The organism is Azospirillum sp., from assembly GCF_035628975.1.
In the GTDB taxonomy this organism is placed as follows: Bacteria; Pseudomonadota; Alphaproteobacteria; order Azospirillales; family Azospirillaceae; genus Azospirillum.
In genome coordinates, this window is record NZ_DASPIS010000041.1 from 1 (window position 1) to 51,823 (window position 51,823).

Annotated in this window: 49 protein-coding genes; 21 read left to right on the forward strand and 28 right to left on the reverse strand. The window is 67.7% G+C overall.

Going from position 1 to position 51,823, the window contains the following annotated elements; all coding sequences use genetic code 11:
• The 3 genes from VD964_RS08750 to VD964_RS08760 form a co-directional block, all read left to right on the forward strand.
• On the forward strand, nt 1-1,021 hold a 1,021-nt coding region (locus VD964_RS08750), incomplete at its 5' end, for an Hsp70 family protein (protein WP_324867625.1).
• 161 nt (nt 1,022-1,182) lie between these two features.
• Nucleotides 1,183-2,334, forward strand: a complete 1,152-nt coding sequence (dnaJ, locus tag VD964_RS08755; protein ID WP_324867626.1) for a molecular chaperone DnaJ — start codon at nt 1,183-1,185, stop codon at nt 2,332-2,334.
• A 215-nt stretch (nt 2,335-2,549) separates the two neighbouring features.
• Nucleotides 2,550-3,740, forward strand: coding sequence for a GGDEF domain-containing protein (locus VD964_RS08760; RefSeq protein WP_324867628.1), 1,191 nt, complete (start codon nt 2,550-2,552; stop codon nt 3,738-3,740).
• On the opposite strand, the gene thpR is transcribed toward VD964_RS08760, so the two are convergent.
• From thpR to VD964_RS08780, 4 genes are all read right to left on the reverse strand, one after another.
• Nucleotides 3,737-4,279: an RNA 2',3'-cyclic phosphodiesterase gene (thpR, locus tag VD964_RS08765; RefSeq protein WP_324867630.1), complete on the reverse strand. Its 543-nt coding sequence runs from the start codon at nt 4,277-4,279 to the stop codon at nt 3,737-3,739. The two genes, VD964_RS08760 and thpR, sit on opposite strands and share 4 nt — an antisense overlap.
• Before the next feature lie 183 nt (nt 4,280-4,462).
• Complete coding sequence (locus tag VD964_RS08770; RefSeq protein WP_324867633.1) at nt 4,463-5,506, reverse strand: NADP(H)-dependent aldo-keto reductase; 1,044 nt, start codon at nt 5,504-5,506, stop codon at nt 4,463-4,465.
• A gap of 28 nt (nt 5,507-5,534) precedes the next feature.
• Nucleotides 5,535-6,686: an FIST signal transduction protein gene (locus VD964_RS08775; RefSeq protein ID WP_324867635.1), complete on the reverse strand. Its 1,152-nt coding sequence runs from the start codon at nt 6,684-6,686 to the stop codon at nt 5,535-5,537.
• 6 nt (nt 6,687-6,692) lie between these two features.
• On the reverse strand, nt 6,693-7,313 hold the full coding sequence (locus tag VD964_RS08780; protein WP_324867637.1) for an arylesterase: 621 nt from the start codon (nt 7,311-7,313) through the stop codon (nt 6,693-6,695).
• Between the two features lie 112 nt (nt 7,314-7,425).
• Between VD964_RS08780 and VD964_RS08785 the strand changes: the two genes are divergently transcribed.
• From VD964_RS08785 to VD964_RS08795, 3 genes are all read left to right on the forward strand, one after another.
• Complete coding sequence (locus VD964_RS08785; RefSeq protein ID WP_324867639.1) at nt 7,426-8,193, forward strand: ABC transporter ATP-binding protein; 768 nt, start codon at nt 7,426-7,428, stop codon at nt 8,191-8,193.
• Between the two features lie 196 nt (nt 8,194-8,389).
• On the forward strand, nt 8,390-10,915 hold the full coding sequence (locus VD964_RS08790) for an ABC transporter permease (RefSeq protein ID WP_324867641.1): 2,526 nt from the start codon (nt 8,390-8,392) through the stop codon (nt 10,913-10,915).
• Between the two features lie 145 nt (nt 10,916-11,060).
• Nucleotides 11,061-11,786 carry a Bax inhibitor-1/YccA family protein gene (locus VD964_RS08795; protein ID WP_222531732.1) on the forward strand — a complete coding sequence of 242 codons (726 nt, stop codon included), beginning with the start codon at nt 11,061-11,063 and terminating at the stop codon, nt 11,784-11,786.
• 92 nt (nt 11,787-11,878) lie between these two features.
• Here VD964_RS08795 and VD964_RS08800 read toward each other — a convergent pair whose 3' ends face one another.
• The 7 genes from VD964_RS08800 to VD964_RS08830 all read right to left on the reverse strand — a co-directional run bounded on the left by VD964_RS08800 (nt 11,879) and on the right by VD964_RS08830 (nt 20,016).
• Entirely contained in the window at nt 11,879-12,607 is a 729-nt protein-coding gene (locus VD964_RS08800; protein ID WP_324867645.1) for an SAM-dependent chlorinase/fluorinase, read from the reverse strand.
• A gap of 160 nt (nt 12,608-12,767) precedes the next feature.
• Nucleotides 12,768-13,472, reverse strand: a complete 705-nt coding sequence (gene phoB / locus VD964_RS08805; RefSeq protein ID WP_324867647.1) for a phosphate regulon transcriptional regulator PhoB — start codon at nt 13,470-13,472, stop codon at nt 12,768-12,770.
• Between the two features lie 106 nt (nt 13,473-13,578).
• A complete protein-coding gene (pstB, locus tag VD964_RS08810; protein ID WP_324867719.1) occupies nt 13,579-14,325 on the reverse strand; it encodes a phosphate ABC transporter ATP-binding protein PstB in 747 nt (248 codons plus the stop codon).
• A 139-nt stretch (nt 14,326-14,464) separates the two neighbouring features.
• On the reverse strand, nt 14,465-15,781 hold the full coding sequence (pstA, locus tag VD964_RS08815) for a phosphate ABC transporter permease PstA (protein ID WP_324867649.1): 1,317 nt from the start codon (nt 15,779-15,781) through the stop codon (nt 14,465-14,467).
• Nucleotides 15,774-17,156 (reverse strand): phosphate ABC transporter permease subunit PstC, encoded by a 1,383-nt coding sequence (gene pstC / locus VD964_RS08820; RefSeq protein WP_324867650.1) that lies wholly within the window; start codon nt 17,154-17,156, stop codon nt 15,774-15,776. Before pstC ends, pstA begins: the two co-directional genes overlap by 8 nt.
• A gap of 28 nt (nt 17,157-17,184) precedes the next feature.
• Nucleotides 17,185-18,240 (reverse strand): PstS family phosphate ABC transporter substrate-binding protein, encoded by a 1,056-nt coding sequence (locus VD964_RS08825; RefSeq protein ID WP_324867653.1) that lies wholly within the window; start codon nt 18,238-18,240, stop codon nt 17,185-17,187.
• 129 nt (nt 18,241-18,369) lie between these two features.
• Nucleotides 18,370-20,016, reverse strand: a complete 1,647-nt coding sequence (locus tag VD964_RS08830) for an ATP-binding protein (protein WP_324867655.1) — start codon at nt 20,014-20,016, stop codon at nt 18,370-18,372.
• A 159-nt stretch (nt 20,017-20,175) separates the two neighbouring features.
• Here VD964_RS08830 and VD964_RS08835 point away from each other — a divergent pair, with 159 nt between their 5' ends.
• Nucleotides 20,176-20,781: a helix-turn-helix domain-containing protein gene (locus tag VD964_RS08835; RefSeq protein ID WP_324867657.1), complete on the forward strand. Its 606-nt coding sequence runs from the start codon at nt 20,176-20,178 to the stop codon at nt 20,779-20,781.
• 42 nt (nt 20,782-20,823) lie between these two features.
• The gene (locus VD964_RS08840; RefSeq protein WP_324867659.1) at nt 20,824-21,363 is read left to right on the forward strand and encodes a GNAT family N-acetyltransferase; all 540 of its coding nucleotides are present in this window, start codon (nt 20,824-20,826) and stop codon (nt 21,361-21,363) included.
• Between the two features lie 201 nt (nt 21,364-21,564).
• Here the strand turns inward: VD964_RS08840 and VD964_RS08845 are convergent, their stop codons facing one another.
• Entirely contained in the window at nt 21,565-23,829 is a 2,265-nt protein-coding gene (locus tag VD964_RS08845) for an NADP-dependent malic enzyme (RefSeq protein WP_324867661.1), read from the reverse strand.
• Nucleotides 23,830-24,160: 331 nt separating this feature from the next.
• Between VD964_RS08845 and rph the strand changes: the two genes are divergently transcribed.
• Genes rph through VD964_RS08865 form a run of 4 tightly spaced genes read left to right on the forward strand, consistent with a single transcriptional unit; the run spans nt 24,161 to nt 27,238 of the window.
• Nucleotides 24,161-24,880, forward strand: a complete 720-nt coding sequence (gene rph, locus VD964_RS08850; RefSeq protein WP_324867663.1) for a ribonuclease PH — start codon at nt 24,161-24,163, stop codon at nt 24,878-24,880.
• Between the two features lie 42 nt (nt 24,881-24,922).
• Nucleotides 24,923-25,522, forward strand: coding sequence for an RdgB/HAM1 family non-canonical purine NTP pyrophosphatase (rdgB, locus tag VD964_RS08855; RefSeq protein WP_324867665.1), 600 nt, complete (start codon nt 24,923-24,925; stop codon nt 25,520-25,522).
• The gene (hemW, locus tag VD964_RS08860; protein ID WP_414637113.1) at nt 25,510-26,709 is read left to right on the forward strand and encodes a radical SAM family heme chaperone HemW; all 1,200 of its coding nucleotides are present in this window, start codon (nt 25,510-25,512) and stop codon (nt 26,707-26,709) included. The genes rdgB and hemW overlap by 13 nt, the downstream gene beginning before the upstream one ends.
• A gap of 34 nt (nt 26,710-26,743) precedes the next feature.
• A complete protein-coding gene (locus VD964_RS08865; RefSeq protein WP_324867669.1) occupies nt 26,744-27,238 on the forward strand; it encodes a dihydrofolate reductase in 495 nt (164 codons plus the stop codon).
• 130 nt (nt 27,239-27,368) lie between these two features.
• Here VD964_RS08865 and VD964_RS08870 read toward each other — a convergent pair whose 3' ends face one another.
• The 7 genes from VD964_RS08870 to VD964_RS08900 form a co-directional block, all read right to left on the reverse strand.
• The gene (locus tag VD964_RS08870) at nt 27,369-28,280 is read right to left on the reverse strand and encodes a ParB/RepB/Spo0J family partition protein (protein ID WP_324867671.1); all 912 of its coding nucleotides are present in this window, start codon (nt 28,278-28,280) and stop codon (nt 27,369-27,371) included.
• Complete coding sequence (locus VD964_RS08875; protein WP_324867673.1) at nt 28,277-29,074, reverse strand: AAA family ATPase; 798 nt, start codon at nt 29,072-29,074, stop codon at nt 28,277-28,279. Before VD964_RS08875 ends, VD964_RS08870 begins: the two co-directional genes overlap by 4 nt.
• Before the next feature lie 65 nt (nt 29,075-29,139).
• Complete coding sequence (gene rsmG, locus VD964_RS08880; RefSeq protein ID WP_324867675.1) at nt 29,140-29,754, reverse strand: 16S rRNA (guanine(527)-N(7))-methyltransferase RsmG; 615 nt, start codon at nt 29,752-29,754, stop codon at nt 29,140-29,142.
• Entirely contained in the window at nt 29,751-31,646 is a 1,896-nt protein-coding gene (gene mnmG / locus VD964_RS08885; protein WP_324867677.1) for a tRNA uridine-5-carboxymethylaminomethyl(34) synthesis enzyme MnmG, read from the reverse strand. The genes rsmG and mnmG overlap by 4 nt, the downstream gene beginning before the upstream one ends.
• A gap of 226 nt (nt 31,647-31,872) precedes the next feature.
• Nucleotides 31,873-33,216, reverse strand: a complete 1,344-nt coding sequence (gene mnmE, locus VD964_RS08890) for a tRNA uridine-5-carboxymethylaminomethyl(34) synthesis GTPase MnmE (protein WP_324867680.1) — start codon at nt 33,214-33,216, stop codon at nt 31,873-31,875.
• 11 nt (nt 33,217-33,227) lie between these two features.
• Nucleotides 33,228-33,602 (reverse strand): (2Fe-2S) ferredoxin domain-containing protein, encoded by a 375-nt coding sequence (locus tag VD964_RS08895; RefSeq protein ID WP_324867682.1) that lies wholly within the window; start codon nt 33,600-33,602, stop codon nt 33,228-33,230.
• Nucleotides 33,599-33,850: a DUF6489 family protein gene (locus VD964_RS08900; protein ID WP_014249167.1), complete on the reverse strand. Its 252-nt coding sequence runs from the start codon at nt 33,848-33,850 to the stop codon at nt 33,599-33,601. The genes VD964_RS08895 and VD964_RS08900 overlap by 4 nt, the downstream gene beginning before the upstream one ends.
• A 182-nt stretch (nt 33,851-34,032) precedes the next feature.
• Between VD964_RS08900 and VD964_RS08905 the strand changes: the two genes are divergently transcribed.
• The 3 genes from VD964_RS08905 to VD964_RS08915 are packed head-to-tail and all read left to right on the forward strand — an operon-like array spanning nt 34,033 to nt 37,637.
• Complete coding sequence (locus tag VD964_RS08905) at nt 34,033-36,084, forward strand: thioredoxin domain-containing protein (RefSeq protein ID WP_324867686.1); 2,052 nt, start codon at nt 34,033-34,035, stop codon at nt 36,082-36,084.
• An 18-nt stretch (nt 36,085-36,102) separates the two neighbouring features.
• Entirely contained in the window at nt 36,103-36,615 is a 513-nt protein-coding gene (locus tag VD964_RS08910; RefSeq protein WP_324867688.1) for a methylated-DNA--[protein]-cysteine S-methyltransferase, read from the forward strand.
• 47 nt (nt 36,616-36,662) lie between these two features.
• Entirely contained in the window at nt 36,663-37,637 is a 975-nt protein-coding gene (locus VD964_RS08915; protein WP_324867689.1) for a quinone oxidoreductase, read from the forward strand.
• A gap of 140 nt (nt 37,638-37,777) precedes the next feature.
• Here VD964_RS08915 and dnaQ read toward each other — a convergent pair whose 3' ends face one another.
• Genes dnaQ through VD964_RS08940 form a run of 5 tightly spaced genes read right to left on the reverse strand, consistent with a single transcriptional unit; the run spans nt 37,778 to nt 41,410 of the window.
• Complete coding sequence (gene dnaQ, locus VD964_RS08920; protein ID WP_149223746.1) at nt 37,778-38,461, reverse strand: DNA polymerase III subunit epsilon; 684 nt, start codon at nt 38,459-38,461, stop codon at nt 37,778-37,780.
• Nucleotides 38,454-39,098 (reverse strand): dephospho-CoA kinase, encoded by a 645-nt coding sequence (gene coaE / locus VD964_RS08925; RefSeq protein ID WP_324867693.1) that lies wholly within the window; start codon nt 39,096-39,098, stop codon nt 38,454-38,456. Before coaE ends, dnaQ begins: the two co-directional genes overlap by 8 nt.
• Before the next feature lie 10 nt (nt 39,099-39,108).
• Complete coding sequence (locus VD964_RS08930; RefSeq protein ID WP_324867695.1) at nt 39,109-39,975, reverse strand: shikimate dehydrogenase; 867 nt, start codon at nt 39,973-39,975, stop codon at nt 39,109-39,111.
• Nucleotides 39,972-40,574 carry a nucleoside triphosphate pyrophosphatase gene (locus VD964_RS08935; RefSeq protein ID WP_324867697.1) on the reverse strand — a complete coding sequence of 201 codons (603 nt, stop codon included), beginning with the start codon at nt 40,572-40,574 and terminating at the stop codon, nt 39,972-39,974. Before VD964_RS08935 ends, VD964_RS08930 begins: the two co-directional genes overlap by 4 nt.
• Nucleotides 40,571-41,410, reverse strand: coding sequence for a pyruvate, water dikinase regulatory protein (locus VD964_RS08940; RefSeq protein WP_098740894.1), 840 nt, complete (start codon nt 41,408-41,410; stop codon nt 40,571-40,573). The genes VD964_RS08935 and VD964_RS08940 overlap by 4 nt, the downstream gene beginning before the upstream one ends.
• Before the next feature lie 502 nt (nt 41,411-41,912).
• Here VD964_RS08940 and hemE point away from each other — a divergent pair.
• The 4 genes from hemE to rho all read left to right on the forward strand — a co-directional run bounded on the left by hemE (nt 41,913) and on the right by rho (nt 46,254).
• A complete protein-coding gene (gene hemE, locus VD964_RS08945; RefSeq protein ID WP_324867721.1) occupies nt 41,913-42,938 on the forward strand; it encodes a uroporphyrinogen decarboxylase in 1,026 nt (341 codons plus the stop codon).
• A 91-nt stretch (nt 42,939-43,029) separates the two neighbouring features.
• Entirely contained in the window at nt 43,030-44,145 is a 1,116-nt protein-coding gene (hemH, locus tag VD964_RS08950) for a ferrochelatase (protein WP_324867701.1), read from the forward strand.
• Nucleotides 44,146-44,186: 41 nt separating this feature from the next.
• Nucleotides 44,187-44,615 (forward strand): protoporphyrinogen oxidase HemJ, encoded by a 429-nt coding sequence (gene hemJ / locus VD964_RS08955; RefSeq protein ID WP_324867703.1) that lies wholly within the window; start codon nt 44,187-44,189, stop codon nt 44,613-44,615.
• A gap of 382 nt (nt 44,616-44,997) precedes the next feature.
• A complete protein-coding gene (gene rho / locus VD964_RS08960) occupies nt 44,998-46,254 on the forward strand; it encodes a transcription termination factor Rho (protein ID WP_085086916.1) in 1,257 nt (418 codons plus the stop codon).
• 188 nt (nt 46,255-46,442) lie between these two features.
• Here rho and secB read toward each other — a convergent pair whose 3' ends face one another.
• Nucleotides 46,443-46,931 (reverse strand): protein-export chaperone SecB, encoded by a 489-nt coding sequence (gene secB, locus VD964_RS08965; protein WP_324867709.1) that lies wholly within the window; start codon nt 46,929-46,931, stop codon nt 46,443-46,445.
• A 184-nt stretch (nt 46,932-47,115) separates the two neighbouring features.
• Nucleotides 47,116-47,751 carry an FxsA family protein gene (locus VD964_RS08970; RefSeq protein WP_324867711.1) on the reverse strand — a complete coding sequence of 212 codons (636 nt, stop codon included), beginning with the start codon at nt 47,749-47,751 and terminating at the stop codon, nt 47,116-47,118.
• A 259-nt stretch (nt 47,752-48,010) separates the two neighbouring features.
• Between VD964_RS08970 and VD964_RS08975 the strand changes: the two genes are divergently transcribed.
• Both VD964_RS08975 and VD964_RS08980 read left to right on the forward strand, forming a co-directional pair.
• Nucleotides 48,011-48,691, forward strand: a complete 681-nt coding sequence (locus VD964_RS08975; RefSeq protein WP_324867723.1) for a Tim44/TimA family putative adaptor protein — start codon at nt 48,011-48,013, stop codon at nt 48,689-48,691.
• A 17-nt stretch (nt 48,692-48,708) separates the two neighbouring features.
• The gene (locus VD964_RS08980; protein WP_324867713.1) at nt 48,709-49,935 is read left to right on the forward strand and encodes a murein transglycosylase A; all 1,227 of its coding nucleotides are present in this window, start codon (nt 48,709-48,711) and stop codon (nt 49,933-49,935) included.
• Nucleotides 49,936-50,169: 234 nt separating this feature from the next.
• Here the strand turns inward: VD964_RS08980 and hslU are convergent, their stop codons facing one another.
• Entirely contained in the window at nt 50,170-51,483 is a 1,314-nt protein-coding gene (gene hslU, locus VD964_RS08985) for an ATP-dependent protease ATPase subunit HslU (protein ID WP_324867715.1), read from the reverse strand.
• Between the two features lies 1 nt (nt 51,484).
• Nucleotides 51,485-51,823: ATP-dependent protease subunit HslV (gene hslV, locus VD964_RS08990; RefSeq protein ID WP_324867717.1), on the reverse strand; the 339-nt coding region annotated here is incomplete at its 5' end.

A 51,823-nucleotide genomic window follows, 5' to 3' on the forward strand; every position in this document is an offset into this window, starting at 1 on the left:
GCTGGAAGCCCTGGTCGACGACCTCGTCCAGCGCACCATCGAGCCGTGCAAGGCGGCGCTCAAGGACGCCGGCCTGAAGGCCAACGAGATCGACGAGGTGATCCTGGTCGGCGGCATGACCCGCATGCCCAAGGTCATCGAGGCGGTGAAGCAGTTCTTCGGCCGTGAGCCGCACCGCGGCGTGAACCCGGACGAGGTGGTCGCCATCGGCGCCGCCATCCAGGGCGGCGTGCTGAAGGGCGAGGTCAAGGACGTCCTGCTGCTCGACGTCACCCCGCTGTCGCTGGGCATCGAGACGCTGGGCGGCGTCTTCACCCGTCTGATCGACCGCAACACCACGGTCCCGACGAAGAAGAGCCAGACCTTCTCGACCGCCGAGGACAACCAGAACGCCGTCACCATCCGCGTCTTCCAGGGCGAGCGCGAGATGGCGCAGGACAACAAGATGCTGGGCCAGTTCGATCTGGTCGGCATCCCGCCGGCCCCGCGCGGCGTTCCGCAGATCGAGGTGACCTTCGACATCGACGCCAACGGCATCGTCAGCGTCACGGCGAAGGACAAGGCGACCGGCAAGGAGCAGCAGATCCGCATCCAGGCCTCGGGCGGCCTGTCGGACGCCGACATCCAGAAGATGGTGAAGGACGCGGAGGCGCATTCGGCCGACGACAAGAAGCGCCGCGAGCTGGTCGACGCCCGCAACCATGCCGACGCCCTGATCCACACCACCGAGCGGACCATCAAGGAGAACGGCGACAAGATCCCGGCCTCCGACAAGACCGCCGCGGAAGCTGCCGTCGCCGAGCTGAAGTCGGTGCTGGACAGCGAGGATCTGGACGGCATCAAGGCGAAGACCGACGCGCTGGCCCAGGTTTCGATGAAGCTGGGCGAGGCGATGTACAAGGCCGGCCAGGGCGAGGCCCCGGCTGCGGGCGGCGAGGCGCCGGGCGCCCAGCCGAACGAGCCGGGCGTCGTCGACGCCGACTTCGAAGAGGTCCAGGACGACAAGAAGAAGTCGGCCTAAGGCTTATCTCTTAGGGCAGCAGCTTCTTTTTGATACGGACCTGACGCGAGCATCGATGGCCCGCCGCCTTTTCCCGGCGGCGGGCCTTCGGTATGCTGGGGTCAGGCTCCGGCACCACTCGGACAGTTTGGACCAGAACGACTCAAAGGCGGTCGGCCCCCATGGCGAAACAGGATTATTACGAGCTGCTCGGTGTGGCGAAGAACGCCAGCGCGGATGAGCTGAAAAAGGCTTATCGCAAGATGGCGATGCAGTACCACCCGGACCGCAACCAGGGTGACAAGGACGCCGAGCAGAAGTTCAAGGAAATCAGCGAAGCGTATGACGTCCTGAAGGACGATCAGAAGCGCGCGGCCTACGACCGGTTCGGCCACGCCGCCTTCGAGAATGGCCGTGGTCCGGGCGCGGGCGCCGGGGCCGGCGGCTTCAACTTCGACTTCGGCGGTGGCGGCGGCTTCGCCGACATCTTCGACGAGATGTTCGGGGAGTTCATGGGCGGGCGCCGCGGCGGCGGCGGTGCGTCCGGCCGCGGCCAGGATCTGCGCTACAACCTTGAGATCGGGCTGGAGGAGGCCTTCAAGGGCACCCAGACCACCATCCGCGTGCCCACCACCGTGCAGTGCGACGGCTGCAACGGCTCCGGTGCGGCGGCGGGGACCCAGCCGATCACCTGCCCGACCTGCCAGGGCCACGGCAAGGTGCGGGCGCAGCAGGGCTTCTTCACCATCGAGCGGACCTGCCCCGGCTGCCATGGCGCCGGCAAGGTCATCAAGGACGCCTGCAAGACCTGCGGCGGCTCCGGCCGTCTGCGCAAGGAAAAGACCCTGCAGGTCAACATCCCCGCCGGCGTCGAGGACGGCACCCGCATCCGTCTGGCGGGGGAGGGGGAGGCGGGCCTGCGCGGGGCGCCGGCCGGCGACCTCTACATCTTCCTGGCGATCGGGCCGCACCCGATCTTCCAGCGAGACGGCGCCAACATCCACTGCCGGGTGCCGATCCCGATGACCACGGCGGCGCTCGGCGGTTCGGTGGAGGTTCCGACCATCGACGGCACCCGCACCAAGGTGACGGTGCCGCCGGGCACCCAGTCCGGCCACCAGTTCCGCATCAAGGGCAAGGGCATGTCGGTGCTGCGCAGCGCCCAGCGCGGCGACATGTACATCCAGGCGGTGGTGGAGACCCCGGTAAACCTGACCAAGCGCCAGCAGGAACTGCTGCGCGAGTTCGAGGGCGCCGCCAAGGAAGGGTCGAATCCGCAGTCGGAGGGCTTCTTTGCCAAGGTGAAGGAGCTTTGGGAGGACCTGAAGGACTGAGCGGCCAGCAACCGCGGATCCGTTGGACGGGCGGCGTGTCGGTGACGCGCCGCCCGTTACTTTTTGTCGCATGGCCGGAGCTTTCCGTGCTTTCGGAAGGCTGAAACGCCATTTCCACGCGAAAGCCGTTGAAGGGATGGTCATGCGCGTGTAATCACCCATCATGGCTAATTCTTCGGCGACATGCCCGGCTCATGCCGGGGGCAGGCGGCTGCATGCGGGTTGACAGGCTCCTCGCTGCCCTGTTCGACGCGTTCGTCCGGGGCGACGAACTGCCCACGCTGATCCATCCGGCCGACCACACGCCCATCCTGCAGCGGCGGCGCGCCGCGATGATCCAGTCGCGCGTGCGGATGGTGGCGCTGATCTTCGGCATCCTGACCCCGCTGTGGATCGCCATCGACGTCACCGTCTTCGAATGGTCGCTGGCCATCTGGCTGATCGTGCTTCGCCTGAGCGCCAGCGCCGCCTTCCTGGCGCTCGCCTTCGACCGCCGGTCGTGCGAGGACATGACCTGCGCCTGGTGGCGGCTGACGGCGCTGCTGGCGATCCCGACGCTGTTCTTCGCCATCTCGCACCCGCTGCTCTGCAACCAGGGTGTCGACGATCTGCGCATCGCCGTCAGCGCCGGCTACGGTTATCTGCCCTTCGTGATGGTGGCGGGTCTCAGCGTCTTTCCGCTGACCGCGCTGGAAGGCGCCCTGTTCGCCGCTCCGATGCTGGGCGCCCATCTGGCCGCCGGCTTCTACGGGTCGCTGGTGATGCCGTTCCCGTCCTACATCAGCGCGCTGTGGTTGCTGGCGCTGATCGCGGTGGTGGCGACGCTGGCGGCGATCAGCCAGCTGCATTTCATGGTCGCCCTGCTGGAGCAGGCGGCTCACGACGCGCTGACCGGCGCCTTTTCCCGCCGCATCGGCGAGGAGTTGCTGAAACTCCAGGTCGCCCATGCCGAGCGGGCGTCGCAGCCCTTGACGGCGATCTTCGTCGACCTGGACGATTTCAAGGCGGTCAACGACCGCTTCGGGCACGAGGAGGGCGACCGGGTCCTGCGCCATGCCGCCAACACCATCCGCAGCCTGCTGCGCCAGTCCGACGCGCTGGTTCGCTGGGGCGGGGAAGAATTCCTGATCATCATGCCCGACACCCCGATAGACGGCGCGATGATCGCGGTGGAGCGGATGCGCCGCGCCGGTTTCGGCAAGCGGCCGGACGGCAGCCTGCAGACCGCCAGCATCGGCATCGCCGAGCAGGCCACCGACCACCCCGCCGATTGGGAAGCCCTGGTGGAGTTGGCCGACCAGCGCATGTACCGCGCCAAGCAGGACGGCAAGAACCGGGTGATCGGGCCGGGCGACGGCATCAGGCCGGCCTCCGAAACCCAGCCCTGGGACGAGATCCTGGCCTAAACGGCGTCCAGCGGATACTCCCGCAAGGCCTCATACACCGCGCCGCCGTTGCCGAGATGGCTGCGATAGAGCGTGACATGCTCCACCGGCATCGGACCGGCTCGGAACAGGCCGCGGTCTGACAGGAAGCGGCCGATGCGGTCGGCGGGTGCGTCCTTCAGCCGGGCCAGCGTGACATGGGGGGAGAATTTCCGCTCCTCCGCCGGCAGGCCGCAGCGGACGAGCGCGGATTCGACCTTGGCCTGCAGATGGGCCAGCGCCTCGCTGCGCTCCACCCCCGCCCACAGAATCCGCGCCCGGCGTGCGCTGCCGAACACGCCGACCCCGTCGAGGATAAGCGGAAAGGCCGGCGCCCGGACCTCCGCCAGCGCGGCGTCGATGTCCATCGCCTGATCCTCCGGCACCTCGCCGATGAAGCGCAGGGTCAGATGCAGGTTTTCCGGCTCGGTCCAGCGCGCACCGGGCACCCCGCCGGCCAGTCCCGCCAGCCGTTGGCGAATCTCCTCCGTCAGGTCGAGGGCGACGAACAGGCGGAGCATGGGGCACCTCCGGGGTTGCTGCAACGGCGGCGGATTGCCCCCTCCCTAACCCTCCCCCGCTTCGCGGGAGAGGGGACTACCGCCGCTTTGCGAATAACTCACGCCACCAAGCGTCCTACCCCCTCTCCCGCGAAGCGGGGGAGGGATGGGGTGGGGGCAATAGAGGGGACACTTACCAACAGCTCACGGACACGGATCCGGCATGCGGTTGTGCACGGCGTCGATCTCCGCCAGCACCTCCGGCGACAGGGTCACGTCGATGGAGTCGATGTTGGAGATCAGCGTCTCCATCGTCGTCGCCCCGATCAGGGACGAGGTGACGAAGGGTTGCTGCACCGTGAAAGCGATGGCCATCTGGTTGGGTGCCAGGCCGTGGCGGCGGGCGATGTCCAGATAGGCCTCCGTCGCCGCGTCGGCGTTGACCGTGGTGTAGCGCGACGGCCGGTGGTCGAGCGCGCGGCGGCTGCCCGGCGGAATGGCGCCGTTCAGGTACTTGCCGGTCAGCGTGCCGGCGGCCAGCGGCGAATAGGCCAGCAGCCCGACATCCTCGCGCAGGGCCATCTCCGACAGCCCGTTCTCGAAGGTCCGGTTCAGCAGGTTGTAGGCGTTCTGGATCGAGGCGACGCGCGGCAGGCCGGCGACCTCAGCGGCGCGCAGGTAGCGCATCACGCCCCATGGGCTCTCGTTCGACAGACCGATATGGCGGATTTTGCCCGCCTGGATCAGTTCCGCCAGAGCCGCCAGCGTCTCCTCGATCGGCACGCCGTCATGCTGCGGCTTGTGCTGGTAAGTGCGGACACCGAAGCGGTTGGTGACGCGGTCGGGCCAGTGAATCTGGTAGAGGTCGATGTAATCGGTCTTCAGCCGCGACAGGCTGGCCTCGACTGCCGCGAAGAGGTTGGCACGGTCCAGCCGCGACTTGCCATCGCGCACCCAGCCGAACCCGCCGGCCGGCGCGCCGATGATCTTGCTGGCGAGGATCACCTTGTCGCGCTTGCCGCGCGACTGGAACCAGCTGCCGATCACCTCCTCCGTCTTGCCGTAGGTGTCGGCGGTGGGCGGGATCGCGTACATCTCCGCCGTGTCCCAGAAATTGATGCCGCGGTCGAGTGCCGCGTCCATTTGGGCATGGCCTTCGGCCTCGGTGTTCTGGCGGCCCCAGGTCATGGTGCCCAGGCCGATGGCGCTGACCGACAGGCCGGTTCGGCCGAGCGGACGATACTGCATCCGGAACGTTCCTTATTCGAAATGATCTTTACAGAAAGAGCGTCAACACGCCGGTGTAGCCATAGAGCCGGTTGTGCGACACCTCGCCCGACGCGAAGAAACCCGTCAGCGGGATGTCGCCGAAGGTCTCGCGGATCATCGACAATTCGGCATCGGCGGTGCCGAACAGGCTGGGACCGCGGGCGATGCAGCTGACATACACCGCCCCCTTCGGCGTCGCCTTCACCCGTTTCTTGAGGCTGTCCAGCATCCGGCGCATGTCGGCGGCGGCGGTTTCCGGATCGCGGCGGGTGAACATCACCGGCTGGCCGGTCGTCACCCGTTCGGCGATGGAGATCCAGCCGGCGCGCGGATCGATGGCGATCAGGTCGCGGACCAGATAGTCCTGCGTGTCGGAACCGGCGATGGGCAGTCCGGCGCAGATCAGCCCGGACACCTGCCGCAGGTCGGCGGCAAGCTCCGGACCGATGTCCTCCTTGAAGACGTCCAGCGCCGGGCGGCCGTCGATCTCCAGGATCACGTTGTCGTCGCTGGCGGTGACGGTGCGGGTCGGCCCGATGGGGCGGCAGCCCTGGGTCAGGGCGGTGGCAACCGGCAGATTGGGTGCGAACAGCACCCCGGACACGCCGCCGTCGGTGACCGGATCGGCATCCTCGGCCCCGGCGGCGATCTGTGGAAACTCCCCGCGCGAGGCGGTCAGCCCGCCGACCAGGAAGACGCCGGCCTCCTCCGACAGGCGGGACACCAGCCCGGCCATGTCGGCATGGTGCGGATCGACATGGACCAGCGCCAGCGCCGCGCCATGCTTGTCCAGCCAGCCGCCGGCACTGCCGCGCAGCGGCTCCAGCCCGTCGGTCAGGGTGGGGAACAGGCGGAAGCTGTCCTCCGGCAGGCGGGCGGCCATGATTGCCAACCCCGGCTCGTCGAACAGGGCGTCACCGTTCGCCATCACGCCGATGCCGGCGGTGCCCACCCAGTGGCGGATGCCGGTGACGCCACGCAGCAGGGTGACGATGCTGGTCGCATGTTCCGCCAGCCCGTCGGTCAGGTAGAGGAAGCCCAGGTTGCAGCCGGCGACCGGCCCCAGCTTGTCCAGGCAGCCCTTGACCGTCGGTCCCCACTCCGCCCCGGCGGCGCAGGCGGCGTGAAAGCGGGTGTCGCTGTCCAGGGTAACGGTCATGATGGGTCAGCCTCCGGATTTTTCGGTAGTCTTCTGGATTTGCGGCAGACTGTCGAGCAGGGCGGTGACGGAAGGCAGGATGCGCTCCACGATCGTCGCCACACCCTGGGCATTGGGATGCAGCCCGTCCTGCTGGATCAGCGACCGTTCCAGCGCCACCCCGTCAAGGAAGAAGGGGTAGAGCGGCAGGTCGTAGGTCTTCGCCAAGTCCGGGTAGATGGCGTTGAACTTGTCGGTATAGGGCTTTCCCAGGCTGGGGGAGGCATACATGCCGGCCAGCAGGGTCGGGACCTTGCGATCCTTTAGCGACTTCAGGATGGCGTCGAGGTTGGCCTTCGCCTGAGCGGGATCGAGCCCGCGCAGCATGTCGTTGGCGCCCAGCTCGACGATGGCGGCGTCGGGCTTGTCGGCCAGCGCCCAGTCCAGCCGTGCCCGGCCGCCGGCGGTGGTGTCGCCCGACACGCCGGCATTGATGACGGTGACGCTGTACCCCTTCGCGGCCAGCGCCTTTTCCAGCTGGCGGGTGAAGCCCTGCGGTTCCGGCAAGCCGTAGCCGGCGGTCAGGCTGTCGCCCAGCGCCAGCAGCTTCACCGGCTGCGCGGCGTCTGCGCGGATCGGAACGGTCATCGATACCCCTGACGCAAAAACGAAGGCGAGCGCGGCTCCGATGGCGCCCATGTTGAAAGCCCGGCGGGTCGTGCCATATGGCGATGGTCCGTTCCGCTTGTGCGAGAGTCGCATGTCCAAAGTCCAATCCTCTGCAACGTCGTCCAATTCCATCGCCCGACCCCTCCATGATTCCATCGTGGAACTCGACGACGTCCACTTGAGATTGGACAGCGGTGCCGGGCCCGTCAACATCCTGCGGGGCGTGAATCTTCAGGTGGCGGCCGGGGAGCGGGTCGGCGTCGTCGGCCCCAGTGGTTCCGGCAAGTCGACCATGATGATGGTGATGGCCGGCCTGGAACGCCCCAGCGGCGGCACCGTCCGCGTCGCCGGACAGGAGCTGAACCGGCTGGACGAAGACGGCTTGGCGCGCTTCCGCCGCCAGCATGTGGGGATCGTCTTCCAGGCTTTCCATCTGGTGCCGACCATGACGGCGCTGGAGAATGTCGCCATCCCGCTGGAATTCGCCGGTGTCGCCGACGCCTTCGACCGCGCCCGCATCGGGCTGGAGCAGGTGGGCCTGGGCCACCGCATCCATCATTACCCCGGCCAGCTTTCGGGCGGCGAGCAGCAGCGCACGGCGCTCGCCCGCGCCTTCGTGACCGAGCCGTCGCTGCTTCTGGCCGACGAGCCGACCGGCAACCTCGACATCGACACCGGCGCCACCATCGTGAAGCTGCTGTTCGATCTGGCCGAGCGGCGCGGCACGACGCTGGTGCTGATCACCCACGACCCGAGCCTCGCCGCCCGCTGCGACCGGACGGTCCGGCTGGCCGACGGCCGCATCGCTGACGACGGGCAGGCGGCACGGCGCGCAAGGCTGCAGGCGGCGGGGGAGTGAGCGGGATGACTGGACTTACGCAAGCCGTTTCCCCCTCTCCCCCCCGGGGAGAGGGTCGGGGTGAGGGGGTCGCACGGCGTGGCTTAGGCCGGCACGCAACGTGCTTTTCATCAATGTACTCCTCGCCATGCGTCCCCCTCACCCTAACCCTCTCCCCGGGGGGGAGAGGGGACAGGACGGGGGGGAGGAGCACCCGATGACCAACCTCAGCCTCGCCCTCCGTCTTGCCCGGCGGGAGTTGCGCACCGGCCTGAAGGGCTTCTGGGTCTTCCTCGCCTGTCTGGCGCTGGGCGTCGCGGCCATCGCCGCGGTGCAGTCGGTGTCGAGCGGGCTGCTCGACGGGCTGGCCAATGACGGACGCTCCATCCTCGGCGGCGACGTCGCGTTGCGGCAACTCTACAGCCCGCCGGCCGACGAGCAGATGGCGGTGCTGACCGCCGGCGGCCGGGTGTCGACCTCCGCCGAGATGCGGGCGATGGCCCGTGCCGACGACGAGGTCCGCGCGTCGCTGGTCGAGTTGAAGGCGGTCGACGACGTCTACCCGCTCTACGGCACGGTCACCCTGGCGGGCGGCGGCGACCTGCGCGACGCGCTGGCTCAGAAGGACGGCCGCTGGGGTGCGGTGATCGAGGCCAGCCTCGTCGACCGGCTGGGCGTGAAGACCGGCGACACCATCCATGTCGGCGAGGGCGCCTATCGCGTCGCCGCAGTGCTGGACCGCGAGCCGGACCGCGCCTCCTCCAACGCCTTTTCACTGGGGCCGCGCCTGATGGTGGCGCTGCCGTCGCTGCAGGGCACCGGGTTGCTGCAACCCGGCAGTCTCACCTGGTGGAGCGCCAAGGTGGCGCTGCCGCCCGAGACCGACCTGAAGGCGTGGCAGGAGAGCCTGCGCGCCCGCTTCCCCGACGCGCCTTGGCGGATGCGCGACTACACCAACGCCTCGCCGCAGATCGAGCGCTTCATCGACCGCATGACGCTGTTCCTGACGCTGGTCGGTCTGACCGCACTGCTGGTCGGCGGCGTCGGGGTGGGCAATGCGGTGCGCAGCCATCTGGACTCACGCGCCCGCACCATCGCCATGATGAAGTGCATCGGCGCGCCGGGCGCGCTGGTGTTCGAGCTTTATCTGGCGCAGATCCTGGCGCTCGCGCTGCTGGGGATAGTCATCGGGCTGGCGCTGGGCGCCGTGGCGCCGCTGGCGCTGGGCCGGCTTCTCGACGGCGTGCTGCCGGTGTCCGCCCATATCGGCGTCTACCCCGGGGCATTGGCACTCGCCGCCCTCTATGGCGTGCTGACGGCGCTGACCTTCTCGCTCTGGCCGCTCGGCCGGGCGCGGGAGGTGCCGGCCGGCGCCCTGTTCCGCGACGTGATCGCCCCGGCCGCCGGCCGGCCGCGCATGCCCTACACGCTGGCGATGGTCGCGTCGGCGGTTGCGCTAGCAGGATTGGCGGTGCTGACCGCCCATAACAAGCTCTTCGCCCTGTGGTTCGTCGGCGGCTCCATCGCCACCTTCATCGCCTTCCGCGCCGCGGCGGCGCTGGTGACCTGGGGAGCCGCCCGCGTTGGCCGCGTGCGGAAGCCGGGATTGCGGCTGGCGCTCGCCAACCTGCACCGGCCGGGAAACCCGACGGCGGCGGTGGTGCTGTCGCTCGGGCTCGGCCTGACGGTGCTGGTCGCCATCGCGCTGATTCAGGGCAACTTCTCCCGCCGGGTGTCGGAGACGATTCCGCAGGACGCTCCCAGCTTCTTCTTCGTCGATATCCAGCGCGACCAGTTCGATCCCTTGCGCGACCTCGTCACCGGCATCCCCGGCACCAGCGCCTTCGAAGCGGTGCCGAGCCTGCGTGGCCGGGTCGAGCGGGTGAACGGACAGGACGCCGAAAAGGCGCTGGTGAACCCGGAGCAGGCCTGGATCCTCGCCGGCGACCGCGGCATCACCTATTCGGCGACGCTGCCGAAGCACTCCACCGTCACCGCCGGCAGCTGGTGGCCGACCGACTATGCCGGCCCGCCGCTGATCTCCATCCACCAGAGCGTCGCCGAGGCCTTCGGCATCGGCCCCGGCGCCACGCTGTCGATCAACATCCTGGGCCGCAGCATCGAGGCCACGGTCGCCAACGTCCGTGCCGCCGATTTCAGCAGCATGGCGATCAATTTCACCATGGTCTTCGCCCCCGGCACGCTGGAAGGCGCGCCGCAGACCTGGGTCGCCACCGTCCGCGCCACGCCCGATGCGGAAACGCAGGTGCAGCGCGCCGTGCTGCAGCGCTTCCCCAACATCACCATGGTCCGGATCAAGGACGCGCTCGATACGGTGTCGGAGATGCTGGGCCATATCGGCACCGCGGTGCGCATCGTCGCCGGCATCACGCTCGCCGCCGGCACGCTGGTGCTGGCCGGGGCGGTGGCCGCCGGCCATCGCCGCCGGGTTTACGACGCGGTGGTGCTGAAGGTGCTGGGGGCGACGCGCGGCGACGTGCTGCGCGCCTTTCTGCTGGAATACGGGTTGCTGGGCCTGCTGACCGCGGTCATCGCCGGCGGCATCGGCACGCTGACCGCCTGGGCGGTGCTGCGCTTCCTGATGCATTGGGAGTGGAGCTTCCTGCCGTCGGCGGTGGTCACAACGGCCTTGCTCAGCACGGCGATCACACTCGCCTTCGGGTTCTATGGTACTTGGCGGGCACTGGGACAGCCGTCCGCGCCATTGCTTCGCAACGAGTGATTCCCGCGGCAGAAAGCGGTAGCAAAAACGAAACGTGAAAGCTTTTTCATCTTGGAGAACCGCTGCCGATTCCTATTGAACCGATTTGCGGACTCGCCAATATGTCAGGACGACGGGATCACCCTATTCCACCGAGGAAACCAACATGGCAGACCCGACCTATAACCGCTTCGCGACCGCAGGCCGCGCGACAGATCGGGGATACTTCGACGAAGGCCTGCGCCAGCACATGCTGCGCGTGTACAACTACATGGGCGCCGGCCTGATCCTGACGGGCCTGGTCGCCGCGCTCGTGTCGTCCAGCCCGGCCATGATGGCGGCCATCTTCGGCACGCCGCTGAAATGGGTGGTGATGCTGGCCCCGCTGGCGTTCGTCATGGTGCTGTCCTTCGGCATCCAGCGCCTGTCCTTCGCATCGGCACAGATGATCTTCTGGGCCTACTGCGGCGCGATGGGCCTGTCGATGTCGGCCATCTTCCTGGTCTTCACCGGGGCGTCGATCGCGCTGACCTTCTTCGTCACCGCCGCGACCTTCCTGGCGATGAGCCTGTACGGCTACACCACGAAGGCCGACCTGTCTAAGATGGGCTCGTTCCTGATGATGGGCGTCATCGGCCTGGTCATCGCCGGCCTGGCGAACATCTTCTTCCAGTCGCCGGCCCTGCACTTCGCGATCTCCGCCATCGGCGTGCTGATCTTCACCGGCCTGACCGCCTACGACACCCAGGCGATCAAGGAAAGCTACGCCGAGGGCTACGATCACGAGAGCACCGGCAAGCTGGCCCTGATGGGCGCCCTGACGCTGTACCTGGACTTCATCAACCTGTTCCAGTTCCTGCTGCAGTTCCTGGGCCAGCGCAACAACGACTGAGCCTGAAGACGCCTGATCGGACAAGCATCGGATCAAGCAGCAACCGCCCGGAAGCACCCGCTTCCGGGCGGTTTTCTTTTGTCCGGGATTTTTCAGGCTTCTACGGTCACCGCATCGCCGACCTTGAGACCAAGCGCATGGTCAGCCCGTCCGCGGTTGACGGCGATCTCGGCGAGCCCGTTGGAGTTCTCGTACCACAGCGGCCCCCCCGGTCCGACGGCACCGAAGGTGCGGGCACGGGTGATGCGGGTGCCAGCCGCACTCAACACGGCGTCTGCAGGCAGGGCGGATGCCCGCATGCCGGTCATGGCGTTGCCGTAGACATCGACATAGACGATGCGCGCCAGCTCGTCCGGCCAGTCGGGACGGTCGACAGCGGCGAGGGGGAGGGGGCTGCGGTCCACCGGCCGGCCGGTGGCAAGGCTGGCAGCCACGGGGGCGAACAGGTCGCGGCCATGGAAGCTGGCGGACAGCCGGTTCGGAATCCAGTCGATGGTCCAGGCGTTTAGCGACGTTGCGCGGCGGGCGATCAGGGCAAAGAGACCGTTGTCCGGCCCGACGAACCAGCGCCCGTCCGCCTCCACCATCACCGGCCGCCGGTCGGTGCCGACACCGGGATCGACGACACAGAGAAAGACGCTGCCGGCGGGGAAGGCCGGGGCGTAGGCCGCGAGCAGATAGGCAGAAAGCCGCGGGTCGAATGCGGGGGCATCGGCGAACAGATCGATGACGGGGACGGCGGGCGCCTGTTGCGCCAGCACCGCCTTCATCTGGCCGGTGTAGGGGCCGGAGAGGCCGAAGTCGGTGAAGAGCAGGATCATGGCGTGTTGCCGCCTCCGCAGTGTTGCCCCCCCTAACCCTCCCCCGCTATCGCGGGAGAGGGAACTCCGCTGGTCCGTCGCAAAACCTATGCAAGCGTCCAACCCCCTCCACCGCCAAAGGCGGGGGATGGATGGGGAGGGGGCAATCGGAGCCAACACCTCACATCGACTTCGTATCCAGCGCGTACCCCGCCGAGCGCACGGTGCGGATCAGATCCAGCTCGTCCTCTTCGTTCATCGCCTTGCGCAGGCGGCGGATGTGTACGTCGACCGTACGCGGCTCGACGTACACGTCGTGGCCCCACACCAGATCGAGCAGCTGTTCGCGGGAGAAGACGCGGCCGGGATGCTGCATGAAGTGGCGCAGCAGGCGGAATTCCGTCGGACCCAGATGTACGTCCCGGCCGTTGCGGCGTACGCGGTGGGCGGCGAGATCCATCGTCACGTCGGCGAAGGTCAGAATCTCGTCGGTCATGCCGGGCGAGGCGCGGCGCAGCACCGCGCGCATGCGGGCCACCAGCTCGGTCGGGGAGAAGGGCTTGGTGATGTAGTCGTCGGCGCCGGAATTCAGGCCGCGCACCCGGTCGCCTTCCTCGCCGCGGGCGGTCAGCATGATGATCGGGATGTCGCGGGTCTTGGCGTTGCGGCGCAGCTGGCGGCAGACCTCCAGCCCGCTCATCAGCGGCAGCATCCAGTCGAGCAGCACGATGTGCGGCGTCTGTTCGCCGGCGGCAAGCAGGGCCTCCTCGCCGTCACTGGCGGTGGCGACGCGGAAGCCTTCCTTTTCCAGGTTGTACTTCAACAACGTCAGGATGTCGGCCTCGTCCTCGACGACCAGGACGAGCGGCTTCAGGGCCGCGTTCATGGAGGCTCCGTTCACAGCGCGCGTCTCGACGTTAACCGGCATGGGACAGCCTTTTCAACAAAGGAGGGAAGGGGCGCAGGCATGGGGCTTAGGGGGAGAGCAGGGCTCAGCCGTAGCGGCCGGTGATGTAGCCCTGGGTGCGCTCGTCGCGCGGATTGGTGAAGATTTCCTCGGTGTCGTCGCACTCCACCATCTCGCCCAGATGGAAGAAGGCGGTGCGCTGCGACACGCGGGCGGCCTGCTGCATGTTGTGGGTGACGATGACGATGGTGTAGTTGGCCCGCAGCTCGTCGATCAGCTCCTCGATATGGGCGGTCGCGATGGGGTCGAGCGCCGAGCAGGGCTCGTCCATCAGGATCACTTCCGGGCTGACGGCGATGGCGCGGGCAATGCACAGCCGCTGCTGCTGGCCGCCTGACAGGCTGGTGCCGGGCTCCCGCAGGCGGTCCTTCACCTCGCCCCACAGGCCGGCGCGCTTCAGCGAGGTCTGCACCACCTCGTCCAGCTCGTCCCGGCCGGAAGCCAGGCCGTGGATGCGCGGGCCATAGGCGATGTTGTCGTAGATCGACTTCGGGAACGGGTTCGGCTTCTGGAACACCATGCCGACGCGGGCGCGCAGCTGCACCGCATCCACGGCCTTGCCGTAGACGTCCTCGCCGTCCAGGGCGATCCGTCCCTCGACCCGGCAGCCCTCGACGGTGTCGTTCATCCGGTTCAGGCAGCGCAGGAAGGTCGACTTTCCGCAGCCGGACGGACCGATCAGCGCCAGCACCCGGTTCTCGTGGATGTCGAGATCGATGCCCTTCAACGCCTGCTTGGCGCCGTAGAACACCTTCACCGCGCGGGTGGTCATCTTGGCCGGCAGGTCCGCGCCGGAACGCTGCCCAGGGTGTTGGCCGGAGCGCTGGTCGCCGCGGGGCCGCAGCTTCAGCGGGCCCGGAATACCGCTCGGGATGCTGCTCGGGATGCCGCTTGTAATGCTCATGGGGCGCTCACCACCGTCTCTCGAAAATCTTGCGCAGGACCACGGCCGTCCCGTTCAGCAGGATCAGGACACCGAGCAGGATCAGGATCGCCGCAGAGGTGCGTTCGGTGAAGGCACGCTCGGGGCTGTCGGCCCACATGTAGATCTGAACGGGCAGCACCGTGGCGCTGTCGGTCAGCCCATGGGGCACGTCGACGATGAAGGCGACCATGCCGATCATTAGCAGCGGCGCCGTCTCGCCCAGCGCGCGGGCCATGCCGATGATGGTGCCGGTCAGGATGCCGGGCATTGCCAGCGGCAGCACATGGTGCAGCACCGTCTGCAGGGGCGAAGCGCCGATGCCCAGCGCCGCCTCGCGGATCGACGGCGGCACCGCCTTCAGCGCGACGCGGGCCGAGATGATGATCACCGGCAGCGTCATCAGCGCCATCACCAGCCCGCCGACCAGCGGGGCGGAGCGCGGCATGCCGAAGAAGCCGAGGAACACGGCGAGGCCCAGCAGGCCGAAGATGATCGACGGCACCGCGGCGAGGTTGTTGATGTTCACCTCGATCAGGTCGGTCCAGCGGTTCTTCGGCGCGAATTCCTCCAGATAGACCGCAGCGGATATCCCGACCGGCACCGACAGCGCCATGGTCACCAGCAGCGTCAGCAGCGAACCGACGATGGCGCCGCCGATGCCCGCCTGTTCCGGTTCCCGGCTGTCGCCGGCGGTGAACAGGGTGGTGTTGAAGCCCTGCGCCAGCGCGCCGGAGGCAAGCAGTGCGTCGGCCGCAGCGATCTTGGCGTCGCTGAGCCCGCGCTCGCTCTCCGGCAGGTCGCGGCGGTAGCGGCCCTTCACCAGCTGGTCGATCTCGTCGTCGGCGCGCACCCAGACGGTCAGCGTCGTGCCGACCAGCGCCGGGTCCTTCGCGACCATCGCCTCCAGCTCGTAGGGCGCGCCGGACGACAGCAGGTCGTTCAGCACGCGTTTGCCGGCGCGGTCGGTCACCTGCGGGAACTGGGCATGGAGCGCCTGACGCAGCAGGGGGGCGTAGTTGCGCTCGGCGACCTCCGCCGGGTCCAGCGTCACCTCCAGCCGGATCCGCGCTTCCCAGAAGGCGGTGCTGCCCTTGGCGACGATCGAGCCCAGCAGAACCACCAGCATCAGCGCCGCCAGCGCCACCGCCGCGGCCCCGGCCAGCCGGAAGCGACGTTCCGCGGCATGGCGGGCGCGCAGGCGGCGGGCGAAGGCCTCGCTCCTGATCCGCGACTTCACCGGAGTGCCGGAGGAGGCAGGGGAGGGCGTCACGGCCGCCGCGTCCTGCTCGACGAGGTCAGTCATATTTTTCCCGATAGGTCCGGACCACCCGCAGGGCGACCATGTTGAGGCAGAGCGTGACGAGGAACAGCACGAGGCCGAGGCCAAAGGCAGACAGCGTCTTCGGGCTGTCGAACTCCTGGTCGCCGACCAGCAGCGTGGCGATCTGGGTGGTGACGGTCGTCACCGCCTGCAGCGGGTTGGCGGTCATGTTGGCCGTCAGGCCGGACGCCATGGTGACGATCATCGTCTCGCCGACGGCGCGGCTGACCGCCAGCATCACCGCGGCGACGATGCCCGGCAGCGCCGCCGGCAGAACGACTTGCTTGATCGTCTCCGACTTGGTGGCGCCGAGGCCGTAGGAGCCGTCGCGCAAGCTCTGCGGCACCGCGTTGATGACGTCGTCCGACAGCGAACTGACGAAGGGGATGATCATCACCCCCATGACGATGCCGGCCGCCAGCGCCGATTCCGAACTGACGTCCAGCCCCAGCGCCTCGCCCACCGAGCGGACGAAGGGCGCCATGGTCAGCGCGGCGAAGAAGCCGTAGACCACGGTCGGGATGCCGGCCAGGATTTCCAGCGCCGGCTTCAGCCAGGTGCGCACGCCGCGACCGGCATATTCGGACATGTAGATCGCCGCCATCAGCCCGACCGGCACCGCCACCAGCATGGCGATGAAGGTGATCAGCAAGGTGCCGGCGAACAGCGGGATCGCCCCGAAGGAGCCGCTGGATCCCACCTGATCGGCCCGCATCGCCATCTGCGGGCTCCAATGGGTGCCGAACAGGAAATCGAGCGGCGAGACGACGGTGAAGAAGCGCAGCGCCTCGAACAGCAGCGACAGAACGATGCCGACCGTGGTCAGGATGGCGACCATCGAGCAGACGATCAGCGCCACCCGCACCACCCGCTCCACCACCGGGCGGGCGCGCAGGTCCGGCCCGATGCGGTGCCGGCCCCAGGCGAGGCCGGCGACCGCCAGGCTGGCGCCGACGGCCAGCAGGCTCCAGTCGGCAAGCTCGCGCAAGGCCGCATAGCGGCGGGCCGCGTCCTGAACCAGGGGGTCGGGCTCGCGCCCGGTGGCGATGCCGCGGGCGAGGTTGAGAATGTCCGCCTTCAGCAGGGCGACCGACTGGCCGTCGCCGGTGGTCAGCCGCTCCGGCAGGGAGGACAGGACCAGTTGCAGGACGAGCCAGCCTTCGGACGCGGTCCAGGCCACGAACAGCAGCAGCGCCGGCAGCCCGGCCCACAGCGCCACATAGACGCCATGGTAGGAGGGGACCGAATGCAGTTCCGCCACCCGCCCGCCGACGGACGCAGCCGCGCGCGACCGGCCGGTCATGAAGCCGATCACGGTGAGCAGGGCCAGGATCAGGGCGAGAAGGGTCAGCTGCATGCGGAATGCCCGGAGGGAGAATGGGTGGTCAGAACTGCAGCGGCGTCAGGCCGACCGCTTGGGTGCGGGCGGCGTCGCGCAGCGCCTTCGGCTCCGGGATCAGGCCCTTGTCGACCAGATAGCCGTCGTCGCCCATCGCGCGTTCGGAGGTGTATTCGCCGATGAACTCGCGGATGCCCGGGATGACGCCGGCATGGGCGGTCTTGACGTAGATGTAGAGTGGACGCGCCAGCTCGTACTTGCCGGCCGCCACCGTCTCCGCGGTCAGTTCCACCCCGTCCATCTTCGCCGCGCGCAACGTGTCGCGGTTCTGGTCGAGATAGCTGTAGCCGAAGACGCCGAAGGCGTTGGGGTTGGCGGTCAGCTTCTGGACGATCAGGTTGTCGTTCTCGCCGGCCTCGACATAGGCGCCGTCCTCGCGGATGGTCATGCAGGCCCGTTCGCGCGCCTTCTCGTCGGGAACCGCCTTGGCGACCTCGGCCACCTTCTTGCAGCCCTCAAGCATCGCCAGCTCGTTGAAGGTGTCGCGGGTACCGGAGGTCGGGGGCGGACCCAACACCTCGATCGCGGCCTTCGGCAGCGACGGGTCGATGTCCGACCACAGCTTGTACGGGTTGGCGACCAGGGCGCCATTCACCGGCACTTCCTTGGCAAGCGCCTTCCACAGCACGACAGTCGACAGCGACACCGGCGCCGCCTTCTTGGATGAAGCCAGCGCGATGCCGTCATAGCCGATCTTCAGCTCGGTGATCGTGGTGACGCCGTTGGCGGCGCACTGGTCGACCTCCGACTTCTTGATGCGGCGCGACGCGTTGGCGATGTCGGGATGGGCCGGGCCGACGCCGGCACAGAACAGCTTCAGCCCGCCGCCGGTGCCGGTCGATTCGATCACCGGCGTCTTGAACTTGCCGGTCTTGCCGAAGGCTTCGGCCACCGCGGTGGTGAAGGGGAACACGGTGGAGGAACCGACCGCGCGGATCTGGTCGCGCGACTGCGCCAACGCGGGGGTGGCGGCGAGGCTGAGGGCGAAGCCCAATCCCAGGCCCAGGGCGGTCGCGGCGAAGACATGGGTCCGGGTGGTCATGGGTGCCCCTCCTTGAGGAAACGGAGACTGGTCCATCGGAATGGCGCGGACCATAGACCCGGAGGGCGACCGATTGATTGCGTTTTTATGACACTTTCATGACACGGTCACAGAGCGGCTCTTCCCCTCTCACTCCCCGCCAAATCCCCTCTCCCCCCGGGGGAGAGGGTTAGGGTGAGGGGGACGCGCGGCGGGAGCTTTGGGAACGATGCGCAACGCTTCCCCCTCACCCCGCCCCTCTCCCCTAGGGGGAGAAGGAGATTGTGAAGAGGGAGAAGAAGGCTCGGCCGGCAGATAGACGGTGAAGGCGCTGCCCACCCCTACCTCGCTTTCGATGGTCAGGCGGCCGCGGTGGCGGTTCAGGATGTGCTTGACGATGGCAAGCCCCAGCCCGGTGCCGCCCATGGCGCGGGAGCGGGCGGCATCGACGCGGTAGAAGCGTTCCGTCAGGCGGGGCAGGTGGGTGCGGGCGATGCCGTCGCCATGGTCACGCACCGACACCGCGACCATGGATGTGCCGCTGCGCACCACGCGCTTGTCCTTCGCCGCAGCACCGGTGGGAGCAGGCAGCCCCGCAAAGCCCACCGCCGCGCCGTCGGCCAGCGCCACGGTGACGGTCACGTCGGTGTCCTCGCGCGTGTATTTGATCGCATTGCTGACCAGATTCTGGAAGACCTGGGTCAACTGGTCCTCGTCGCCGACGACATAGGGCAGGGTTTCCGGCACTTCCAGCCGCAGGCGGATGCGGCGCTGTGCGGCCTTCAGCTCCAGCGCGGCGATGACGTTCTCCAGCTCCTCCACCACATCGACCCGACCGTTGGGCGGCATATGCTCGTCCAACTCGATGCGGGAGAGCGACAGCAGGTCGTTGACCAGCCGGGTCATGCGGCTGGCCTGGTCGTGCATGATCGACAGGAAGCGGTCCTGCGCCTCCGGATCGTCGCGGGCCGGACCGCGCAGCGTTTCGATGAAGCCCAGCAGCGAGGACAGCGGCGTGCGCAGTTCGTGGCTGGCGTTGGCGATGAAGTCGGCACGCATCTGCTCCGACCTGCGGGCGGCGGTAACGTCGTGCAGGGTCAGGATCGCCATGCGTACGACGGTGGGCGGACGCGGCGCCGGATCCTCCTCGATCTCTCCGTCCAGCAGGGAGGGGTCGGGTTCCGGCATCAGCCGCTGGAAGGGCTTCACCTGCGCCTCGAAGCTGCGTTCCACCGGCACCGGCAGCGTGAATTCGATGATGCGCGACGCACCGCCGCGCAGGACCGAATCCACCGCCTCCAGCACCGCCGGCGTCCGCAGGGAGGAGGCAAGGTCGCGGTCCACCACCTTGTCGCCGAACAGCTCCCGCGCGGTCTGGTTGGCGCGCACCACCTGCCGCTCCGCATCCATCAGCAGCAGCGGGGCGGGCAGGGCGTCGATCACCGCTTCATCCGCGTCCAGCTGCATCCGCACGCTTTCCGCCCGACGCAGGCCGACCCGGTGCAGCCGGCCGATGGTCGCGGTCAACGCCTTCAGGGCGGGCGGCGTGCCGGCCGGGGTCATCGGCTCGTCGGCTTCCGCCAGCCGGGCGGCATAGTCGGTCATCGCATCGGCATCGCGCCGGTAGGTGCGCAGGACCAGCACCGCGCCCGCCAGCGCCAGCGCCGCCGCGACCAGCGCCAGCCCGCCATGCAGAGCCCCGACATGGACCGCCCAGGCCAGCACGCCCAGCAGGGGCACCAGCATCAACAGGATCGCGGTCAGCAGCGGGGTAGGCGGCGACGCCTTCAGGCGCATGGGAACGGCACCGGATCAGGGGGTGGATGGGCAGGCAGCGTGACGATCAGCCCTTCTACACCATCGTCGCGCATGCCGCGCGGCGGTCATAAAAGATTCATGGCCGGAACTGTGCGGTCCTTCGTTGACTCCAATATCGTGGAACTTCATTCTATCATCATGGAGAACGCGAAAACCGATATCGACAGCCGCCTTGCCGCGCGCCTGCGTGCCTTGCGGGCGGACTGTGGACTGACCCTTGACGGATTGGCCGAACGGTCGGGCGTCAGCCGTTCCATGATCTCGCTGGTCGAACGGGGGGAAAGCAGCCCGACTGCTTCAGTCCTCGACCGGCTCGCCGCCGGGCTGGGCGTGACGCTGGCAGCCCTGTTCGCGGAAGCGGAGCGGGAAGATGCCAGCCCAGTCGCCCGTCGCGCCGATCAGGTCGCCTGGACGGATCCCGCTACGGGTTACCGCCGCCGCAACCTGTCGCCGCCGGGCTTCCCGTCGCCCATCGAACTGGTGGAGGTGGAGCTGCCGCCGGGCACCCGCGTTTCCTATGACAGCGGGAACCGTGCCGCGACGGTGGAGCAGCAGGTCTACCTTCTGGACGGCACCATTGACCTGACGGTGGGGGAGGTGACGCACCGCCTGTCCACCGGCGACTGCCTCGCCATGCGGCTCGACCGGCCGACCGGCTTCCACAATCCGACGGACCGGACGGCGCGCTACGTCGTGGCGCTGACCACCGATGGACGCCCAGCCTTAAACGCCGTTAAACGCTGAAGGAGCATGTCTATGGACAGCGCTTGCGTGGACTCCGGACGATTGAACGAGGGAAGCGGGGCCGCCGCCGTGACGGTGCGCGTGCTGTCGGGTCCGCAAGCCCATGCCGCAGTGCCGGGGTTGACCGACGTGCTTCTGGACTGCGTGGCGGGCGGCGCCTCCGTCAGTTTCATGTCGCCGCTCGACCGCGCCACCGCGGAAGGCTTCTGGCACAACGTGGCGCTGGAGGTGGAGCAAGGCGACCGCATCCTGCTGGCGGCTGAGGACGGGGAGGGCGTGCTGGGCACCGTCCAGCTGGTTGTCGGACAGCCGCCGAACCAGCCCCACCGCGCCGACCTGTCCAAGATGCTGGTCCATCGCCGGGCCCGCCGGCTCGGAGTCGGCGCCGCCCTGATGCGGGCTGCCGAGGATGCCGCCCGCGCCGCCGGCAAGACCCTGCTGGTGCTGGACACCGCCTCGCCCGATGCCGAACGCCTGTACACCCGCGCCGGCTGGGTGAAGGTCGGCGTCATCCCCAACTACGCCCTGTGGCCGGAAGGCGGCTTCTGCGACACGACGTACTTCTACAAGGCGATGGGGTGATGGATGATTCTCCTTCTCCCCCCTGGGGAGAAGGTCGGGATGAGGGGGTTCGGCGTAGCCGAAATTAGTCCTGCCTATGCGTCCCCCTCACCCTAACCCTCTCCCCGCTATCGGCGGACCTATGGTCCGCCTGTCGCGTCAGCGCAAACGAAGTTTGCGCGTGAGCGGGGGAGAGGGGATTTTTAGAAAGAGCGCCTCAACTCACCACGGCAGCGAGTCATGCGCCGCCAGGGCTGCGGCGGTGACGATGTCGTTGACCGATGCGCCCATGCTGACGATCTGCGCCGGCTTGTCCAGGCCGATCAGCAGCGGGCCGATCATCTGGCCGCCGGCCATCTTGTTCAGCAGCTTGGCCGAGATGTTGGCCGAATGCAGGCCGGGCATGATCAGCACGTTGGCCGGTCCGGACAGCCGCGAGAACGGGTAGACCCGCTTCATCAGCTGATAGTCCAGCGCCACGTCAGCCGACATCTCGCCGTCATACTCGAAATCCACCCGGCGGCTGTCGAGGATCGACAGGGCCTCGCGCAACGGATCGGTGTTCGGGTGCGGCGTCTGGCCGAAGTTGGAGAAGGACAGCAGCGCGATCCGCGGCTCGTGCCCCATCTGCCGGGCCTTGGCCGCGGCCCCGACCGCGATGTCCGCCAGCGTCTTGCCGTCGGGACGGACATGGACGGTGGTATCGGCGATGAAGACGGTGCGGTTGCGGGTGATGAACAGGTGCAGGCCGAACACCGGCTCGCTCGCCTTCGGGTCGATGACCCGGCGGAGTTCCTCGTACGCGACGCCGAAGCTGCGGGTCAGGCCGGTCACCATGGCATGGGCGTCGCCCTGAGCCACCATGCAGGCGGCGAAGACGTTGCGGTCCTGGTTCACCATCCGCTGGCAGTCGCGCAGCAGGGCGCCCTTGCGCTGCAGGCGGCGGTAGAGATGGTCGGCATAGCGGCGGTTGGCATCCGACAAGCGGGCGTTGTGGATCTCGAACTGGACGTTGGGCTGGCCCATCGCCACCAGCTGTTCCCTGATCACCTCCTCGCGGCCGATCAGCACCGGCGTGCCATAGCCGTGGGCGCGGAAGGCCATGGCGGCGCGGATCGTCCGCTCCTCCTCGCCTTCGGCGAAGACGACGCGGCGCGGGTTGGTCCGCACCTTCTCCAGGATCAGTTCCAGGCTGTCAGCCGTCGGATCGAGGCGGGTGCGCAAGGAATGCTTGTAGCTGGTCAGGTCCAGGATCGGCTTGCGCGCCACGCCGCTTTCCATCGCCGCCTGGGCGACGGCGGCGGGAACGGTGACGATCAGGCGCGGGTCGAAGGGCACCGGGATGATGTAGTCCGGCCCATAGCGCAGCCGGCGCCCGGAATAGGCGGCGTCGACCTCGTCCGGAACGTCCTCGCGCGCCAATGCCGCCAGCGCCTTGGCCGCGGCGACCTTCATCGCCTCGTTGATGGTGGTGGCGCGGACGTCAAGCGCGCCGCGGAACAGGTAGGGGAAGCCCAGGACGTTGTTGACCTGGTTCGGGTAATCGGAGCGGCCGGTCGCCACGATGGCGTCGTTGCGCACCGCCTTGACCTCCTCCGGCGTGATTTCCGGATCGGGGTTGGCCAGCGCGAAGATGATCGGCTTGGCCGCCATCGACTTCACCATCTCCGGCGTCATCGCGCCCTTGGCCGACAGGCCGACGAACACGTCGGAGCCCGCCACCGCCTCTTCCAGCGTGCGCTTGTCGGTGTCGACGGCGAAGGACGACTTCCACTGGTTCATGCCGTTGGTGCGGCCGCGATAGACCACGCCCTTGGTGTCGCACAGGATGATGTTTTCACGTGAAACACCCATCGTGCAGAACAGCTCGGCGCAGGCGATGCCCGCCGCGCCGGCACCGTTCACCACCATCTTCACGTCTTCGATCTTGCGGCCGGTGATGTCGCAGGCGTTGATCAGGCCGGCGGCGGCGATGATCGCGGTGCCGTGCTGGTCGTCATGGAAGACCGGGATGTCCAGCAGTTCGCGCAGCCGCTCCTCGATGATGAAGCAGTCGGGCGCCTTGATGTCTTCCAGGTTGATGCCGCCGAAGCTGGGGCCGAGGAAGCGCACGCAGTTGACGAACTCGTCCACGTCGCGGGTGTCGACCTCCAGGTCGATGCCGTCGACGTCGGCGAAGCGCTTGAACAGCACGGCCTTGCCTTCCATCACCGGCTTGCCGGCGAGCGCGCCCAGGTCGCCCAGCCCCAGCACCGCCGTGCCGTTGGAGATGATGGCGACGATGTTGCCCTTGGCCGTGTAGTCGTAGGCGAGGGACGGATCCTCGGCAATGCGCAGGCAGGGGACGGCGACGCCGGGCGAATAGGCCAGCGCCAGATCGCGCTGGGTCGTCAGCGGCTTGGTCGGGGTGATTTCCAGCTTGCCGGGCCGGCCGCTGGAATGCAGCAGCAGGGCCTCTTCGTCGGTGACGCGCTTGGTGTCGGACATGGATGTCGTGTTCCTCAACGGAGTGTGCAGCCCGTCGGTCGTCGTTGATGCCTTTTTGTGCGGTGCGCTGCCGACGGTGGGGCAGCGATGGTATACGCCGAACGCGCAACTCGCCAAGCCTCGATCGGCGCCGTTTTGTACGAATCATGCATTTTCCTGCCGATTAACGACACATCCAGTTTGTTTGCCATCCCATCCAATTCGTCTCCGCCCGTTCCACGGCCGCGCCCGCGCGCCGCTGCCGACCGACAGGCGGGACGCCATGCTGGACTGGGACGGGCGGAGCCGTTAGCTTGCCGCCCCATTGCAACCGACCTTCGGAATGATGCCCATGCGCCCCTCCGGCCGCGCCTTCGACCAACTGCGCACCGTCTCCCTCGAACCCGGCTTCAGCCGCTATGCCGAGGGCTCCTGCATGGTGCGCTTCGGCAACACGCATGTGCTGTGCACGGCCAGCGTCGACGAAACGGTGCCGCGTTTCCTGAAGAACACCGGTCTCGGCTGGGTCACCGCCGAATACGGCATGCTGCCGCGCTCGACCCACAGCCGCAGCGACCGTGAGGCGGCCAAGGGCAAGCAGTCCGGCCGCACCCAGGAAATTCAGCGCCTGATCGGCCGTGCGCTCCGCGCCGTCACCGACCGTTCGGCGATGGGCGAGAAGCAGATCAAGATCGACTGCGACGTCATCCAGGCCGATGGCGGCACCCGCACCGCCGCCATCACCGGCAGCTATGTCGCCCTGCATCTGGCCTTCCAACACCTGATGCAGATCGGCGCACTGAAGACCATGCCGCTGACCGATCAGGTCGCCGCCGTGTCCTGCGGCCTGTTCCAGGGCAACGCCGTGCTCGACCTCGATTACGATGAAGACTCAAAGGCGCAGGCCGATGCCAACTTCGTCCTGACCGGCAAAGCCGGCATCGTCGAGATCCAGGGCACCGCCGAAGAAACTCCCTTCTCCGAGCCGCAGTTCATGGAGCTGCTGGCGCTCGCCCGCAAGGGCGTGACCGAGCTGGTGGCGTTGCAGAAGCAGGTTCTCGGCATCAAGTAAGGCCGTATCAGCCAGAGGTTCATGACCCAGAGGTTCGTTACCATGTCCGCTCCCCGCCGCTTCACCGGCGACACGCTCGTCATCGCCAGCCACAACACGGGCAAGGTGCGCGAGATCGCCGACCTGCTCGGCCCCTATGTCGCCACCTTCACCTCGGCCGGGGAGCTGGGCCTGCCCGAACCGGAAGAGACCGGAACCACCTTCATCGCCAATGCGGAGCTGAAGGCGAAGGCCGCGGCCGCCGCCGGCCATGTCGCGCTCGCCGACGACAGCGGGCTGGTGGTGCCGGCGCTGAACGGCGATCCCGGCATCTACTCCGCCCGCTGGGCCGGACCGACCAAGGATTTCGCCATGGCGATGCGGAAGGTCGAGGACGGCCTTGCCGGAAAGACCGACCGCAGCGCCTATTTTGTCTGCGCGTTGTCGCTCGCTTGGCCGGACGGCCATGTCGAGACGGTGGAAGGCCGCTGCTACGGCACGCTGGTGTGGCCGCCACGTGGGCCGCACGGTTTCGGCTATGACCCGATGTTCCTGCCGGACGGCAACGGCCTGACCTTCGGCGAGATGGATCCGGCCAAGAAGCACGAGATGAGCCACCGCGCCGACGCCTTCCGCCAGCTGGTGGAGCGGTGTTTCCGGTGAGTGGTTTCGATCATGGGTATGATGGACCTGGTTATGATGGACCTGGATTTGCCGTCTACGTCCATTGGCCCTTCTGCAAGTCGAAGTGCCCGTACTGCGATTTCAACAGCCATGTCCGCGAGCGCGTCGACCATGACCGCTGGCGGGCCGGGCTGCTGCGCGAGCTGGACCATTATGCCGACATGACCGCCGGGCGCACCGTCACCTCCATCTTTTTCGGCGGCGGCACCCCGTCGCTGATGGAACCGGCAACGGTCGGCGCCATCATCGACCGTATCGCCCAACGCTGGCCGGTTGCCGATCAGCTGGAGGTGACGCTGGAGGCCAACCCGACCTCCGTCGAGGCCGACAAGTTCCGCGCCTTCCGCACCGCCGGGATCAACCGCGTCTCTCTTGGCATTCAGGCGCTGGACGACGCCAGCCTGAAGTTCCTCGGCCGTCAGCACAACGCGGCGGAGGCCACCGGCGCCATCGAACTGGCGGCGCGGACCTTCGACCGCTTTTCCTTCGACCTGATCTATGCCCGTCCCGGCCAGACGGTGGCGGCTTGGCAGGCGGAACTGGCGCGGGCGCTGGACTACGCCGTCGGCCATCTCTCGGTCTATCAGCTGACGATCGAGGAGGGGACTGCCTTCTACCCGCTGCATGCCCGCGGCGATCTGGTGCTGCCCGACGAGAACCTGGCCGGCGATCTTTACGAGGCGACGCAGAGCCAGCTTGCTGCCGCAGGTTTGCCGGCCTACGAGATCTCCAATCACGCCCGTCCGGGCGAGGAAAGCCGCCACAACCTGACCTATTGGCGCTATGGCGATTATGTCGGCATCGGTCCCGGTGCCCATGGCCGGCTGACGCTGGACGGCGAGAAGTTTGCGACCCGCGCCCACCGCGCCCCGGAGATCTGGCTGGAGCGGGTCGAGCGCGACGGCCATGGTGCCGCCGCTCCCGACCCGATCGACCGCGATGCCCGTGGCACCGAGCTGCTGATGATGGGGCTGCGCCTCAGCGAGGGGGTGCGGCTTGCCCGGCTGGTGGAGGAAACCGGCCGAACGCTGGACGATTTCGTGGAGCCGGCGGCGTTGTCCCGCCTGATCGAAGGCGGCTTCCTGACCCGCGATGCGGATCGGCTCTCTGCGACATCGGAGGGGCTACAGCGACTGAACGCGGTCCTCGGCGCGATTTTGGCGTAAGATCCACCGGTTTTGAACCGGGAAAGGGCAGGGGATGCGCATCAGTCTGATTGTGGCCGCTGCGATGAACGACGTGATCGGCCGCGATGGCCGATTGCCCTGGAGTCTTCCCGGCGATCTGCGCCGGTTCAAGCAGCTGACCATGGGCAAGCCGGTGCTGATGGGTCGCAAAACCTGGGAGTCTCTGCCGCTGCGCCCGCTTCCCGGCCGCGACAATCTCGTCGTCAGCCGTTGGACAGCGGTTGGCGAGCATGACGGTGCCCGCTGGTTCTCTGGGTTGGGAGCCGCCGTATCCTGGGCGCAGGAATCCGGTGCGGCGGAACTCTGTGTCATCGGCGGCGCCGCGCTGTTCCGAGAGACTTTGCCCATCGCCGATTGCCTGCATCTGACCCGCGTGGAGAGCGCAGTGAGCGGCGACACGCTGATGCCGCCCATCGGTGCGGAATGGGTCGAAGTCTGGTCGAGCGCGCCCATGGAGGAGAACGGGCTGTTCTACCGCTACATCGATCTGGAGAAGGTGCGGGGATAGGAGAGGTTTTGCCCCCTCCCTAACCCTCCCCCGCCTCGCGGGAGAGGGGATGGCCGCTGCACCGCAATTCTACCCTCTACCGCCGAATGCGGGGGAGGGAGGGGGCAATCAACCTCCCCCCTGAGGTCCTTTACTCCTCGCCGCCCAGACGGTGCAGAACGTCGTCCAGCTGGTCGAGCGTCTGGTAGTGGATGGTGATCGTGCCGCGCTGCCCCTGGGGATTGATCGCGACCTTCAACCCGATGCGGGCGGAGATCTCTTCTTCCAGATTGATCAGGTCGACGTCCTTCATCGCCGGGGCGGCGCCGGGCCCGTCGTTCGCTGCCTTGCCCTTCTTCGCCTTGGGCTGGTCGCCGCGCATGAGGTCTTCGGTCTGTCGGACGTTCAGGCCGCGCGTGACCACCTCGCGGGCGACCGCGGCCGGATCCGGGGCGGTCAGCAGGGCGCGGGCATGGCCGGCGGTCAGCGCGCCATCCTGCACCATCGTCTTGACCGGGTCCGGCAGGGCCAGCAGGCGCATCATGTTGGCGACATGGCTGCGGCTCTTGCCGACGGCGCGGGCCAGATCCTCCTGCGTGTGCTCGAACTCCTCCATCAGGCGGCGGTAACCCTCCGCCTCTTCCAGAGGGGTCAGATCCTGGCGCTGGATGTTCTCGATCAGCGCGATTTCCAGCGCCTCGCGGTCGCTGAGATCGCGGATGATGACCGGCACCTCGTGCAGGCCGGCGATCTGCGCGGCGCGCCAGCGGCGTTCGCCGGCGATCAGTTCGTAGGAGTTTGCGTCCTCGGCATCGCGGCGGACCAGCAGCGGCTGCAGGATGCCTTTGTCGCGGATGGACTCGACAAGGCCGCTGATCGCCTCTTCGTCGAACTTCCGCCGCGGCTGGTATTTGCCGGGGTGGACGAACTCAATCGGCACCTGCTTGGACTGCCGCACCTTGTCGAGGGCCGAATAATCCTCGGTTGCCTCGCCGAACAGGGCGGAAAGGCCGCGGCCCAGGCTGGCGCGGCGGGCGCCACCTTGCTTGGTGTCGTCGATCATGCGGTCAGTCTCTTCTCACGGCGCAGCACTTCGCCCGCCAGATGGATGTAGGCCTGGGATCCGGGGCAGCGCATGTCGTAGATCAGCACCGGCTTGCCGTGCGACGGAGCCTCCGAGACCTTGACGTTGCGCGGGATCACGGTGTCGTACACCTTCTCCCCGAAGAAGCCGCGGACGTCCGCCGCCACCATGTCCGACAGGTTGTTGCGCTTGTCGAACATGGTCAGCACGACGCCGTGGATGTCGAGGTTCGGGTTGAAGGCGCGCTTCACCCGCTCGATGGTGCGGACCAGATGGCTGAGACCCTCCAGCGCGTAGAACTCGCACTGCAAGGGAACCATCACGGCATGCGAGGCGACCAGCGCGTTCAGCGTCAACAGGCCGAGTGCCGGCGGGCAGTCGATCAGGACATAGTCGTATTCCAGCGCGCTGTTGGCGACCGCCTCGCGCAGGCGGAACTCGCGACGCTCGGCGCTGACCAGTTCGATCTCCGCACCCGACAGATCGACCGAGGAGGTGATGATCGACAGGTTCGGCACGGAGGAAGGAGTGGCGGCATCCTCCAGCGACACGTCGTCGAACAGCACGTCATAGATGCCGATGCGGCGGTCGGAGCGCGGAATGCCGAGACCGGTGGACGCGTTGCCCTGCGGGTCGAGATCGATCACCAGCACCCGCTTGCCGATGACGGCGAGCGCGGTGGCAAGGTTGATCGTCGTCGTGGTCTTGCCCACGCCGCCCTTCTGGTTGGCAATCGCAACCACACGGGCAAGGGGACGGGTGACGGCAGACATGGCAGCCTCTCGGGAGTCCGGTTGGCGGGAGGAGGGCGGGGGAACAACTGTGTCAGGCACGGTCTTCACGCACGCTCAAGGTGACTCACACGCAGGATGGTTCCGCTCGGATCGGTGCGGCTGTCAAATCGCTCAGGATCCATTGTCCAATATTGCGTGGTGGCGGTCAATTCGTCGTCCAGGGCCGCACCCTTGAGGAACAGACACTTGCCGCGCGATCCGATGAAGGGATGAGCCCAGCCGAAGAGGTCGGTCAGCGGCGCCAACGCTCGGGCGGTGACGACATCGGCCTCGATCCCGGTGACGGTCTCGATCCGCTTGGTGTGGACGGTGACCGGTGCTTCGCAGACGCGGGCCACTTCGCGCAGGAAGGCGCATTTGCGCACGTCGCTCTCTATCAGATGCACCTGCGGCACGCCGAGTATGGCAAGCACCAGACCGGGGAAACCGGCACCGCTGCCGAGATCGACCAGCACCCGTGTGCCCTCCGGCAGCAGTGGATGGAGCTGGGCGGAGTCGAGGAAATGACGCTTCCAGGCATCTGGCAGGGTGGAGGGACCGACGAGATTGATCTTCGGCTGCCACTTGCGCAGCAGCCCTTCATAGACAATCAGGCGGTCGAGCGTTTCACGTGAAACACCGGTAACTTCCTGAAACGCGACGGCGTCGAATCCACTCATTCCGCGGCCACCCCGGATGCAATCCCATCGCGACGTTTCACATGACGAAGCAGCGCGACCAGAGCCGCCGGTGTCATGCCGGGAATGCGGGCCGCCGCCCCCAATGTCGCGGGCCGCGACTGGCGCAGCTTCTGGCGAATTTCGGCGGACAGACTTCCGATCCCATCGACATCGAGATCGTCAGGGAGGGCGAGAGACTCGTCCTTGCGGAAGGCACGGATGTCAGCCTCCTGCCGGCCGAGATAGCCGGCGTATTTGCCGTCGATCTCCAACTGCTCGGCGATCTCCGGAGCGATATCGCCAAGCTCCGGCCACAGGCGGGCGAGGGCGGCGAGGTCGATGTCGGGATAGCGCAGCAGGTCGGCGGCGCTACGGCGCACACCATCCTGGTTGACAGCCACGCCCTGACGGGTCAGTTCGGCCGGCGTCGCCTGCAGCGAAGCGACCAGCGCACGGCCAGCCGACAGCGCCGCGCTCTTGGCGGCGAAGACATCGCGACGCTCCGACCCGACACAACCGACGGCAACACCCTTGCCGGTCAGGCGCTGGTCGGCATTGTCGGCACGCAGCAGCAGCCGATATTCGGCGCGCGAGGTGAACATGCGATAGGGCTCGTTGGTGCCTCGGCCGATCAGGTCGTCGATCAGCACGCCGATGTAGGCATCGGCACGATCGAGCACGAAGCCATCGCGGTTGCCGCTCGCAGACAGCGCGGCGTTGATGCCGGCCATCAGGCCCTGGGCCGCCGCCTCCTCATAGCCGGTGGTGCCGTTGATCTGGCCGGCCAGGAACAGGCGCGGCGCCCGGCGTGTCTCCAGCGTCGGCTTAAGTTCGCGCGGGTCTACATAGTCGTATTCGATGGCATAGCCGGGGCGGATCATCACCACCTTCTCCAGGCCGGGCATGCTGGCGAGGATGCCAAGCTGCACGTCGCGGGGCAGGGAGGTCGAGATGCCGTTCGGATAGACGGTCGGATCGTCCAGCCCTTCCGGCTCGAGGAAGATCTGGTGCTTCTCCTTCTCGGCGAAGCGGACGACCTTGTCCTCGATCGACGGGCAATAGCGCGGACCGGTGCCGGTGATCTGGCCGGAATACATCGGGGCACGATGCAGGTTGGCGCGGATCAGCTCATGGGCCTCATGCGTCGTCCAGGTGATCGCGCAGTCGATCTGCGGCGTGTCGATCCGCTCCGTCATATAGGAGAAGGGCGGGGGCGGTGTATCGCCGGGTTGCTTCTCCAGCGCGTCCCAATCGATGGTGCGTCCGTCGAGGCGCGGCGGCGTTCCGGTCTTCAGTCGGCCGAGCGGGAAGCCCAGCCGGGCCAGCGTGTCGGACAAGCCGATGGACGGCGCTTCGCCCACACGGCCGGCGGGGGTGCGTTCCTCGCCGATGTGGATCAAGCCGCGCAGGAAGGTCCCGGTGGTCAGCACCACCGCGCCGGCACGGATGGACTCGCCGGCGCCGGTGACGACACCGGTGATGCGCTGCCCAGAAATACTGGAATCCGCATCGACGATCAGATCCTCGGCACCGCCGGCTTCGATGAACAGGTTCTCCTGCTCGGCCAGCAGCGACTGCATCGCCTGTCGATAGAGCTTGCGGTCGGCCTGGGCGCGCGGGCCGCGAACGGCGGGACCCTTGCTGCGGTTCAGGATGCGGAACTGGATGCCGCCGCGGTCGATGGCCTTCGCCATCACGCCGTCCAACGCATCGATCTCCCGCACCAGATGGCCTTTGGCGAGTCCGCCGATGGCGGGGTTGCAGGACATCTCGCCGATGGTTTCGACCTTGTGGGTCAGCAGGAGCGTGCGCGCACCCATGCGCGCTGCCGCCGCAGCCGCCTCACAGCCGGCGTGACCGCCGCCGACAACGATGACATCAAAGCTTCGCATGTGCGGGACCATAGCGGAATGGCGGTGCGGATCCAAGAGGCGGGGCAGGGATATCGTGGGGTGGAGAGTGGTTGTTCGATGCCCCCTCCCTAACCCTCCCCCGCCTTTGGCGGTGGAGGGGACAAGCGCCGCTTCGCATAAGGCACCCTCTCCCGCAACGCGGGGGAGGGCTGGGGAGGGGGCAATCGCCTAATCACCCACCCACTGTTTCACGTGAAACACGCCCTCACTTCCCAATGCAGAAGTCCCGGAAGATCACGTCCAGCAGGTCCTCCACATCAACCCGCCCGGTGATGCGCCCCAACGCCCCGCTGGCGAGCCGCACATCCTCCGCGGCCAGTTCGGGCAACGGTGCCTCCAACGCCCGCAGCAGCGACTCCCGGCATTCGGTCAACGCCGCGCGGTGGCGGGCCCTGGTGAGGGATGGAGCGCTGCCGATGGCGAGCCGATCTGCACTGTATGCCGCCAGCGTCGCTTCCAACTCCTTCAACCCTGACCCGGTGTGGGCGGAGACCGGGATCGGGGACAAATCCGGTCGCAGGTCACCGGCGGTCGCAAGGTCGGTCTTGTTGAACACCACCACCGTATCGCGGTCGATCAGGTCCAGCGTCGCCGGATCAAGGTCGGGCAGGGTGGTGGCGTCGAACACCGCCACCTTCACGTCCGAGCGCGCCGCACGGTCGCGCGCCCGGCGGATGCCTTCCTCCTCCACTTCGTCGGCGGCGGCCTCGCGAAGGCCGGCGGTGTCGGCCAGCACGACCGGATAGCCACCGAGGTCGAGATGCACCTCGATGATGTCGCGGGTGGTGCCGGCGCGGGCGGACACGATGGCGGCGTCCCGGCGGGCAAGGGCATTCAGGAGACTGGACTTGCCGGCGTTGGGCGCACCGACGATGGCGATGTGCAAGCCCTCGCGCAGCCGCTCGCCGCGGCCGCCGTCGTCGAGATGGGCGGCGATCTCGTCGGCCAGCCCGGCGATCACCGGACGGACGGCATCGGCGACACCGCCCGGCAGATCATCCTCGGCGAAGTCGATGTCGGCCTCGATGTGGGCGAGCGAGCGCGTAAGCCGCTCCCGCCAGCCGTCATAGAGCCGGCCAAGCGCACCCTCCATCTGCCGCAATGCCTGGCGGCGTTGCGCGGTGGTCTCGGCATCGATCAGGTCGGCGACCGCCTCGGCCTCCGTCAGGTCGAGCTTGCCGTTTTCGAAGGCGCGACGGGTGAACTCGCCGGGTTCGGCCAGCCGCAAGCCGGGCAGGGTGGCGAGCGCCTCGATCACGCCGGTGACGACGGCCCGGCCGCCATGCAGGTGCAGCTCCACCACATCCTCGCCGGTGAAGCTGGCGGGAGCGGTGAAGCGCAGGACCAGAGCGTCGTCGAGCGCGTCACCGGTGCACGGGTCCCGCAACTTGGTCAGCACGGCGCGGCGCGGCGCGGGAAGGGCGCGGCCGGTCAGCGCGACGAGGGCGGATCCGGCTTCAGGTCCGGAAATGCGAACCACCGCCACACCGGATCGGCCGGGGGCGGTGGCGAGCGCAAAGATGGTGGTGAGCAAGTTGGTGGTGACCATTGATGGGTGGATCAGCCGCGCTGCTCGGGGCGCAGCTCCCGCTGCTCCGTGGTCAGCATCAGCCGCTCGACGCGGCGGCCTTCGACCAGATGGGTCTGCAGGATTTCGTCCACGTCGCCGGTGCTGTGATAGGTGTACCAAACGCCATCGGGATAGATCACCAGCGTCGGACCCAACTCGCACCGGTCGAGGCAGCCGGCCGAGTTGATCCGCACCTTGCCGTCGAAGCCGAGTTCACGGGCGCGGGCCTTCATATAGTCGCGCAGCTTCTCCGAGCCGTGGGCGGCGCAGGACCCGCGCTTGTGCCCGTCGGGGCGGCGGTTGGTGCAGCAAAAAACATGGGCTTCGAAATACGGCTTTTGCGCTTCAATAGTTTGGTCGGTCACTTTCTTCCTTCCTGCCCCAGGGCAGACGCCATCTGGGACCAAAACATCTTCTGCATCTGCTCCATGCCCTGGATGCCGGCCGGAAGCCAGGTTTTCAGCATCGTCTCCGGGTCCATGGCCTGGAGGTTCGCACGCATCCGCTCCTGGATCTCGTGCATCATGGCATCCTGCATCGGCTTCACGTCGGGCAGGCCCAGGAAGTGCCGGGCCTCGTCCGGGGTGCAGTCGATGTCGACGGTGATTTTCATGGGACCCCCTCCAGACCGGGACCAAGAGCCGGATCCGGCACCGGTCCAGGCATTGGCCGTGTTGATTTTGGGGTTGAGCGCCGCGGCGGCTCATGCCCCACTATACAGATAGGATGCACTGGCGCAACGCCACCCCGGCGCCACCTATTGATTCACGACACACCAACAGATCGGACACCGCCATGCCCGCCACTCCGTTGGGCGCGAACCTGCTAGGCCGGGAGACGAGCCCCTATCTGCTGCAGCACAAGGACAACCCGGTGCATTGGATGCCCTGGGGACCGGAGGCGTTCGCCCGCGCCAAGGCGGAGAACAAGCCGGTGCTGCTGTCGGTCGGCTATGCCGCCTGCCACTGGTGCCACGTGATGGCGCACGAGAGCTTCGAGAATCCGGAGATCGCCGGGCTGATGAACGAGCTGTTCGTCAACATCAAGGTGGACCGGGAGGAGCGGCCGGACCTCGACACCATCTACCAGTCGGCGCTTGCGCTGCTGGGACAGCAGGGCGGCTGGCCGCTGACCATGTTCCTGACCCCGGATGCGGAGCCGTTCTGGGGCGGCACCTATTTCCCGCCGGCCCCGCGCTATGGCCGCGCCGGCTTCCCTGACGTGCTGCGCGGCATCGCCGGCACCTACGCCAATGAGCAGGACAAGGTCGGCAAGAATGTCGACGCGCTGAAATCGGCGCTTGCGGGGATGGGGGAGAACCGCTCCGCCGGAGCCGTCGATGCCGGGGTGCTGGATCAGGTGGCTCAACGGCTGCTGCGGGAGGTCGATCCAATTCATGGCGGTATCGGCACGGCGCCGAAGTTCCCGCAGGTGCCGCTGTTCGAGCTGCTGTGGCGGGCTTGGCAGCGTACCGGACGCGAACCGTTCCGCGAGGCGGTGACCCACACGCTGGCCAACATGGCGCAGGGCGGCATCTACGACCATCTCGGCGGCGGCTTCGCCCGCTATTCGGTCGACGAACGCTGGCTGGTGCCGCATTTCGAAAAGATGCTCTACGACAACGCGGAGCTGCTCGACCTGATGACGCTGGTCTGGCAGGAGACGCGCGACCCGTTGCTGGAGACCCGCATTCGCGAGACGGTCGGCTGGCTTCTGCGCGAGATGATCGCCGACGGCGGCGGACTCGCCGCAACGCTGGACGCGGACAGCGAAGGCGAGGAGGGACTCTTCTATATATGGAACGAGGAGGAGGTCGACCGGCTGCTGACCCCCGCCCTGGGCGCCGACGGGCTGGCGACGTTTAAGCGCGTTTACGAGGTGCTGCCCCAGGGCAATTGGGAAGGCGTCACCATCCTGAACCGGCTGGGCGGCCTGTCGCTGGCCGACGACGCCACCGAGGCGACGCTCGCGAAGGGCCGCGAGATTCTGCTTCGGGCGCGGGCAAAGCGGGTGCGGCCGGGCTGGGACGACAAGGTGCTGGCCGACTGGAACGGCCTGATGATCGCGGCTCTGACCCATGCCGCCCTGGCGCTGGACGAACCGGAGTGGCTGGACGCCGCCGGGCGCGCCTTCGCCTTCGTCCGCGACCGGATGGATACGGGCGGGCGGCTCTGCCACAGCTGGCGGCACGGGCAGGGCAAGCATGCGGGCATGCTCGACGACTATGCGCACATGGCGCGCGCCGCACTGGCGCTGCACGAGGCGACCGGGGATCCGGCGGCGCTCGATCAGGCCAAGCTTTGGGTGGCGACGCTCGACGCCCATTTCTGGGATGGCGCCAACGGTGGCTATTTCTTCACCGCCGACGATGCGGAAGGGCTGATCGTCCGCACCAAGACCGCCTACGACAACGCCACGCCCAGCGGCAACGGCACCATGCTGGCGGTGCTGACAACGCTGTTCCAGCGCACCGGCGAGGATGCCTATCGCGAGCGGGCGGACGCCCTCGCCGCCGCCTTCTCCGGCGAGTTGACCCGCAACTTCTTCCCCCTGACCACCTTCCTGAACTCCGTGGAACTGATGACGGCGCCGCTGCAGATCGTCGTCGTCGGCCCGCCCAAAGCGGCGGAGACGGAGGCGCTACGCCGCACCGTGCTCGACCATTCGCTGCCCAACCGCATCCTGACCGTGCTCGCACCGGGGGCGGATCTGCCTGCCAATCATCCGGCACAGGGGAAGGGGATGCGCGACGGGGCGGCCACCGCGTATGTCTGCCGCGGCATGACCTGTTCGGCTCCGGTGACGGCGCCGGCGGATCTGGCCGCTCTTCTGTCAAACAAGACCTGAACTTTGCGGGAGGAAACCATGGCGCGTCTTTCCATCGACAGCCCGCTGGGACCCCTGATGCTGACCGGGGACGGATCCGCCCTGACCTCGGTCGGCTGGGGCCGCTTCGACCATGACGAGGCCGATGCGGTGCTGGCCGAGACGGCGCGCCAGCTGGAGGCTTATTTCGCCTGCCGGCTCCAGCGCTTCGACCTGCCGCTGAAGCCGGCAGGCACCCCGTTCCGGCGAAGCGTTTGGGATGCCATGCTGGCGATCCCCTATGGCGGCATCGCGACCTACGGCGGGATGGCGAAGATGCTGGGCAGCGCCCCGCGCGCGGTCGGCGGGGCCTGCGGGGCCAACCCGATCCCGATCATCATCCCCTGCCACCGGGTGCTTGCCAGCGGCGGAGCGCCCGGCGGCTATTCCGGCCATGGCGGGCTCGATACCAAGTCGTGGCTGCTGACGCTGGAACGCCGGCATGCCGGCCCAGAAAATTCCAGCAGGGGGCAGGGCAATGGCGCAGCGGCGGAGCAGTTCGCGCTGCTGTAAGGCTCACCCGAAGTCCAACGATCAACGATAAGGGAAACCAAACCACTATGGTTCACGCGATCCGCATCCACGAGCACGGCGGGCCGGAAGTTCTGCGCTGGGACGAGATCGAGGTGGGAGAGCCCGGTCCCGGTCAGGTGCGCATCCGCCAGACCGCGGTCGGGCTGAACTACATCGACACCTATCACCGCTCCGGCGCCTACAAGCTGCCGGATCTGCCGGCGGTGATCGGCATGGCCGGCACCGGCGTGGTCGAGGCGTTGGGGCCGGACGTCACCACGCTGAAGGTCGGCGACCGCGTCGGCTACGCCATGTCCATCGGCGCCTATGCCGAGAGCCGCCTGATCGCCGCCGACCGGCTGGTGCCGCTGCCGAGCTGGCTCGACGATCAGGCGACCGCCGCCACGCTGCTACAGGGACTGACCGCACAGTATCTGCTGCGCAGCACCTATGTGGTGCAGCCTGGCGACACCATCCTGGTGCAGGCCGCGGCCGGCGGGGTGGGGCTTCTGCTGTGTTCCTGGGCGCGGCATCTCGGCGCCACGGTGATCGGCACCGTCGGGTCGGCGGAGAAGGCCGAACTGGCGAAGGCCCATGGCTGCCACCATACCATCGACTATACCCGCGAGAACTTCGTCACCCGGGTAAAGGACCTGACGGACGGGCAGGGTGTGCCCGTCGTCTATGACGGCGTCGGCAAGACGACCTTCCTGGACGGGCTGGACTGCCTGCGGCCGCGCGGGCTGATGGTGCTGTTCGGTGCGGCGTCGGGTGCGCCGGCACCGTTGGACCTGGGGCTGCTGGCGGCGAAGGGGTCGCTGTATGTGACGCGGCCGACGCTGGCGACCTACACCGCCAAGCGGGAGGATCTGATGGCGTCCGCCGCGGATCTGTTCGACGCGGTGAAGAATGGCGGCGTGACGTTCACGGTGAACCAGCGCTTCGCGCTGAAGGACACGGCGGACGCTCATCGGGCGCTCGAGGCGCGGGCGACGACGGGGTCGACGGTGCTGGTGCCGTAGGAACGCGGGGGGTATCGGCCTGCGATGCCCCCACCCCGACCCTCCCCCGCTCGCGCGGGAGAGGGTGCCTTATGCGAGGCGGCGGCAGTCCCCTCTCCCTCGAAGAGGGGGAGGGTCAGGGAGGGGGCAAGAGACGCAGACTATTCCACCGCCCAGAGTGGGTTCTTCATCTTCTTCAGCATCTCGGCATGGGCCGCGGCTTCCTCGTCGCTGACAGCGAAGACGCGGGCTTCGCGGAAGGGGCGGTCAATGCGGACCGGGCCGGCAGATCCGCCCTTCGATGCCGGACCGCCGGCGAAGGACAGGCCGGTCTGCCGTCCACCCAGCAGCTCCAGATAGACCTCGGCCAGCAGCTGGGCGTCGAGCAGCGCGCCGTGCAGGGTGCGGTTGGAGTTGTCGACGCCGAAGCGCTTGCACAGCGCATCCAGCGTGGCGGGCGAACCGGGGAACTTCTGCCGGGCCATCAGCAGCGTGTCGATGGCACGGTCCTTCGGCATCACCGGATAGCCGGCGATCTTCAGCTCCCAGTTCAGGAAGTGCATGTCGAAGGCGGCGTTGTGGATCACCAGCGGTGAATCACCGATGAAGGCGACGAAGTCGGCGGCGACGTCGTTGAACAGCGGCTTGTCGGCCAGGAATTCCGTGCTCAGCCCATGGACGGCGAAGGCCTCCGGCGGCATGTCGCGTTCGGGGTTGAGGTAGACGTGGAACCGTTCGCCGGTGGCCAAGTGGTTGACCAGCTCGATGCAGCCGATCTCGACCAGCCGATGGCCTTCCTCCGGCTTGAAGCCCGTGGTTTCGGTGTCGAGAACGATTTCACGCATGATGGATTTGCCCTGGTTGATAGCCGCGCGGCGGCCAATGCCTGCCCGGCCGAGACGTCACGTCCCGCACAATGCCCTGAAGCGCCCGCCGCGTCACCAGCCGACCGGCGCCGGTCGGCACGACATAGTCGGCACGCCGTCGTTTCTCCGCATCCGGCATCTGGCGGGCGAGGATGCCGGCGAACTTCTCCGCCGTCATGCCCGGCCGGGCCAGCACGCGGGCGCGCTGGACGGCGAAGGGGGCGGAGACGACGACGGTCGCATCGACCCGCCGCTCGCCATGGGTCTCGAACAGCAGCGGGATGTCCAGTACGGCGATCTTCGCACCGCGGCGTGCCGCACGGGCGAGGAAGCCGCGCTGCGCCGCCTGGACCATCGGGTGCAGGATCGCCTCCAGCCGCTTCAGCGCATCCGGATCACGGAACACTGCAGCGCCCAGCGCGGGCCGGCTGACCGCACCATCGATAACCACACCGGGGAAGGCGGCATCGATGACCGGCACCGCCCGGCCGCCGCGGCCGAGCAGCCCATGCACCACCGCATCGGAATCGCAGACCGGAGCGCCCATAGCCTGCAGCATGCGGGCGGCGGTGCTCTTGCCCATGCCGATGGAACCGGTCAGGCCCAGCACGATCATGGCCCGGCCCTCAACCTTCCAGCACGAAGCGCGTCAGTTCCGCCGTCACCTGCGGCTCGACGCCGAACCAGGCCTTGAAGCCGGGGCGCGCCTGATGCAGCAGCATGCCGACACCGCCGGCCACCGCATTGCCGCGCGCCCTGGCCTCGGCCAGCAGCGGGGTTTCCAGCGGCACATAGACGATGTCGTTGACGACCGCCGGGACGGGCAGGGCGCGCAAAGGCAGGTCCAGCGCCGGCTGGCCCGCCATGCCCTGGGTGGTTGTGTTGACCAGCAGCGCGGCACCGTCGAGAGCCGTTTCACGTGAAACCCAATCGACCACCGTCACGCCGCCGGCAAGCCCCACCGCGGCCAGATCCGCCGCCAAATCCTCGGCACGGGCACGGGTGCGGTTGACCAGGCGGACCTCCGGCGCGCCGGCATCGAGCAGGGCGACCACCACCGCACGGGCGGCACCCCCGGCACCGATCACGACCGCCGGACCGCGTTCCGCCGTCCAACCCGGCTGCTCGGCGCGCAGGTTCTCGATGAAGCCGAAACCGTCGGTGTTGCCGCCCTCCAGCGCGCCGTCCGCCGCCACCACGATGGTGTTGACCGCACCCATGCGCCAGGCAGTCTCGTCCAGCCGGTCGACGGTGCGAAAGGCGATCTCCTTCAGCGGGACGGTGACGTTGCAGCCGCGAAAGCCCAGAGCGGGCAGGGCGCGGATGGCCTGTTCGGCGCGCTCCGGCGCCACCGCCAGCGGCACATAGGCGCCGTCGATCCCATACTGCCGCAGCCAGAATCCATGCAGCCGGGGGGACCGCGAATGACCGATCGGCCAGCCCATCACGCCGGCGACCTTTGCCTTGCCGCTGATTGAATCGACCGCCGTCATTCCTTGCCAACCCCATGCACGCGCAGAAACCCGAGCAGCGGCAGGAGCGGCAACCCGAGGATGGTGAAGAAGTCGCCTTCGACCCGCTGGAACAGCTGCGCCCCCAACCCTTCCAGCTGGTAAGCGCCAACGGAATGCAGCACGTCGTCGCCGACCCGGTCGAGATAGTCGTCGAGGAAGGATTCGGAGAAGTTGCGCATGGTCAGGCGGGCGCTGTCGATCTTGTGCCACATCCGCTCGCCGTCGCGCACCACCACGGCACAGCTGACCAGCCGGTGGGTCCTGCCGCGCAGGTCCAGAAGCTGCGCACGTGCCGCGGCGCGGTCGGCGGGCTTGTCGAACCAGCGCCCCTCGCATTCCAGCATCTGGTCGGCGCCGACCACCAGAGCGCCGGGATGGCGACGGGTGATGCGCTGGGCCTTCAGCTCGGCCAGGGCCTCGGCGACGGCATCGGCCGGCACGCCCTCCGCCCGGCCGGCGGCCTTCACCTCGTCCTCGTCGACCAGAGGCTTGTCGAGGATGGCGCTGACGCCGGCCTGCTCCAGCATCGCCGCCCGCGTGCGCGAGCCGGACGCAAGCACCAGCAGGGGCGCGCTCACGTCTTCTTTCCTTCGGGGCTGAAATTGGCGCTCTGGCGCCGGGCCAGCAGCATCATGATCTCGGCGGCCGTCTCCTCGATGGAGCGGCGGGAGACGTCGATCACCGGCCAGCCGCGCCGGCTGAACAGGCGTCGCGCCTCCTGAACCTCGGAGCGCACCAACTCGGGATCGGCATAGCTGGAGCCTTCGCCCTGGTTGAGCAGCTTCAGCCGGTTGCGGCGAATCTGAACCAGCCGGTCGGGGTCCTTGGTCAGCCCGACGATCAGCGGCCGGGTCAGCAAATCGACCTCGGCGGGCAACGGGCTGCCGGGCACCAGCGGGATGTTGGCCGCCTTGATGCCGCGGTTGGCCAGATAGATGCAGGTCGGCGTCTTGGAGCTGCGCGACACGCCGATCAGCACCACATCGGCCTCGTGCAGGTCCCAGTTCGACTGGCCGTCGTCGTGCGACAGGGCGAAGTCGACCGCATCGATGCGGCTGAAATACTCGGCGTCCAGGACATGCTGGCGGCCGGGCTGACGCTGCGATTCCACGCCCAGGAAGGCGGCGAGTGCATTGATCAGCGGATCGAGCACGGGGATGCAGGGCACCTGCATCTCGCGGCAGAAATCCTGCAGGCGGCGGCGCAGCGTCTCGTCGACCAGCGTGAACATCACCAGCCCGTGATTGTCCCGGATCCCCTCCAGGACAAGGTCGAGCTGGCGGTCGGTCCGCACCAGATTCCAGAAATGCTCGATCGGCCGGACGTCGTCGAACTGGATGACGCAGGCGCGCGCCACGCTGTTGATGGTCTCGCCCGTCGCATCGGACACGAGATGTAGGTGGAACTCTTTCATCCGTCCCCAACATTCTGTGGAGAACCCGGCCCAGATCTGTGGACAACCGGATCCGCCTGCGTTTCATCCCGACCGGGGAACTCCTCCTCCCCGATACGGCCAAGGGGAGGACAACTCCGCCGACCGCTTCGGAAGCTGGGAAGATCCGGCCCCGCCCGCGCTGTTATCCACGGGACTCCCGTTCGTCCAGCTATAGCATTTCCGCCGTTTCCCGGGGTAGTGCTCCGAATCGTCCACAGATCCGCGCACATGCCCGCACAAGCCCCCGGATCTGTGGATAGATTCGCGCTGCCCGGGGATCACCGTTATCCACAGCCATCCACCTCATCCTCTTCCTTTCTCCCTTTAAAAAATATAGTGAAGAAGAGGGGATAAACCCGTCCGAGATTCCGCGTCCGGTTCCGTGTTGGAATCGCGGAATCGAGATCAGCATTCAGGGGAACGCACCGCCTTGTCCGATTCCAGCTCCGCCATCCAGAATCCGAAATCCCCGCTGAAGCCGATGCTCGCCGCTCTGGCGGGAGAGGTGCGGACGCGTCCGCCCTTCTGGCTTATGCGTCAGGCCGGACGTTATCTGCCGGAGTACCGGGAACTGCGGGCGAAGGCGGGCAGCTTCCTCGACCTCTGCTACAATCCCGACTTCGCGGTCGAAGTGACCTTGCAGCCGCTGCGCCGCTACGGCATGGACGCGGCGATTCTGTTCTCCGACATCCTGGTGGTGCCGCACGCCCTGGGCCAGCCGCTGGCCTATCTGGAAGGGGAGGGACCGAAGCTGGATCCGGTCCGCAACGTCCAGGACCTGAAGCGCCTGTCGCGCGACCGCTTCCACGAGACGCTGGCGCCGGTCTACGAGACGGTGCGCCGGCTCTCCACCGCGATCCCCCAGGATACGACGCTGATCGGCTTTGCGGGGGCTCCCTGGACCATTGCCTGCTACATGGTCGAAGGAGCGGGGTCGAAGGAGTATGCGCACGTCAAGCGCTGGGCCTACGGCGACCCGGTGGGATTCGGTCAGCTGATCGACCTGATCGTGGAGGTCACCGCCGACTATCTCTGCCGCCAGATCGAGGCGGGGGCGGAAACGGTGCAGCTGTTCGACAGCTGGGCCGGCGTTCTGCCGGTCGGCGAATTCCGCCGCTGGGTGATCGAGCCGACGCGGCGGATTGTCGCACTGGTGAAGGCCAAGCACCCGAACACGCCGATCATCGGCTTCCCGCGCGGGGCCGGTCACGCCTATGAGGACTATGTCGCCGATGCCGGCGTCGATGCCGTCGGGCTCGACACCACCGTCTCGCCGGTATGGGCGGCGCGCAATCTGCAGACGCGGCTGCCGGTGCAGGGGAACCTCGATCCGATCATGCTGGCCACCGGCGGCAAGGCGCTGGAGACGGCGACCCGCGGCATCCTGGAGGCGTTGGCCGACCGGCCCTTCGTGTTCAACCTGGGTCATGGCGTAATCCAGTCCACCCCGCCCGATCATGTGGCGGCGCTGACCCGGATCCTGCGCGAGTGGCCGGACCGCGGCTGACGGCTTTTCCGGCGGCAGGTGCCAAAGGGTTGAAAAAGCGACGGCGGGGGTCTGGACACAAGCGCGGCGACGCTCCAGTTTAGCGGGCACCATGAGCCAGCAACCTCCCCAGACATCCGCCTCGCAATCCGTTCCCGGCGGCCGGCCGCGCCGCGTGGCCGTCGTGCTGTTCAACCTCGGCGGTCCCGACGCGCCTGAGGCGGTGCGGCCCTTCCTGTTCAACCTGTTCGCGGATCCGGCCATCATCCGGCTGCCGAATCCGTTCCGCTTCCTGATCGCCAGCCTGATCAGCGGGCGGCGGGCGAAGCCGGCGACGGAGATCTATGCCCAGCTGGGCGGCAAGTCGCCGCTGCTGGAGAACACTGAGGCCCAGGCCGCGGCGCTGGAGGCGGCGCTTGGGGCGGATCCGGGGGCAGATCCGGCCGCGGATGGCACGGAGGCCAAGGTCTTCATCGCCATGCGCTACTGGCACCCGATGAGCGCCGAGACAGCGGCCCGGGTGAAGGAATACGACCCGGATCTGGTCGTTCTGTTGCCGCTCTACCCGCAATTCTCCACCACCACCACAGCGTCCAGCGCCAAGGTCTGGCACGAGGCGGCGAAGACCGTCGGGCTGACGGCACCGACCCGGCTGCTGTGCTGCTACCCGACCCAGGCCGGCTTCATCGACGCGTCGGCCGATCTGATCCGTCCGCTGTACGAGGCCGCCGAGGCGCACGGTACGCCGCGTGTCCTGTTCTCCGCCCACGGGCTGCCGAAGAAGGTGGTGACCTCCGGCGACCCCTATCAGTGGCAGTGCGAGCGTACGGCCGAATCCATCGCCGCGGCGCTGGGCATCGAGCATCTGGATTGGGTGAACTGCTACCAGAGCCGCGTCGGCCCGATGGAATGGATCGGCCCCAGCACCGACGCCGAGATCCGCCGCGCCGGCCAGGACGGCGTGCCGATCCTGGTGGTGCCGATGGCCTTCGTGTCGGAGCATTCCGAGACGCTGGTGGAGATCGAGATCGAATACCGCCATCTGGCCAAGGAAGCCGGGGTTCCGCACTTCACCCGCGTGCCGACGGTGGGGGTGCATCCCGGCTTCATCGACGGGCTGGCCCGGCTGGTGCGGCAGATGGTTGCAGGAAAGGCGGCGGTCTGCGCCCAGAACGGCGACCGGATCTGCCCGTCCAACTTCCCCGGCTGCCCGCAGGCGCGGCGCTGAACCGCAACGGCCGAACCGCAAAGAAAGAGGGGACACGCCCGGTGCTGTACGAATGGATCAAGGCGCTGCACGTCATCAGCATCATCGCCTGGATGGCGGGGCTGCTCTACCTGCCGCGCCTGTTCGTCTACCACTGCGAGGTGCCGGCCGGATCCGACACGTCGGAACGCTTCAAGGTGATGGAACGCCGCCTGCTGCGCGCCATCATGAACCCGGCGATGATCGCGGCGTACGTGTTCGGCATCGCCATGATCGTGCTGACGCCGGAATGGATGAAGCAAGGCTGGCTGCATGCCAAGCTGTTGTTCGTCCTGCTGCTGACCGCAAGCCACATGATGATGGCCAAGTGGCGCCGGGAATTCGCCGAGGACCGCAACACGCGCCCGCAGCGCTTCTACCGCATCGCCAACGAGGTGCCGACCCTGCTGATGATCGGCATCGTCATCTTCGTCATCGTGAAGCCCTTCTGACCGGCGGTACGTGATCGAACAGTCTTCCACACCCCGGAAAAAGCGGAATCCGCGACCGGCGCGGGTTTCGCTTTCGTTTGACTTGCGCCCGCCGATCCGATAACCATGTCAGGACCACGGGGTTTTCGCCCCGCGGCCTCCCACGCCCACATCTGCCGATCCGACGCTCTGTTCTTGAGCCGGGCCTGGTGGCTGGCGACCCGCTCCTGTGCGACCATTTTCCGGACGCCCTGGCGCGCGATCGTCAAAGCGCCACCCGCTGCCCACCCGACGCGACCGCGTTGCGGCTCCCGCCGCCTCCAACCGCCGTCCGCCGGGGTTCCAGGCACTTCCCATCCCCTTAGGGTCACCTCCCCCGCATGACGATTTCACAGGCAATCCGATGCATCTCCAAGAGCTGAAGTGCAAAAGCCCCGCCGAACTGCTGGCGTTCGCGGAGGAGCTGCAGATCGAGAACGCGAGCACGCTGCGCAAGCAGGACATGATGTTCGCGATCCTGAAGCAGCTGGCCGAGAACGACATTCCGATCTTCGGCGACGGCGTTTTGGAGGTGCTGCAGGACGGGTTCGGTTTCCTGCGCTCGCCGGAAGCCAACTATCTGCCGGGTCCCGACGACATTTACGTCAGTCCCAGCCAGGTGCGCCGCTTCGGCCTGCGCACCGGCGACACGGTGGAAGGGCAGATCCGCTCGCCCAAGGACGGTGAGCGCTACTTCGCCCTGCTGAAGGTCAACACCATCAATTTCGACACGCCGGACAAGGTCCGTCACCGCATCAACTTCGACAACCTGACGCCGCTCTATCCGGAAGAACGCATCCGGATGGAGGTCGAGGACCCCACCAAGAAGAACCTCACCGGCCGCATCGTCGACTTGGTGGCGCCGCTCGGCAAGGGGCAGCGCGGGCTGATCGTGGCGCCGCCGCGCACCGGCAAGACGGTGATGCTGCAGAACATCGCCCACTCGGTCGCCACCAACCACCCCGAAGCCTACCTGATCGTCCTCCTGATCGACGAGCGTCCGGAAGAAGTGACGGACATGGCCCGCTCGGTCCGCGGCGAGGTCATCAGCTCCACCTTCGACGAGCCGGCCACCCGCCACGTCCAGGTCGCCGAAATGGTGATCGAGAAGGCCAAGCGTCTGGTCGAGCACAAGCGCGACGTGGTGATCCTGCTGGACAGCATCACCCGTCTGGCCCGCGCCTACAACACGGTGGTGCCGAGCTCCGGCAAGGTGCTGACCGGCGGCGTCGACGCCAACGCCCTGCAGCGGCCCAAGCGCTTCTTCGGCGCCGCCCGCAACGTGGAAGAGGGCGGGTCGCTCACCATCATCGCCACCGCGCTGATCGACACCGGCAGCCGCATGGACGAGGTGATCTTCGAAGAGTTCAAGGGCACCGGCAACTCCGAGATCGTGCTGGACCGCAAGCTCTCCGACAAGCGCACCTTCCCGGCCATCGACATCTCCAAGTCGGGCACCCGCAAGGAGGAGCTGCTGGTCGACAAGGGCACCATGTCGAAGATGTGGATCCTGCGCCGCATCCTGATGCCGATGGGCGTGACCGACGCGGTCGACTTCTTGGTCGACAAGCTGAAGCACACCAAGTCGAACAACGAGTTCTTCGAAAGCATGAACCAGTAAGGACCGGACCCGGGTCCTGGCAGATCTCCTGACGCTGGAATGGATCCCCTCTCCCCCTCGGGGAGAGGGGGAATGGCCGGGAAAAGCCGGGGGTTTCGAAGAAGAGCATGAAAAAGGGCGGGGGCCTTTCGGCCACCCGCCCTTTTCTTTTCGACTCCGTCCGATCCGCCTGGGATCGGAAACCCTGATCAGAACGGGGGCTGCTGCGGCTGCTCGGCCTGCTGGGCCGACTGGCGGTGGTACAGCTCGGCGAAGTCGATCGGGTTGATCATCAGCGGCGGGAAGCCGCCTTCGCGGGTCGCGCTGGAGACGATGGCGCGGGCGAACGGGAAGATCATCCGGGCGCCTTCGATCATCAGGACCGGGCGGTGATGCTCTTCCGGCAGGCCGGGGAACTGGAACAGGGCGCCATAGGACAGCTCGACCAGGAAGGCCACGGACTCGCCCTGGCGGGCTTCGCAACGCAGGTTCAGCGTCAGCTCGTAGATGTCCTCGCCGACCTTCTGACCCTGGACGTCGACGCCGATGTTCACCTGCGGCTGCGGCTGGTTGGGCAGCAGGCTCTGCGGGGCGTTGGGGTTCTCGAACGAGAGGTCCTTCACATACTGCGCGAGGACATGCATCGGCAGCGAGGACGCCTGCTGCTGCTCGGCGCCGTTGCTCATCTGATCGGACATAACGGACTCCTAATCGCCGGCCTTCCTCCCGGCCCGGGTTCCGGCTTGGAACAGGGCAGGGGCGGCAGGCCGACCCGGATGTGAGGTGACAGGGTTTGGTTCGCGACGGTTGTGCCTTCGCCCAATGGGCTGGCTATCACGGATCGGCCGTCCTGCCAACGGAAACCGCCTGCAATCCTGCGGCTCAGCGCCGCTCATCCGGGCGGTGCTTCCCCCATTGGGAATCGGTCAGCCGCGTCGCGTCGGCATCGTCCTTCCCATCGCCCGTTCCACCCTCGCCGGGCGTGACGTCGCGGTAATCCACGTCGATCACGCCGGGTGCGGGACGGAAGGGATCATCGGCGCGGCGGGCATCGCCGGGTCCGAAGCCCGGCTCGCCGAAACCACGGTCCGTCGTGCCGCCGAAACCACCGCTTCCGAAGCCGGGCCGTCCGCTGGCGGTGGTCCCGCCCATGGTGAAGACCGGCATGCCGGCGCCGATGCGGCCGAGCAGCCAGCGGCCGATGCCGCGGCGCAGCGGACCGATCAGCAGGACCAGTCCCAGAATGTCGGTCAGGAAGCCGGGGATGATCAGCAGGATGCCGGCCAGCACGGCGCAGAAGCCGTCCAGCACCGTGCCGATCGGCGCCTCGCCGCGGGCCGCCGCGGCCTGCGCACGGGTCAGCGACGACAGGCCCCGGTGGCGGACCAGCAGCACGCCCACCACCGCCGACAGGGCGAGAAGCCCGATGGTCGGCCCGGCGCCGATCCAGTCGCCGACCTGGATGAATCCGACGATCTCCAGGATCGGCAGAAGAAGGATCAACAGCAGGGGATTCATGGTGTCCTTGCTCTTCGGGCTCGCTGCCCCTATCTAGGTTTGGATAGGTCGTCCGGTCGAAAGGCCGGCGGCTCCATCCGGGATGGCGGTTTCTGACGGGCAAGCAACACGTAATGCCGCCCATCCGCAAGGTCCAGGGGTGGGGCCGGCGGTGACGCCGCGGTCGCAGCCGGATCTTTCATCGGATCCGTCGCCGGATCCGCCGTCTCAAGGCCGCTTCCGCAGGTCAATTCGCTTAAGTCGTTGGAAGGAACAGATGATGGGAGATGGGTTCGTGTTCATCGAGATCGTGATCTTCGCGATGATCGCGGCCTTCCTCGTTTATCGGCTGCGCAGCGTCCTGGGCCGACGGACGGGGGAGGAGCGGCAGCGCCCCAACCCGTTCACCCCCGCCCCCAGCACTGCGAAGCCCGACAATGTCGTGCCCCTGCCGGAGCGCAATCGGCCGCGTCCTGATGTCGCAGTCTCTCCGGACGAGCCGCTGTCGCTGGCCGCCTCCATCGACCAGCTCCGTGCCGCCGACCCGACCTTCGACGAAAAGCATTTCCTGGAAGGGTCCAAGGCCGCTTTCGCCATGATCGTCGATGCCTTCGCCCGCGGAGACACCGCAACGCTTCGCCCGCTGCTGGCCGACGATGTGTACGAGAGCTTCGCCCGCGTCATCCGCGACCGTCAGGCTGCCGGCGAGCAGCACGAGGCCCGCATCGAGTTCGTGCGTGAGGCCGAGGTGGTGGAAGCCAGGCTGGATGCCGGCCGGACCGCCTTCGTCACCGTCCGCCTGGTCACCGATCAGGTCAATGTGGTGCGCGACCGCGACGGCACCGTCATCGACGGCGATCCCAAGGCGCTGGTGGAGAACGTCGACGTCTGGACCTTCGCCCGCAACATCCGCTCACGCGATCCGAACTGGTCGCTGGTCGAGGTGCGGCCGGTTCAGTGATCGGACGTCCGCCTGTAATGAACACCCGTCATCGGACCGGTTTCAGCGCCATCGCCCTCTTCGGGGCGGTGGCGTTGCTGTTTTCGGCCTGCACGCCGAAGGACGAAGCGAAGCGGGAGGAGGCCGAGCCGCCGCCCGATGTCCTGACCCTGGCGCCGCTGACCTTCGCCGAGCTTCCGGGCTGGCGGACCGATCCGGTCGCCCAGGCGATCCCGGCGCTCGCCCGCTCCTGTGCCCGCTTCAGGACCCAGCCGGCGGACCGCCCGGTCGGGCCGAACGGGGTGGCCGGCACCATCGGCGACTGGCAGGGCCCTTGCGCCCAACTGGCGGATCTGCCGCCCGGCGACGATGCCGCCCGCGCCTTCTTCGAAGCCAACTTCACCCCCTACGCCGCCGGCAACAACGGCACGCGCGAGGGGCTGTTCACCGGCTATTACGAAGCCGAACTGGAGGGCAGCCGCCGGCCGGATCCGGCCTATCCCGTGCCGCTCTACCGCCAGCCGCCGGATCTGGTGATTGTCGATCTCGGCGACTTCTCCGACCGCTGGCGGGGGGAACGCACCGCCGGCCGGGTGGTGAACGGCCGGCTGAAGCCTTATGAGGACCGCGCCGCCATCGTCGCCGGCTCTCTCAAGGGCAAGGGGCTGGAACTGGTCTGGGTGAAGGATCCGATCGGCGCCTTCTTCCTACAAATCCAGGGGTCGGGCCGGATCCGGCTGACCAATGAAGGCAATGGCGGCAGCGAGATGCGCGTCGGCTACGCCGCCCAGAACGGCCATAAGTACGTCGCCATCGGCAAGGAGCTGATCGACCGCGGCGCACTGAAGCGGGAGGAGGTCTCGCTCCAGACCATCCGCGCTTGGCTGCTTGCCAATCCCGATCAGGCGGCGGGGGTGATGAACGTCAACCCGTCCTACGTCTTCTTCCAGCCGCTGAGCGGCGACGGTCCCAACGGCGCCCAGGGCGTGGCCCTGACGCCGGGCCGCAGTCTGGCGGTGGACTCCAAGTTCATGCCCTATGGGGCGCCGGTCTGGCTGGATGCCGAGGACCCGCTGGACGGCCGGCAGCGGCTGCAGCGGCTGCTGGTCGCCCAGGACACCGGCGGCGCCATCCGCGGTCCGGTGCGCGGCGACGTCTTCTGGGGCCACGGGGCGGAGGCGGAGCAGAAGGCGGGCGTAATGAAGAGCCGCGGCACTTACGCGCTGCTGCTGCCGAAGAGTGTGAAGGTGGCTGCAGGCGGGTAGGGGGAATGTTTCACGTGAAGCAGGGGCTTCAATGGGAAGTTGGACCCCCACCTAACCTCCCCCGCTCTCAGCGGACCTTTGGTCCGCCTGCCGCGTCAGCACAAAGCATAGCTTTGTGCGAGAGCTGGGCGGGGGAGGGACTGCCGCCGCTCTTTCGCTACAGCACTTGATCTCCTCCCCCGCCCAGCGGGGGAGGATCAAGGTGGGGGTCTAACGTCGCAAAGCCCCACACCCTCACAGAATGAACTTCGACAGGTCGGCGTTCTTCGCCAAACCGCCGACCCGCTCGCGCACCAGGGCGGCGTCGATGGTGATCGTCTCGCCGGCGCGGTCGCTGGCGGCGAAGCTGATCTCTTCCAGCAGTCGTTCCAGCACCGTGTGCAGGCGCCGCGCGCCGATGTTCTCGACCGAGCTGTTGATCTCCGCAGCCAGCCGGGCCAACTCGTCGATGCTGTCGTCGGTGAAGACCAGATCGACCTCCTCCGTCTTCATCAGCGCCTTGTACTGGCGGATCAGGCTGGCTTCCGGTTCGGTCAGGATGCGCTTGAAGTCGTCCTGGCTCAGAGCCTTCAGCTCGACGCGGATCGGCAGGCGGCCCTGCAGTTCGGGCAGAAGGTCCGACGGCTTGGCGATGTGGAAGGCGCCCGACGCGATGAACAGGATGTGGTCGGTCTTCACCGGGCCGTGCTTGGTCGACACCGTCGTGCCCTCGATCAGCGGCAGCAGGTCGCGCTGAACGCCCTCGCGGCTGACGTCGGCGCCGCGCGCGTCGGACCGGGCGGAGATCTTGTCGATCTCGTCGAGGAAAACGATGCCGTTCTGCTCGACCGCGCGGATCGCCTCCGCCACCACCTTCTCCTGGTCCAGCAGCTTGTCGGACTCCTCGGCCATCAGCACGCCGTGGCTCTCGGACACCGTCATGCGGCGGGTCTTGGTGCGGCCGCCCATCATCTTGCCGAACATGTCGTTCAGGTTCAGCATGCCCATCTGGGCGCCCGGCATGCCGGGAATGTCGAAGGTCGGCATGTTGCCGGCCCCGGTGTCGGCGACCTGAACCTCGATCTCCTTGTCGTTCAGCGTGCCCTCGCGCAGCATCTTGCGGAACTTGGCCCGCGTGTCGGCACTGGCGCTGTCGCCGCAGAGCGCGTCGAGCACGCGTTCCTCGGCGCGCAACTCGGCCTTGGCGGCGACCTCCTTGCGCAGGCGCTCGCGGGTCAGGCCGATGGCGGCCTCCACCAGATCGCGGATGATCTGCTCCACGTCGCGGCCGACATAGCCGACCTCGGTGAACTTGGTCGCCTCCACCTTCAGGAAGGGAGCCTGGGCCAGCTTGGCGAGGCGGCGGGCGATCTCCGTCTTGCCGACGCCGGTCGGGCCGATCATCAGGATGTTCTTGGGCAGCACCTCTTCCCGCAAGCCTTCCGGCAGCTGCTGCCTGCGCCAGCGGTTGCGCAGCGCGATGGCGACCGCGCGCTTGGCGTCGTTCTGGCCGACGATGTAGCGGTCGAGTTCGGAGACGATCTCGCGCGGCGAGAAGGAAGCGGACATGTCAGAGACTCTCCACCACGACGTTGGTGTTGGTATAGACGCAGATGTCGGCGGCGATCTTCATGGCCTTGCGCGCGATGGCCTCGGCGTCCAAATCGGTGTCGATCAGCGCGCGGGCGGCCGACAGCGCGTAATTGCCGCCCGAGCCGATGGCGATGATGCCGTCCTCGGGCTCGAGCACGTCGCCCTGGCCGGTCAGCACCAGCGACACGTCCTTGTCGGCCACCGCCATCATGGCTTCGAGCCGGCGCAGGTAGCGGTCGGTGCGCCAATCCTTGGCCAGCTCGACACAGGCGCGCGTCAGCTGGCCGGGATGCTTCTCCAGCTTGCCTTCCAGGCG

Bases quoted from the DNA above. Each gene is read 5' to 3' on its own strand.
- mnmE (WP_324867680.1), bottom strand. From the start codon at position 33,216: ATGGTCACCACCAACTTGCTCACCACCATCTTTGCGCTCGCCACCGCC.
- VD964_RS08940 (WP_098740894.1), bottom strand. From the start codon at position 41,410: ATGAAAGAGTTCCACCTACATCTCGTGTCCGATGCGACGGGCGAGACC.
- VD964_RS08870 (WP_324867671.1), bottom strand. From the start codon at position 28,280: ATGATCGACGACACCAAGCAAGGTGGCGCCCGCCGCGCCAGCCTGGGC.
- VD964_RS08865 (WP_324867669.1), top strand. From the start codon at position 26,744: ATGCGCATCAGTCTGATTGTGGCCGCTGCGATGAACGACGTGATCGGC.
- rdgB (WP_324867665.1), top strand. From the start codon at position 24,923: ATGTCCGCTCCCCGCCGCTTCACCGGCGACACGCTCGTCATCGCCAGC.
- pstB (WP_324867719.1), bottom strand. From the start codon at position 14,325: ATGACCACCCGCGCGGTGAAGGTGTTCTACGGCGCCAAGCAGGCGTTG.
- hslU (WP_324867715.1), bottom strand. From the start codon at position 51,483: ATGTCCGCTTCCTTCTCGCCGCGCGAGATCGTCTCCGAACTCGACCGC.
- rho (WP_085086916.1), top strand. From the start codon at position 44,998: ATGCATCTCCAAGAGCTGAAGTGCAAAAGCCCCGCCGAACTGCTGGCG.
- VD964_RS08910 (WP_324867688.1), top strand. From the start codon at position 36,103: ATGGCGCGTCTTTCCATCGACAGCCCGCTGGGACCCCTGATGCTGACC.
- VD964_RS08905 (WP_324867686.1), top strand. From the start codon at position 34,033: ATGCCCGCCACTCCGTTGGGCGCGAACCTGCTAGGCCGGGAGACGAGC.
- VD964_RS08760 (WP_324867628.1), top strand. From the start codon at position 2,550: ATGCGGGTTGACAGGCTCCTCGCTGCCCTGTTCGACGCGTTCGTCCGG.
- VD964_RS08875 (WP_324867673.1), bottom strand. From the start codon at position 29,074: ATGTCTGCCGTCACCCGTCCCCTTGCCCGTGTGGTTGCGATTGCCAAC.
- pstC (WP_324867650.1), bottom strand. From the start codon at position 17,156: ATGCAGCTGACCCTTCTCGCCCTGATCCTGGCCCTGCTCACCGTGATC.
- coaE (WP_324867693.1), bottom strand. From the start codon at position 39,098: ATGATCGTGCTGGGCCTGACCGGTTCCATCGGCATGGGCAAGAGCACC.
- VD964_RS08775 (WP_324867635.1), bottom strand. From the start codon at position 6,686: ATGACCGTTACCCTGGACAGCGACACCCGCTTTCACGCCGCCTGCGCC.
- VD964_RS08930 (WP_324867695.1), bottom strand. From the start codon at position 39,975: ATGACGGCGGTCGATTCAATCAGCGGCAAGGCAAAGGTCGCCGGCGTG.
- VD964_RS08900 (WP_014249167.1), bottom strand. From the start codon at position 33,850: ATGAAAATCACCGTCGACATCGACTGCACCCCGGACGAGGCCCGGCAC.
- VD964_RS08780 (WP_324867637.1), bottom strand. From the start codon at position 7,313: ATGACCGTTCCGATCCGCGCAGACGCCGCGCAGCCGGTGAAGCTGCTG.
- VD964_RS08795 (WP_222531732.1), top strand. From the start codon at position 11,061: ATGGCAGACCCGACCTATAACCGCTTCGCGACCGCAGGCCGCGCGACA.
- VD964_RS08790 (WP_324867641.1), top strand. From the start codon at position 8,390: ATGACCAACCTCAGCCTCGCCCTCCGTCTTGCCCGGCGGGAGTTGCGC.
- VD964_RS08980 (WP_324867713.1), top strand. From the start codon at position 48,709: ATGAACACCCGTCATCGGACCGGTTTCAGCGCCATCGCCCTCTTCGGG.
- VD964_RS08825 (WP_324867653.1), bottom strand. From the start codon at position 18,240: ATGACCACCCGGACCCATGTCTTCGCCGCGACCGCCCTGGGCCTGGGA.
- VD964_RS08830 (WP_324867655.1), bottom strand. From the start codon at position 20,016: ATGCGCCTGAAGGCGTCGCCGCCTACCCCGCTGCTGACCGCGATCCTG.
- VD964_RS08770 (WP_324867633.1), bottom strand. From the start codon at position 5,506: ATGCAGTATCGTCCGCTCGGCCGAACCGGCCTGTCGGTCAGCGCCATC.
- pstA (WP_324867649.1), bottom strand. From the start codon at position 15,781: ATGACTGACCTCGTCGAGCAGGACGCGGCGGCCGTGACGCCCTCCCCT.
- rph (WP_324867663.1), top strand. From the start codon at position 24,161: ATGCGCCCCTCCGGCCGCGCCTTCGACCAACTGCGCACCGTCTCCCTC.
- dnaJ (WP_324867626.1), top strand. From the start codon at position 1,183: ATGGCGAAACAGGATTATTACGAGCTGCTCGGTGTGGCGAAGAACGCC.
- VD964_RS08835 (WP_324867657.1), top strand. From the start codon at position 20,176: ATGGAGAACGCGAAAACCGATATCGACAGCCGCCTTGCCGCGCGCCTG.
- VD964_RS08975 (WP_324867723.1), top strand. From the start codon at position 48,011: ATGGGAGATGGGTTCGTGTTCATCGAGATCGTGATCTTCGCGATGATC.
- phoB (WP_324867647.1), bottom strand. From the start codon at position 13,472: ATGAACGCGGCCCTGAAGCCGCTCGTCCTGGTCGTCGAGGACGAGGCC.
- dnaQ (WP_149223746.1), bottom strand. From the start codon at position 38,461: ATGCGTGAAATCGTTCTCGACACCGAAACCACGGGCTTCAAGCCGGAG.
- rsmG (WP_324867675.1), bottom strand. From the start codon at position 29,754: ATGAGTGGATTCGACGCCGTCGCGTTTCAGGAAGTTACCGGTGTTTCA.
- VD964_RS08845 (WP_324867661.1), bottom strand. From the start codon at position 23,829: ATGTCCGACACCAAGCGCGTCACCGACGAAGAGGCCCTGCTGCTGCAT.
- VD964_RS08970 (WP_324867711.1), bottom strand. From the start codon at position 47,751: ATGAATCCCCTGCTGTTGATCCTTCTTCTGCCGATCCTGGAGATCGTC.
- hemH (WP_324867701.1), top strand. From the start codon at position 43,030: ATGAGCCAGCAACCTCCCCAGACATCCGCCTCGCAATCCGTTCCCGGC.
- thpR (WP_324867630.1), bottom strand. From the start codon at position 4,279: ATGCTCCGCCTGTTCGTCGCCCTCGACCTGACGGAGGAGATTCGCCAA.
- VD964_RS08785 (WP_324867639.1), top strand. From the start codon at position 7,426: ATGTCCAAAGTCCAATCCTCTGCAACGTCGTCCAATTCCATCGCCCGA.
- mnmG (WP_324867677.1), bottom strand. From the start codon at position 31,646: ATGCGAAGCTTTGATGTCATCGTTGTCGGCGGCGGTCACGCCGGCTGT.
- VD964_RS08800 (WP_324867645.1), bottom strand. From the start codon at position 12,607: ATGATCCTGCTCTTCACCGACTTCGGCCTCTCCGGCCCCTACACCGGC.
- hemE (WP_324867721.1), top strand. From the start codon at position 41,913: ATGCTCGCCGCTCTGGCGGGAGAGGTGCGGACGCGTCCGCCCTTCTGG.
- secB (WP_324867709.1), bottom strand. From the start codon at position 46,931: ATGTCCGATCAGATGAGCAACGGCGCCGAGCAGCAGCAGGCGTCCTCG.
- VD964_RS08915 (WP_324867689.1), top strand. From the start codon at position 36,663: ATGGTTCACGCGATCCGCATCCACGAGCACGGCGGGCCGGAAGTTCTG.